General features: G+C 74.1%; 47 protein-coding genes and 1 pseudogene (1 of these 48 cut by a window edge). 34 read left to right on the top strand and 14 right to left on the bottom strand.

Translation table 11 applies throughout. From position 1 onward, the window contains the following. The 5 genes in view from ACIO5D_RS09995 to ACIO5D_RS09975 are tightly spaced (at most 10 nt apart) and all read right to left on the bottom strand, a layout consistent with a single transcriptional unit that may run on beyond the window. On the bottom strand, positions 1-465 hold the beginning of the coding sequence (locus tag ACIO5D_RS09995; protein ID WP_400794649.1) for a lantibiotic dehydratase. 1,845 nt of this gene lie to the left of the window's left edge; 465 of the gene's 2,310 nt are visible here — the first part of the coding sequence; its start codon is at positions 463-465; its stop codon lies beyond the left edge, outside the window. A gap of 10 nt (positions 466-475) precedes the next feature. Then, the gene (locus tag ACIO5D_RS09990; RefSeq protein WP_400794647.1) at positions 476-739 is read right to left on the bottom strand and encodes an acyl carrier protein; all 264 of its coding nucleotides are present in this window, start codon (positions 737-739) and stop codon (positions 476-478) included. Next, on the bottom strand, positions 736-1,752 hold the full coding sequence (locus ACIO5D_RS09985; RefSeq protein ID WP_400760064.1) for a threonine/serine dehydratase: 1,017 nt from the start codon (positions 1,750-1,752) through the stop codon (positions 736-738). The genes ACIO5D_RS09990 and ACIO5D_RS09985 overlap by 4 nt, the downstream gene beginning before the upstream one ends. After that, entirely contained in the window at positions 1,749-3,260 is a 1,512-nt protein-coding gene (locus ACIO5D_RS09980; RefSeq protein ID WP_363604268.1) for an amino acid adenylation domain-containing protein, read from the bottom strand. The genes ACIO5D_RS09985 and ACIO5D_RS09980 overlap by 4 nt, the downstream gene beginning before the upstream one ends. Continuing rightward, on the bottom strand, positions 3,260-5,635 hold the full coding sequence (locus ACIO5D_RS09975) for a lantibiotic dehydratase (RefSeq protein ID WP_400794645.1): 2,376 nt from the start codon (positions 5,633-5,635) through the stop codon (positions 3,260-3,262). Before ACIO5D_RS09975 ends, ACIO5D_RS09980 begins: the two co-directional genes overlap by 1 nt. 239 nt (positions 5,636-5,874) lie before the next feature. Here ACIO5D_RS09975 and ACIO5D_RS09970 point away from each other — a divergent pair, with 239 nt between their 5' ends. The 12 genes from ACIO5D_RS09970 (at position 5,875) to ACIO5D_RS09915 (ending at position 16,431) form a co-directional block, all read left to right on the top strand. After that, positions 5,875-6,090 carry an MbtH family NRPS accessory protein gene (locus ACIO5D_RS09970; RefSeq protein ID WP_363604271.1) on the top strand — a complete coding sequence of 72 codons (216 nt, stop codon included), beginning with the start codon at positions 5,875-5,877 and terminating at the stop codon, positions 6,088-6,090. A 164-nt stretch (positions 6,091-6,254) separates the two neighbouring features. Beyond that, positions 6,255-6,689, top strand: coding sequence for a PPOX class F420-dependent oxidoreductase (locus tag ACIO5D_RS09965; protein ID WP_363604272.1), 435 nt, complete (start codon positions 6,255-6,257; stop codon positions 6,687-6,689). A 156-nt stretch (positions 6,690-6,845) separates the two neighbouring features. Continuing rightward, a complete protein-coding gene (locus ACIO5D_RS09960; protein ID WP_400794642.1) occupies positions 6,846-7,574 on the top strand; it encodes a DUF5995 family protein in 729 nt (242 codons plus the stop codon). A gap of 331 nt (positions 7,575-7,905) precedes the next feature. Further along, entirely contained in the window at positions 7,906-8,493 is a 588-nt protein-coding gene (locus ACIO5D_RS09955) for a lytic polysaccharide monooxygenase (protein ID WP_400794640.1), read from the top strand. 131 nt (positions 8,494-8,624) lie between these two features. Beyond that, a complete protein-coding gene (locus tag ACIO5D_RS09950) occupies positions 8,625-9,308 on the top strand; it encodes a hypothetical protein (protein WP_400794638.1) in 684 nt (227 codons plus the stop codon). A gap of 121 nt (positions 9,309-9,429) precedes the next feature. Beyond that, positions 9,430-10,275, top strand: coding sequence for a hypothetical protein (locus ACIO5D_RS09945; RefSeq protein ID WP_400794636.1), 846 nt, complete (start codon positions 9,430-9,432; stop codon positions 10,273-10,275). 240 nt (positions 10,276-10,515) lie between these two features. Beyond that, entirely contained in the window at positions 10,516-11,937 is a 1,422-nt protein-coding gene (locus tag ACIO5D_RS09940; RefSeq protein ID WP_400794634.1) for an MFS transporter, read from the top strand. A 147-nt stretch (positions 11,938-12,084) separates the two neighbouring features. After that, entirely contained in the window at positions 12,085-12,384 is a 300-nt protein-coding gene (locus ACIO5D_RS09935; protein ID WP_400794632.1) for a hypothetical protein, read from the top strand. Further along, complete coding sequence (locus tag ACIO5D_RS09930) at positions 12,381-13,328, top strand: acyl-ACP desaturase (protein WP_400650187.1); 948 nt, start codon at positions 12,381-12,383, stop codon at positions 13,326-13,328. The genes ACIO5D_RS09935 and ACIO5D_RS09930 overlap by 4 nt, the downstream gene beginning before the upstream one ends. A 140-nt stretch (positions 13,329-13,468) precedes the next feature. Continuing rightward, positions 13,469-13,873 carry an acyl-CoA thioesterase gene (locus ACIO5D_RS09925; protein WP_400794630.1) on the top strand — a complete coding sequence of 135 codons (405 nt, stop codon included), beginning with the start codon at positions 13,469-13,471 and terminating at the stop codon, positions 13,871-13,873. Between the two features lie 66 nt (positions 13,874-13,939). Then, on the top strand, positions 13,940-15,544 hold the full coding sequence (locus ACIO5D_RS09920) for an AMP-binding protein (protein WP_400794628.1): 1,605 nt from the start codon (positions 13,940-13,942) through the stop codon (positions 15,542-15,544). A 218-nt stretch (positions 15,545-15,762) separates the two neighbouring features. Next, positions 15,763-16,431, top strand: a complete 669-nt coding sequence (locus ACIO5D_RS09915; RefSeq protein ID WP_363604287.1) for an enoyl-CoA hydratase-related protein — start codon at positions 15,763-15,765, stop codon at positions 16,429-16,431. A 246-nt stretch (positions 16,432-16,677) separates the two neighbouring features. Here ACIO5D_RS09915 and ACIO5D_RS09910 read toward each other — a convergent pair whose 3' ends face one another. Continuing rightward, positions 16,678-17,007, bottom strand: coding sequence for a hypothetical protein (locus tag ACIO5D_RS09910; protein ID WP_400794625.1), 330 nt, complete (start codon positions 17,005-17,007; stop codon positions 16,678-16,680). A 406-nt stretch (positions 17,008-17,413) separates the two neighbouring features. On the opposite strand from ACIO5D_RS09910, the gene ACIO5D_RS09905 reads away from it, so the two are divergent. The 3 genes from ACIO5D_RS09905 to ACIO5D_RS09895 all read left to right on the top strand — a co-directional run bounded on the left by ACIO5D_RS09905 (position 17,414) and on the right by ACIO5D_RS09895 (position 23,350). Then, positions 17,414-18,448: a hypothetical protein gene (locus ACIO5D_RS09905; protein WP_363604291.1), complete on the top strand. Its 1,035-nt coding sequence runs from the start codon at positions 17,414-17,416 to the stop codon at positions 18,446-18,448. Positions 18,449-18,566: 118 nt separating this feature from the next. Beyond that, complete coding sequence (locus ACIO5D_RS09900; RefSeq protein WP_400794623.1) at positions 18,567-20,426, top strand: HSP90 family protein; 1,860 nt, start codon at positions 18,567-18,569, stop codon at positions 20,424-20,426. Further along, positions 20,426-23,350: a hypothetical protein gene (locus ACIO5D_RS09895; protein ID WP_400794621.1), complete on the top strand. Its 2,925-nt coding sequence runs from the start codon at positions 20,426-20,428 to the stop codon at positions 23,348-23,350. Before ACIO5D_RS09900 ends, ACIO5D_RS09895 begins: the two co-directional genes overlap by 1 nt. 192 nt (positions 23,351-23,542) lie before the next feature. Here ACIO5D_RS09895 and ACIO5D_RS09890 read toward each other — a convergent pair whose 3' ends face one another. Beyond that, positions 23,543-24,859, bottom strand: a complete 1,317-nt coding sequence (locus ACIO5D_RS09890; RefSeq protein WP_400650167.1) for a carbohydrate-binding protein — start codon at positions 24,857-24,859, stop codon at positions 23,543-23,545. A gap of 281 nt (positions 24,860-25,140) precedes the next feature. On the opposite strand from ACIO5D_RS09890, the gene ACIO5D_RS09885 reads away from it, so the two are divergent. Beyond that, positions 25,141-27,231: an NB-ARC domain-containing protein gene (locus tag ACIO5D_RS09885; protein ID WP_400794619.1), complete on the top strand. Its 2,091-nt coding sequence runs from the start codon at positions 25,141-25,143 to the stop codon at positions 27,229-27,231. Between the two features lie 20 nt (positions 27,232-27,251). On the opposite strand, the gene ACIO5D_RS09880 is transcribed toward ACIO5D_RS09885, so the two are convergent. Both ACIO5D_RS09880 and ACIO5D_RS09875 read right to left on the bottom strand, forming a co-directional pair. Then, positions 27,252-28,901 carry a translation initiation factor 2 gene (locus ACIO5D_RS09880; protein ID WP_400794617.1) on the bottom strand — a complete coding sequence of 550 codons (1,650 nt, stop codon included), beginning with the start codon at positions 28,899-28,901 and terminating at the stop codon, positions 27,252-27,254. Between the two features lie 386 nt (positions 28,902-29,287). After that, positions 29,288-30,190 (bottom strand): LysR substrate-binding domain-containing protein, encoded by a 903-nt coding sequence (locus tag ACIO5D_RS09875; protein ID WP_363604299.1) that lies wholly within the window; start codon positions 30,188-30,190, stop codon positions 29,288-29,290. Positions 30,191-30,390: 200 nt separating this feature from the next. On the opposite strand from ACIO5D_RS09875, the gene ACIO5D_RS09870 reads away from it, so the two are divergent. From ACIO5D_RS09870 to ACIO5D_RS09860, 3 genes are read left to right on the top strand one after another with little or no spacing between them, the layout of a single operon-like run. Further along, entirely contained in the window at positions 30,391-31,278 is an 888-nt protein-coding gene (locus tag ACIO5D_RS09870; protein ID WP_363604301.1) for a DMT family transporter, read from the top strand. A gap of 9 nt (positions 31,279-31,287) precedes the next feature. Then, on the top strand, positions 31,288-32,595 hold the full coding sequence (locus ACIO5D_RS09865; RefSeq protein ID WP_400650154.1) for a sensor histidine kinase: 1,308 nt from the start codon (positions 31,288-31,290) through the stop codon (positions 32,593-32,595). Next, on the top strand, positions 32,583-33,239 hold the full coding sequence (locus tag ACIO5D_RS09860) for a response regulator transcription factor (protein WP_363604304.1): 657 nt from the start codon (positions 32,583-32,585) through the stop codon (positions 33,237-33,239). The genes ACIO5D_RS09865 and ACIO5D_RS09860 overlap by 13 nt, the downstream gene beginning before the upstream one ends. Here ACIO5D_RS09860 and ACIO5D_RS09855 read toward each other — a convergent pair. Both ACIO5D_RS09855 and ACIO5D_RS09850 read right to left on the bottom strand, forming a co-directional pair. Continuing rightward, positions 33,221-34,390: a glycosyltransferase family 4 protein gene (locus tag ACIO5D_RS09855; protein ID WP_400794696.1), complete on the bottom strand. Its 1,170-nt coding sequence runs from the start codon at positions 34,388-34,390 to the stop codon at positions 33,221-33,223. The genes ACIO5D_RS09860 and ACIO5D_RS09855 overlap by 19 nt on opposite strands. Further along, a complete protein-coding gene (locus ACIO5D_RS09850; protein ID WP_363604305.1) occupies positions 34,297-35,802 on the bottom strand; it encodes a hypothetical protein in 1,506 nt (501 codons plus the stop codon). The genes ACIO5D_RS09855 and ACIO5D_RS09850 overlap by 94 nt, the downstream gene beginning before the upstream one ends. A gap of 144 nt (positions 35,803-35,946) precedes the next feature. Between ACIO5D_RS09850 and ACIO5D_RS09845 the strand changes: the two genes are divergently transcribed. The 9 genes from ACIO5D_RS09845 (at position 35,947) to ACIO5D_RS09805 (ending at position 47,656) form a co-directional block, all read left to right on the top strand. Further along, positions 35,947-36,576 (top strand): TetR family transcriptional regulator, encoded by a 630-nt coding sequence (locus ACIO5D_RS09845; protein WP_363604307.1) that lies wholly within the window; start codon positions 35,947-35,949, stop codon positions 36,574-36,576. 84 nt (positions 36,577-36,660) lie between these two features. Beyond that, positions 36,661-38,244 carry an FAD-dependent monooxygenase gene (locus tag ACIO5D_RS09840; RefSeq protein WP_400794615.1) on the top strand — a complete coding sequence of 528 codons (1,584 nt, stop codon included), beginning with the start codon at positions 36,661-36,663 and terminating at the stop codon, positions 38,242-38,244. A gap of 189 nt (positions 38,245-38,433) precedes the next feature. Further along, positions 38,434-39,459: a GNAT family N-acetyltransferase gene (locus tag ACIO5D_RS09835; RefSeq protein ID WP_400794613.1), complete on the top strand. Its 1,026-nt coding sequence runs from the start codon at positions 38,434-38,436 to the stop codon at positions 39,457-39,459. After that, on the top strand, positions 39,452-40,240 hold the full coding sequence (locus ACIO5D_RS09830) for an aminotransferase class IV (protein WP_400760111.1): 789 nt from the start codon (positions 39,452-39,454) through the stop codon (positions 40,238-40,240). The genes ACIO5D_RS09835 and ACIO5D_RS09830 overlap by 8 nt, the downstream gene beginning before the upstream one ends. Positions 40,241-40,447: 207 nt before the next feature. Further along, positions 40,448-41,242, top strand: coding sequence for an ABC transporter ATP-binding protein (locus tag ACIO5D_RS09825; protein ID WP_363604314.1), 795 nt, complete (start codon positions 40,448-40,450; stop codon positions 41,240-41,242). Further along, positions 41,239-43,788: an FtsX-like permease family protein gene (locus tag ACIO5D_RS09820; RefSeq protein ID WP_400650139.1), complete on the top strand. Its 2,550-nt coding sequence runs from the start codon at positions 41,239-41,241 to the stop codon at positions 43,786-43,788. The genes ACIO5D_RS09825 and ACIO5D_RS09820 overlap by 4 nt, the downstream gene beginning before the upstream one ends. Positions 43,789-44,052: 264 nt before the next feature. Next, positions 44,053-44,532, top strand: a complete 480-nt coding sequence (locus tag ACIO5D_RS09815) for a hypothetical protein (protein ID WP_400794611.1) — start codon at positions 44,053-44,055, stop codon at positions 44,530-44,532. After that, a complete protein-coding gene (locus ACIO5D_RS09810; RefSeq protein ID WP_363604318.1) occupies positions 44,529-46,133 on the top strand; it encodes a multicopper oxidase domain-containing protein in 1,605 nt (534 codons plus the stop codon). The genes ACIO5D_RS09815 and ACIO5D_RS09810 overlap by 4 nt, the downstream gene beginning before the upstream one ends. Before the next feature lie 164 nt (positions 46,134-46,297). Then, a complete protein-coding gene (locus tag ACIO5D_RS09805) occupies positions 46,298-47,656 on the top strand; it encodes a DUF2252 domain-containing protein (RefSeq protein WP_363604320.1) in 1,359 nt (452 codons plus the stop codon). A gap of 5 nt (positions 47,657-47,661) precedes the next feature. On the opposite strand, the gene ACIO5D_RS09800 is transcribed toward ACIO5D_RS09805, so the two are convergent. Then, positions 47,662-49,254, bottom strand: coding sequence for an MFS transporter (locus ACIO5D_RS09800; RefSeq protein WP_400794609.1), 1,593 nt, complete (start codon positions 49,252-49,254; stop codon positions 47,662-47,664). An 85-nt stretch (positions 49,255-49,339) separates the two neighbouring features. Between ACIO5D_RS09800 and ACIO5D_RS09795 the strand changes: the two genes are divergently transcribed. From ACIO5D_RS09795 to ACIO5D_RS09785, 3 genes are all read left to right on the top strand, one after another. Next, on the top strand, positions 49,340-49,999 hold the full coding sequence (locus tag ACIO5D_RS09795) for a TetR/AcrR family transcriptional regulator (protein ID WP_363604323.1): 660 nt from the start codon (positions 49,340-49,342) through the stop codon (positions 49,997-49,999). Between the two features lie 357 nt (positions 50,000-50,356). Continuing rightward, complete coding sequence (locus ACIO5D_RS09790; protein ID WP_400650130.1) at positions 50,357-54,286, top strand: hypothetical protein; 3,930 nt, start codon at positions 50,357-50,359, stop codon at positions 54,284-54,286. A 182-nt stretch (positions 54,287-54,468) separates the two neighbouring features. After that, a complete protein-coding gene (locus ACIO5D_RS09785; RefSeq protein ID WP_400650127.1) occupies positions 54,469-54,606 on the top strand; it encodes a hypothetical protein in 138 nt (45 codons plus the stop codon). On the opposite strand, the gene ACIO5D_RS09780 is transcribed toward ACIO5D_RS09785, so the two are convergent. Next, positions 54,603-55,139 carry a GNAT family N-acetyltransferase gene (locus ACIO5D_RS09780; protein ID WP_400794606.1) on the bottom strand — a complete coding sequence of 179 codons (537 nt, stop codon included), beginning with the start codon at positions 55,137-55,139 and terminating at the stop codon, positions 54,603-54,605. The genes ACIO5D_RS09785 and ACIO5D_RS09780 overlap by 4 nt on opposite strands. Before the next feature lie 272 nt (positions 55,140-55,411). Beyond that, positions 55,412-55,736 (bottom strand): annotated as a pseudogene (tnpA, locus tag ACIO5D_RS09775) (IS200/IS605 family transposase). Positions 55,737-55,813: 77 nt separating this feature from the next. Here tnpA and ACIO5D_RS09770 point away from each other — a divergent pair. From ACIO5D_RS09770 to ACIO5D_RS09760, 3 genes are read left to right on the top strand one after another with little or no spacing between them, the layout of a single operon-like run. Next, on the top strand, positions 55,814-57,040 hold the full coding sequence (locus tag ACIO5D_RS09770; RefSeq protein WP_400794694.1) for an RNA-guided endonuclease InsQ/TnpB family protein: 1,227 nt from the start codon (positions 55,814-55,816) through the stop codon (positions 57,038-57,040). 38 nt (positions 57,041-57,078) lie between these two features. Beyond that, entirely contained in the window at positions 57,079-57,396 is a 318-nt protein-coding gene (locus ACIO5D_RS09765; protein WP_400794604.1) for a hypothetical protein, read from the top strand. After that, positions 57,303-57,635 carry a hypothetical protein gene (locus ACIO5D_RS09760; protein WP_400794602.1) on the top strand — a complete coding sequence of 111 codons (333 nt, stop codon included), beginning with the start codon at positions 57,303-57,305 and terminating at the stop codon, positions 57,633-57,635. The genes ACIO5D_RS09765 and ACIO5D_RS09760 overlap by 94 nt, the downstream gene beginning before the upstream one ends. Positions 57,636-57,671 lie beyond the last annotated feature (36 nt).

Genomic DNA, 57,671 nt, shown 5'->3' with positions numbered 1-57,671 from the left:
CGCGACCCCGGCCGTGCCGGCGTCCCAGCGGCCCCAGCCGACCGGGCCGAAGAAGCCGATGGTGTCGTTCTTGACGCAGAACCGCTGCCAGTAGTGGGCGACGAGCTCCTCGCGCTGGCGGGGCATGCTGGTGCGGCCCGCGGCGGTGGGCGTCCAGTTCAGGAACGGCGCGATGCCCGAGTCGAGCACCGGCCGGTTCTGCCAGGCCACGGCCTCCCGGAAGGCGGGGGTCCGGGCGATCTCCTGGAGGGTGTGCGCCGTCTCCACGGCGGCCTCGGCGAACAGGGCGGCGAACGCGTCCCAGTCGCCGCCGGAAAGCCCGTCCCGCGGGCCGAACTTGTCGGCGGCCTCGGCGACGCCGGGCGGGGCCAGCCGCAGCACCCCGTCGGCCGGGAACCCCGGCCCGCGCAGCGCGAACTGCTCCCAGAGCCGCCAGCGGCCGCCCGGCAGAAAGGTGTCGGTCACGGCGGGCTCCTCAGGACTGGGCGAAGTCGGCGTCGACGACGGCGGCGAGGTCGGCGGGCGAGGGGTAGGCGAAGACCAGGGCGACCGGGACCTCCACGCCCAGCGCCTCGCGCAGCCGGCCGGTGATCTGGAAGGCGCTCAGCGAGTCGCCGCCGGCCTCGTAGAAGTCGCTGTCCCGGTCGAGGCGGGCCGCGTCCAGGGTCTCCCGGTAGACGGTGACCAGCAGGTCCTCGGTGCTGACGGCGGTGCCGGCCGGGGTGGTGGCGGTGCTCATGAGATCTCCTTCAGGCGGGAATCGAGGGGGGTGACGTGGTGGGAATCCGGGTGGGAACCGGTAGGCGGATCGCGGTGCGCGCCGGGGTGGGAGCGGGCCGCCGCGGCGCTCAGGGCCGCGGTGGTGTTGCCGCCGGAGACGATGGCGACGGCGCGGCCCCGGTGGCCCGCGACCAGCACCCCGGCCAGCGCGACGGCGCCGCTGGGCTCGGCCTCGATCCCGTACCGGCCCAGCAGGGCGGCCGCGGCGAGGATGTCGGTGTCGTCCACCGCGACCAGGTCGTCGACCCGGTCCCGGATGATCGGGTAGGTCACCGCGCCGGGCTGCTGCCCGCGCAGCCCGTCGGCGACGGTGCTGCTCGGCGGCAGCCGCACCGGGCGGCCCGCGGCCAGCGAACGGGCGTAGCGCGCGGCGGCGGCGGGCTCGACGCCCACCACCCGCACCGGGTGGCCCTGGGCGGCCAGGCAGACGCCGGCCAGCAGCCCGCCGCCGCCGGTGGGGACGTAGACGGTGTCCAGGTCGGGCGCCTGCGTCAGGATCTCGCCGCCCACCGTGCCCTGGCCGGCCACCACCAGCGCGTCGTCGGAGGAGGGCACGAACACCGCGCCGGTCTCCCGGGCCAGCGACCGGGCCCGCTCCTCCCGCTCGGCCACACCGCCGGCCACCGCGAGGGTGTGTGCGCCGAGGGCCTGGATCAGGGCCGCCTTGGCCGGGTTGGCACCGGCCGCCATGACGACGGTCAGCCGGATTCCGAGCCCGGCGGCGAGCCCGGCCAGCGCGATGCCGTGGTTGCCGGAGGAGCCGGTGACGATGCGCCGGGCCCCCAGCGCGAGGACGGCGTTGGCCGCGCCGCGCAGCTTGAACGAGCCGCCGTACTGCAGGTGTTCGGCCTTGAGTAGCAGCCCGGGCAGCACCGGCGGCGCCGGCAGCAGCGGGGTGCGCAGGACGTGCCCGGCGATCCGTTCGGCGGCGGCCCCGACGTCGGCCGGGCCGAGACCGGTGGCGGTGGTCATGCGGTGCCTCCCACGGGGGTGAGGGCGCGGCGGTCGGCCTTGCCGCCGCGGGTGGTGGGCAGTTCGGCCAGCCGGACGAAGCGGCGCGGCATCAGATGCGGCGGCAGGGTGCGGCCCAGGTGGGCGCGGAGCGCGGCGTCGGTGGTCTCCGCCAGTTCGCCGGTGACATGGGCGACCAGGTACACCCGGCCCTGCTCGTCGCTGGGCGCGGTGACCACCGCCCCCGCCACCCCGGGGTGGGTCAGCAGCGCGCCCTCGACCTCGGCCGGGTCCACCCGGTAGCCGCGGATCTTCACCTGGCGGTCGCCGCGGCCCAGGTAGCGCAGGCCGTCCGGCCCCGCCGTGGCGAGGTCCCCGGTGCGGTACAGCCGGCTGCCGGGCGGGCCCAGCGGGTCCGGGACGAAGCGCTCGGCCGTCCTGGCGGGCTGCCCCCGGTAGCCGCGCGCCACCCCCGTCCCGCCGATGCACACCTCGCCGACGGCCCCCTCGGGCACCGGCGCCAGGGCGTCGTCGAGCAGCCGTACCACCACCCCGTCGATGGGCGTGCCCACCAGGTCGGCGGTGGTGTCCGGCTCCGGCGGCACGGCGTAGCGGGTGGACGTCATGGTGCACTCGGTCGGGCCGTACTGGTTGACCAGGGCGCCGTCGACCAGCGACCGGCCGCCGGCGGTCAGGAAGGGCCGCAGCGACTCGCCGCTGGAGACCACCAGGCGGACCCCGGCGAGCAGCCGCCGCGGCTCCGGCTGCCCGGCCAGGAAGGCGAGGAAGGAGGGCGTGACGCTCAGCAGCGTGTTCACGCCGTGGGCGCGGACGGCCTCGCCGAACGGCTCGGGCCGCAGCAGCCGCGCCCTGGGGACGATCACCAGCCGGCCGCCGGCCAGCAGCGGGGCGAAGGTGTCCCGGACGGACGCGTCGTAGCCGAGCGGCGCGACCTGGAGGGCGGTGGTGTCCGGGCCGAGGCCGTAGTCGCGGGCGACGAAGCGCAGATAGGAGTCCAGGCCGCGGTGCTCGATCAGGACGGCACTGGGCTCGCCGGTGCTCCCGGAGGTGTGGCTGACGTAGGCCAGGGTGTCGGGCCCGGGCGCGGGGAACCCGCCGGGGGCGGCTGCCCCGGGGGAGAGCCGGTCCAGCCGGTCCAGCAGCAACGGCCGCCCGGGGACGGGCAGTTCGAGGCGTTCGGCCAGGCCGGAGGTGGTCAGCAGCAGATCGGCCTGCCCGCTGCGGACCAGCGCGGCCAGCCGGGCCGGCGGCTGCTCGACGTCCAGGGCGAGGAACGCCGCCCCCGCCCGCACCACGGCGGCGACGGCCGCCACGGCGTCGGCGCCGCGCTCGACCGCGACCGCGCAGACCACCTCGGGGCCGGCCCCGCGGGCGCGCAGGGCGGCTGCCAGGGTGTCGATCCGGGAGACGAGTCCGGCGTAGCTGAGGTCGCCCTCGGGGGTGCTGAGCGCCACCCGCCCCGGGTGCCGGGCGGCGTGCGCGGCGAGGTCGTCGACGAAGGTGCGCATCACGCCCCCTCGGGGGTGGCGGCGTCGGTGCCGGTGCCGGTGCCGGTGGCCTCGGTGACGCTCCGGTCCACGGCGACGAACCGCAGCTCGGAGGTGTAGCCGTCGCCCTCGTCGTCGGTCAGCCAGGCCTGCTCCGGCGTCGGCAGCATCTCGCTGATCTTCAGCCGGGCCGACGGGTCCTTGCGGGCCAGCCGGCGGGCGGCCTTGGCGAGGATGGTCAGATAGACCGGGCTGTCGAAGTCGACGTAGAACGGCCGGGGTTCGGCCGGCGAGACGACGAACACGAACCGGGGCAGGTCGTGCTCCCGCTGCCAGTGCCGGGCCCGGACGAAGCGCCCGGCCTCGGTCTTCTCCTCGGCGAAGGCGAGGCCGGCCACCGGGAACGTCCAGGTCTCCCGTGCCACGACCATCTTGTCGATGGTGATCCGGGGCGCGTGGTCGCCCTCGGGCCGCAGGGTGAAGCGGTCCATCACCCGCTGGGTGAGCGTGTTGGCGTAGGCGTCCAGCAGCGGGAACTCCGCGCCGTCCGGCAGCACCGCGACCAGCCGCCCGTCCCGCTCCTCGACCAGGACGTCGCCGCTCAGCACGGTACGCGGCCGGTGCGGGTTGCCGGTCTGGTCGACCAGTGCGACGTAGTAGTCCTGCGGCCGGTCCAGCGAGGGCCGGCTGCGCGCCGACCACTTCAGCGGCAGCTCCTTGGCCAGCATCGGCAGCAGCCGCGGCCCGGGGAAGTCCCGGGTGGTCTCGGCGACCAGCTCGGCCCGGTCGGGGTGCTGGTGGACGAAGAGCGAGGCGCCCATGGTGTTCAGCGCGCAGTGCATCTCGCCCAGCACCAGCTCGAACTCGCCGCGCGCCACCGCCTCCTGGTCCTCGGCCAGCACCAGCACGTCCGGGCTGAAGTAGCGGGCCAGCGACCAGCCGGCGCCGGGCTCGCCGAACTCCGCCGCCACCCGGTCGGCGAGGTCCGCCGCGGCGAACCGGACCGTGCGCGCGCCCTCGGGCACCGCCAGGATCCGGGCCCACTTGGCGCGCAGCTCGGCCTGGACGGCGGCGATGTCCGCCGCCGCCTCCGGGTGCGGGGAGGGCAGGCACTCCAGCCACATCGAGCCGAGGTCCACCGGCCCGCCGGCCGCGCGCAGCCGCTCGTACACCGCGCGGATCCGGGCGCCGACGGCCTCGGCGAACCGGTTGGTCATCCAGCGCGCCGCGGTCAGGCAGAGCTCCAGCGGCGCCAGTTCCCCGAGGACGGCGGTGCCGACGGTGGCCGTCGCCGCGCGTCGGGCGTCGGAGTAGACCAGCCCGCGGCACGGCGCCGTCCGCTCGCCCTTGGCCCGCTGGGCGTCGGTCGCGGTCAGCGCGGCGAAGTCCGCCTCCAGTGCGGCGATCGCCCCGGTGAGGGCGTCCGCGTCCGTCCCGGCGGTCTGCACCGCGTCGCGCCCGCGCTCCAGCACGGCCAGCTTCGCCAGCGCGCGCTCGCGCGGCTCCCGGTCGCCGACGCGCTCCAGGACGGCCCGCAGCGCGCGCTCCGGGAAGGTGTCGGCCGGTACGTCGAGGCGCCAGTGCACCCACCGCTTCCCGGCCAGCCACCGGACGGTCTCGGTGGCCTCCGCCACCCCGGTCCCGACCGCCCCGGCGATCGCGGCCACCGTCCGGGTGCCGTCGCACAGTTCCAGCACGGCCCGGGCCGCCTCGGTGATCTCCTGCGGCGGCCGGCCCGGCAGCCGGACGGCGCCGTCCACCACCCGGACGAACGACACCCGGTAGGGCGGGATCCAGGTCAGCAGCGCCTCGTCCTCGGCGAGCGCCTTGGCCAGCGCGTCGATCGCCCAACTCGCGAAGTACACCCGGGAGTCGGCGAGGAAGCCGGTGCCGGGATCGACGGTGACGCCGCGGCTCGCGAGGTCCCAGCGGCCCCAGCCGACCGGGCCGAAGAAGCCGATGGTGTCGTTCTTGACGCAGAACCGCTGCCAGTAGTGGGCGACGAGTTCCTCGCGCTGGCGGGGCATGCTGGTGCGGCCCGCGGCGGTGGGCGTCCAGTTCAGGAACGGCGCGATGCCGGTACGGAGCACGGCCGGGTTCTGCCAGGCCACCGCCGCCCGGAAGCGCGGCAGGGCGGCGATCTCCTGGAGCAGCTCGGCGGTGTGCACGGCGGCGGTGTCGAAGGCCGCGCCGAAGGCCTGCCACTCCGGGCCCGCCAGGGCGTCCTGCGGGCCGAACTTGTCGGCGGCCAGGCCGAGTCCGGCCGGCGCCAGGCGCAGCACCCCCTCGGCGGGGAAGCCGGGGCCGCGCAGCGCGAAGTGCTCCCACAGCCGCCACCCCCCGGCGGGCAACTGCACGTTCACCGGGACGTGCTCCTTCTCCGGGACGTCCGACATGGCGGAACTCCTTCCAGGGGGTTCGGCGGGTTTGGGCGCCTGCTACGGATCGGCCCGGGCCCGTCCGATCCGTGGGACGCGCCCTCTGGCAGCACACTGCCGGGCCGGGCACCGCACCCACCAGAGAAGAACCGGCAGCGACGCGCGCCGCTCCCGCCGCGTGTTTGCCCCTGGGCCCGCCCGGCCGGCCCAGGGCACGCTGGGCTCGCAGACGAGCGAGTACAGGAGGACACACAACGATGAGCGACACCGACACCGACGGGACCGGCTACCTGGTCGTGCGCAACGACGAGGACCAGTTCTCCATCTGGAAGACGGACCGCGAACTGCCCAGCGGCTGGCACCCGGAGGGCACCACCGGCACCCGGGAGGAGTGCCTCGACCACATCGGCCGGATCTGGACGGACATGCGTCCGCTCAGCCTGCGCCGGCGGATGGCGGAGGCCGGCGCCTGAGCGGAGGCCACGTCCGGGCGGAGGCGGTCTCGCGGGGCCGGGTCCTTCGGGGCCCGGCCCCGCGCCGTCGTGCGGCCGTCGCGGTGGCTTTCCACGGCGTGCCCCGGCTCCGACGCGGGCCCCGGCTCCGCATGGTGTGGGCCGGCGTCGGGCAGGCTGGGCGCATGGTCGAAATCTCGAAGGACGTGCGCGCACGGCTCGAAGCGGGCCACATCTGGTACGTCGCCACGGTCAACGCCGACGGCTCACCGCACGTGAGCCCGATGTGGGTGGGGACCGAAGGGGACCTGGTGCTGTTCAACACCTCGGTGGGCCGTGTCAAGGAGCGCAACCTGCGCCGCGATCCGCGGGTCTGTCTCTCCCACGCGGACGCGGCCGACCCCTACGACCGGGTGCAGATCCGGGGCCGGGTGGTCCGCTTCGTCGAAGGGCCGGAGGCGGACCGGAACATGGACCACCTCGCCGGGGTCTACCTCGGGGCCGACCACTACGAGTGGATCGTGCCCGGCGAGCGGCGGGTCGTCGTCCTGGTCGAGCCGTCGCGGATCCGCCGGGTGGTGGGCGTCGAGCCGTTCCCGCCGGGCGCCGTGCCGTCCTGAGCCGGGCGGCGGGGCGGTCCCGGGCGCGGCGTGGTGGGGCGGTTCGGGTGATGCCGGGCGGTGTCCGCGCAGCGCGGCCTTTCGTGGTGGCGGGCGGTGTGTATACGTGGCAGGCGAGCCGAACGCCGCTCGCCCGTCACCACGGAAGGAACAGGTATGACCCACTCGCAGATCCGGGCCGCGCGGAGCGTCGAGGAGGTCATCGAGCGGATGCGGGCGATCGAGGCCCGGCTGGACCCGCGGGACGGCGTGGCCTGCTTCAACCGTATGTACCTGCGGGTGACCGAACTCGTCGGCCGGAACCTGCGGGCGGGCACCTTCCAGGACCGGACGTTCGTCGAGCGCCTGGACGTGATCTTCGCCAACCTCTACTTCGGCACCGTGGACGCCGCCGAGGCCGGCCGGCAGCCGAACGAGGCCTGGCAGCCGCTGTACGACGCCCGCGCCGACCGGACCGTCTGGCCGATCCAGTTCGCCTTCGCCGGGATGAACGCCCACATCAGCCACGACCTCCCGCTGGCGCTCGTCACCACCTGCATCGAATGCCGCACCACGCCCGAGACCCCGCCCGTCCACGCCGACTATCTGACGGTCAACGACCTGCTCGCCCAGGTCGAGGCCGAGGTCCGGTCCTCCTTCGAGGCCGAGATCGGGAAGGTCGCCACCCGGGCCGCCGAACCGCTGAAGCACATCGTCGGCAGCTTCGGCATCGTCCGGGCCAATGACGCCGCCTGGGCCACCGCACAGGCCCTGTGGCACGAGCGCAACCTGCGCCCGTTCTACGACGCCACCCTGACGGCCGGCACCGCCGGCGCGGCCCTGGCCGGGCGGATGCTCGTCACCCCTGTCGTGGCGCCGGTCGGGCAGTCCGGCGGGAGCGACTGACCGAGCCCGAGCCCGAGCCGGAGTTCGAGTCCGAGCCCGAGTCCGAGTCCACGACCGATGGCCCCGGCCCCGTGCAGCGGGCGCTGTCGGTGAATACGGAGTCCTGATCACGTCGCCCCGCCGGGCAGCTGTTCGGCGGGGCGACGTCGTGCGAAGCGGGCCGGGAGCAGAGCCGGAAATGGTTCAGACCATTGACGGCCCGGGTGGCGGATTCTACGGTGTGGGCACCGACCTGGCGCAGGCATGCCAACGATCTCCGGAGGCCGCCGCACCCCCACGCGCGCGCGTCTGTGTCCGGCGCACTCTCCATCCACCCCCACGGAGGAGCATCATGCGCAAACGTCATCTCGCCGGCGCGGCCGTCGCCGCGATCGCGATACCGCTCACGCTGGCCCTGCCGGCGCAGTCGCACGGCTTCATCAACCTGCCGCCCAGCCGGTCCGCGCTCTGGGGCGCGGGCGTCGTCACCAACTGCGGCGACATCCAGTGGGAGCCGCAGAGCGTCGAGGGGCCGAAGGGCTTCCCCGGCCGGGGCCCGGCCGACGGCACCATCTGCGCCGGCGGAGACGCGCGATGGGCCCCGCTGGACGCCCCGCGCAACGGCAACTGGCCGACCACCCAGGTGACGGCGGGTCAGCAGCTCACCTTCACCTGGAACATCGAGGCCAGGCACGCCACCACCACGTTCAAGTACTACCTCACCAAGCCCGGCTACGACGCCACCCAGAAGATCACGCGGGCCGGTCTGGACCTGACCCCGTTCCTGACCGTCGCCTACAACGGCCGACAGCCCGCCGCCACGACCACCCACACCGCGACCGTTCCCAGCGGCCGCACCGGACACCAGGTGGTGGTGGCGGTCTGGGAGATAGCCGACACGGACAACTCCTTCTACTCCTGCACCGACGTCCGGTTCTGACCGGAGCGCGGGGCTGACGTCGTCGTCGGCCCCGTCGTCCCGCCGCCCTGTCGCCCCCTGCTGGCCGGGGGCGGCAGGGGGCGCGGGCGGTGGGGTGACACGCCCCGGCCCGGTGCGGAAGGATTCGTCGGGTGAGTACCCCGTTCATGGAGCACGGCCAGCACCCCGCCACCTGGGTGGGCGCGGCGATTCCGAGACCGCTGATGGTCGCGCTGGAGAAGCGCGGCGGTATCCCGCACACCGTGCGAGGGGAGATCGGCCGTCAGATCGAGGGCGGTGTCGCGCCGCAGCGGCTGCGTGACCGTGTCGAGCGGCGCTGGTTCCTGCGCTACTCGCACCTGACCGGCGAGGCCCTGCTGTCGCGGGCCGACGACATCGCCCTGGAGCTGGTTCTGCCGCCGCAGTGCCCGCGCGGGGCGTGCGAGGACGGCTGGCTGCTCGACGACTCGGGGAGCTGCCCGGAGTGCCTGCCCAGCGCGACGGTGGTCGACGTGGCGGACAACCTCTCCCACGGCCGGCAGGCGGGACCGGAGACGTACCGGCGTGCCGCCGCGTCCGTGCGGGCGCAGCTGCGCAGCGGGCACCGGTCGCTGCACGCGGCGGAGGAGCGGGCCCGGGCGGAGCGGGACGAGCACGGGCGCCGTGTCCCGGTGACGATGCGGTGCGCCGGCTGCCAGGAGACCGTCGTGCCGGCGCTGCGCTGGCAGGGGCGACCGTACTGCCGTCCGTGCCTGGGTTCGTGCCGGGGCTGCTCGGCGATCCAGCCGGTGGTGATGCTGAGCGAGGAGCACCTCTGCGCCGACTGCGGCGCCTGAACCCGACCGGCCCGGATCGGGGCTGAGCTCCGGGGGTGTTCTCGCCGGGGAGGGGTTCCCGTCCGCCGGCCGGGGTGGGCTGGCTATCTTGATGGTCCACTGACACGAGAGGGAGCGGGCGATGGGGACGATCAGTCGGAGGGTGGCCGCGGTGGCGGCGGCGGGGGTTCTGCTGGGTGTCCTGACCGCCTGCGGGTCCGGAGGGTCCGGTTCGTCCCAGGACACGGCGAAGGCGGCGGCGGGCGGTGCGTCCGCCACGAGCGCGTCCGCCGGTACGAACGGCGGGGCCGGGGCGGCGGCTTCGCCCTCGGCCGCTGCGGGCGGGACCACCGCCGGAGCGGCCGACGGCGGGACGCCCGCGCCCGGGGCGAGCGCGCCGGCCGCCGGAACGGGTGGCGCCGGAACGGGTGGCGCCGGTAAGGGCGGTGGTGCCCAGCCGGCCGCCGGGGCCGACCTGGACACGCCGCTGCTCGACGACAAGCTCGTCCTGCAACTGCTGCCCGATCAGAAGGCGATGACCGGCTGGGAGGAGGAGAAGCGCCGGGTGGACACCGCGGACCACACCCTGACCTGCACCGGCGCCGAACCGTGCGGCGGCAAGCCGCTCAGCGGGACGGCCCGGTTCTCCTCCGGCGACGTGACGGTGCGCTTCGCCGTCGACACCCTGCCGAGCAAGGCCGCCGCCAAGGACAAGCTCAAGGAGGCGTACGCGGGCTTCGGCGGCGAGCAGTACAAGCCGATCGACCTGGCCGCCCTCGGCAGCGAAAGCCGTTCGTTCCGGGGTCAGTTGGCCGGTCGCGAGGGCGTCGGCATCGTGCTGCGGGCCGGTACGGTGGTCGCCACCGTGACGACCGAGGGCGAGCCCGTCGATCCCCAGGTGACGCAGCGCCTCGCCGTGCTGTTCGTCCAGCGCATCGAGCAGGCCCAGGCGGGCCGGACCCCGGACGCCGCCCTCGGCGCGGCCTGAGCCGGCCTTCCCCGGCGTGTGCCGGACGCCGAACGCCCCTGCCGACGGCCTCGCCGTCCCTCGCGCCTGAACCGGTGCGAGCAGTGGTGCGGCAGCCGTATCGGCATGAGGCCGACGGTCCATCAGGCATGGGCATTGGACGGGCCGGTGGGGATTGACACTGGCGGGTAACAAAGCGCATGGTGATCGGGCCCACCGGTGTGCGCCCGTCCGCCCGTCCGCCGAGGGAAGGACGCATGCATGGCCGACCTGCCCGTCGGCTCCGACAAGAGCCTTGACATCGTGGCGAGTTCACCCGGAAGGCCGCCCGTCGGACTGGTGCTGCTCTGCTGCCTGGGGGCGTTCGTGGCCTTTCTGGACAGCACCATCGTGAACGTGGCGTTCCCGAACATCGCCAAGACCTTCTCCGGCTCCGACCTGCCCACCCTCTCCTGGGTGCTCAACGGCTACAACGTGGTGATCGCGGCCTTCCTGATGCCCGCCGGCCGGGCGGCCGACCGGCTGGGCTGCCGGCGGGCCTTCGCCGTCGGCCTGACCGCCTTCACCCTCGCCTCGGTGGTCTGCGGGGCCGCGGGCTCGGCGGCGGTGCTGATCGCGGCCCGGCTGGTGCAGGCGGTGGGTGCCGCGATCCTGGTGCCGACCTCACTCGCCCTGCTGATGCCGATGTTCCCGATGGCGCGGCGGCTGATCGCGATCACCATCTGGGGCGCGGCGGCGGCGCTGGCCGCCGGGATCGGCCCCGGCCTCGGCGGACTGCTCGCCGAACACTGGTCCTGGCAGGCGGTCTTCCTGGTGAACCTCCCGATCGGGACCGTCGCCGTGTGGGCCTCCCGGCGCCTCACCGAGCAGCGTGAACCCCGTGGCCCGACCCCGGACGTGCTGGGCGCGGCCCTGCTCGGCGCCGCGCTCGGCCTGCTCGCCCTGGGGCTGGTCAAGGGCCCGGACTGGGGGTGGAGGAGTGCGGGCACCCTCGGCTCGCTGGCCGTGGGCGCGCTGTTGGCGGTCGCGGCGGTGGCCCGCAGCGCCCGCCACCCGGCGCCGGTGATCTCGCTCGACCTGCTCCGCTCGCGCAGCGCCGTCGGCGGCAACATCGGCTCGATGCTCTTCTCGGTCACCTTCTACGCCGTCATCCTGAACAACATCCTCTTCCTGACCGGGCATTGGCACTGGTCGCTGATCGCGGCGGGCCTGGCCACCACGCCGCCGCCGATCGCCACGGCGCTGATCGCCCGGCCGGCGACCCGGTTCGCGGACCGGTTCGGGGACCGCCCGGTGGTCGTCGCCGGCTGCCTGATCTACATCGCCGGCACCCTGCTGCTGCTCTGGGGCGGCGGACGGAGCCCCGACTTCCTCACCCACTGGCTGCCCGGGGCGGCGGTGATGGGCCTCGGGGCCGGCCTGGTCTGGCCGGTGCTCGGCGCGGTGGCCCTGGCCGGGGTCGAGCCCGCCCGGCTGGCCACCGCGAGCGCGGCCAACGCGGCCTTCCGGCAGCTCGGCGCGGTGCTCGGGACGGCCCTCGCGGTGTCCATCGTGACCTCCTCCGCGGCCGACGTGCTGGGCGGGGCCCGCACCACCTGGTATCTGGCGATCGGCTTCGCGCTCGCCGTCGCGGTGCTCACCGCCCTGACCGTCCGCCGCGGTGCCCGGCCGGCACCCGCCTAGCGGCCGGGAGGAGGGCAGTCACCAACCCCGGTGCAGGAGAAAGGGGTTGATCCGGCATGCCTGGATATTTTGACTGATGAACCGTCAGTTATTATGTAACTTGGATCACTTGGCTGTTGCGGTTACCAGCCAGTATGGTTCTGAGCCATGGTGACGCCCGAAGTTGAGTCCTACATCCGGCAGAAATTCGGCGAGCACGCCGGCCTCGCGGACGACGAGGTTTTCGCCGACGACGTGACGCTGGCCGCGGTGATCGGCCGCAGCCCGAAGATGACCAACAGCATCGACCTCATGGAGGCGTTCGCCCGGACGGCCAACGGCCTCCGCAAGGACTACGGCGTGCGGGTGCGGCTGCCTTCCCTGCCCCTCGACACCCCGACCACCACGGTGCTGCAGGTCTTCCTGGCGGAGTTCGAGAAGCAGAAGGCCGAGGAGGAGGCCGCGTGAGCATCAGCGAGGCGGACACCGCCGTTCCGGTCATCCGAAAGCCGATCGTCTCCAGCGCGCCGCCGGCCATCATCACCGACCTCTGGGACGCGCTGACCGTCCGCAGGATGTCCCTGGTCGACGTGGTCTGGGAGCAGCAGCGGCTGCACGAGTCCCGCCGGTGGAGCGTCGTCGAGCTGCTGTCCGCCGTCGACCTGGACAGCCTCACCCCGCTCGACCGCAACCTGGTCTGGAACGCCGGCCGGGCCGAACTCACCACCAAGCCCGGCGCGGACCGGCTGGAGCGCCAGGCCGAGGCCGAGGTGCGCCGCTGGGAGAGGACCAACCCGGCGCTCGCGGCGGTCATGGAGGCCTGCGGCACCTGGAGCCGGTACTGGAACGAGGAGGAGGCCCACCACGAGACGGTCTTCAACCGGCTGGCCGACGTCAGCGGGATGGAACCGATCGACGACGAGACCTTCCTGGCGTTCCGCAAGGTGTTCCCGGACGACGACATGCTGCGCACCCTGGTGCTGCTCGCGATCTCCGAGATCACCGCCGCGGTCAACTACGGCCAGTGCCAGCACGTGATCCAGGACGAGGGCCTGCGCCGCATCTTCAAGCAGGTCGCCGCCGACGAGATCCAGCACCGCAACTACTTCGTGTCGTTCGCGAAGGCGTTGGTGGACAGCGGCGAGTACCCCGCCAAGGACGCCTTCGCGGTGGCCCACCTCTTCCTCCGCGAGGACGGCGAACTCCAGGGCAGCGCCCGGGACCAGAAGGAGGACCGGGGCACCCACGTCAACTGGTGGGACCACCTCGACACGGCCGACACCGGCTACCGGCCCGAGGCGCTGGAGAAGAAGGAGCAGCTGGTCTGCGGCGCCCTGAAGAAGATCACCGGAATCGAGGTCCACTCCCGCGAGGAGGTCGAGGACACCTGGATGGACCTCCTCGACAACTGACGCGGCCGCGGCCTCGGTTGTCGCGGCCTCGGTTGTCGCGGCCCCGCCCGCGGGGCGCCGGCGGGGTATCCGGCCGGCCAGGATTCTTTCGGCACGAGCAAAACGGACGGTCCGACGTGTTCTTCGGCGAAACACGCCTCATGCTCCCGGTGCGCCCCAACGACCTCGACGCGCTGGGGCACGTCAACAACGCGGTCGCCCTCGAGTACCTGGAGGCCGGGCGGTGGGACTGGCTCGGCGGACAGGGTCTCGTCCACGGCGACCGAGTGATCGCGGTGGTCGCCCGTACCGAGATCGACTACCGGGCGGAGATCCCGCGCGGCCGGGTCGAGGTCCGGACCGCCCTGAAGTCGCCCTCGGCGGAGGAATGGGACGAGGACGGCCTCACCTTCCGCGCCCGGTTCCGCCAGCGGATCCACCTGCCCGAGGCCGGCGGCTCCGGCGACCCGGCGGTGGACGCGCTGGTGACGGTGGCCTTCCTGGACGCCGGGAAGCGGTGCCTGGTGTCCCTGCAGGACTTCATCGCCGCTTCCGCCAAATCCTGATTGATCATCAACAGCTGTGCGGTGCAGGCGCGATGTGCGCACTGACGGAGGAGTGGGAGGGGTCAGGTGCTCGAGTACATCCAGCGCAACCAGGAGTGCCCGCCCGAGCGGGGGCTCTATCTGTACGACAAGTTCGACGACCCGCCGGAGTTCACGGCCTACCGGGACTTCCCCGAACAGGTCGCCGCCTACGCGGACTTCTTCCGTGAGCAGGGGATCAAGCCCGGCACCCGGGTGGTCTTCCCGTACGAGACCTCCCTACCGGTGATCCTCGCGTTCCTGGGGCTGATGGAGCTCGGTGCCGTCCCGCTCTCGGTCAAGCCGTTCGTGCTGAACACGCCCAGGGACGGCTACCAGGAGTTCCTGGCCCGGATCGCGGCGGACTTCGGCGCGGCCCGGATCCTGGCCGTGCCGACCCTGGCCGCCGTCGACCCGCCGGCGGACGTGCTGCCGCTGCCGCTGCCACCGGCCGGGATCCGCAAGGCCGGTGCCCGACTGCGGACGCCGGGGGCGGACGAGCCGGCGTTCGTGCAGTTCTCCTCCGGGTCGACGTCCTTCCCCAAGGGCGTCCCGGTCACCCAGGGGCGGCTGCGCGCCAACCTCGCCATGATCACCCGTACCGACGGGCGCCGGCCCGAGGAGCGGGTCAGCAGCTGGTTGCCGCTCTACCACGACATGGGTCTGGTCGGCGGCATGCTGTCCTGCTTCGCGGCCGGCTGCGACCTGCTGCTCGCCGAGCCGGTGACCTTCCTGTTCGACGCCCGCGGCTGGTGGGAGCACCTGGGGCGGGAGCGGGCCATCGGCACGGTGATCCCGAACTTCGCCGTGGACTACTCGCTGAAGCTGATGGAGGGCCTGGACGAGGAGGAGATCGCCGCGATCGACGTCTCCGGGATCCGGTCGGTCTACCTGGGCAGCGAGCCCATCAACCTGCCGAACCTGGAGGCCTTCCTGGACCTGATGGCACCGGCGGGCCTGCGGCGGGACGTCTTCATGCCCTGCTACGGCATGGCCGAGGCGGTGCTGCTGGTGGCGAGCAGGCCGGTGGGCGGCGAGATCCGGGTGGTGGACTCGCCGTCCGGTGTGCCGGCGATCTCGGTGGGCCCGCCGATGGCGGAGTTCGCCGTCCGGCTGCGGGGCGAGGACGGGCGGCTCTGCGGGGAGCGCGAGCTCGGCGAGATCGAACTGGCCGGTGGCAGCCTGGCCGAGGCCTACTTCGACCGGTCGCACCCGATCCGGGGCGCGGACGGCTACTACGCCACCGGTGACATCGGCTTCCTCGACGGCGGGGAGCTGTTCATCACCGGCCGGATCAGCGACCGGATCAAAGTCGGCGGCCGCAGCCTGTTCGCCGCCGACTTCGAACAGGCCCTGGAGCGGCTGCCGTTCGTCCGCGAGGGCCGGACGGCCGTCGCCCAGATCGGCACCGGCATCGTCGTCCTGGCCGAGGTGGACCGCGAGGCCCGCGAGGACATACCGGGCAGCCGGGCGCGGATCGTCGAGTATCTGGCGGGCGCGATCGGCGTCACCGTGCGGGCCGAGGACGTGCACTACCTCAAGCCCGGACAGCTGCCGCGCACCAGCAGCGGCAAGCTCCAGCGGCGCGCCATCGTGGCCGCGTACGAGCAGGGGCGGCTGGAGGGGCTGACCCTGACCGGGTCGGCGGGCTGACACCGGGGTTCGGGGCTGCGGGGTGCTGGGCGGGCAATGGCCGACGGATGGCAAGTGACAGGTTTCAGATAACAGATTTCGAAATCTGTTATCTGTTATCTGTTATCTGAAACCTGTCATCTGTTGCCGCCGCCCGTCGTCCACCCCCCGCCGTCCCCGGCGCTTCACCGTCCGTGCCGTGGGGCGCGGACGCCACCATCACGCGACAGGAGTGACGCATGCCGAAGCTGGAGCGGGACGGCGAGGTCTTCGTCCTGCATCTCGACGCCGACGACGAGAACCGGTTCCACCCCGACCGGCTCACGGTGCTGGAGGCCGCGTTCGACGAGGTGGAGGCCGCGTCGGGCCCGAGGGCGCTGGTCACGGCGGGCAGCGGCAAGTTCTGGTCGAACGGACTGGACCTCGACTGGCTGCTGAACAACGGCGACCGGTTCGCCGCCTACCTCGACCGGGTGCACGCGCTGCTCGCCCGCACGCTGGCCTCGCCGGTCGTCACCGTCGCCGCTCTGAACGGGCACACCTTCGCCGCCGGGGCGATGTGGGCGCTGGCCCACGACAGCCGGGTGATGCGGGTGGACCGCGGCTACTTCTGTCTGCCCGAGGTGGATCTCGACCTGTCCTTCCAGCGGGGCATGTCGGACCTGATCCGGGCGCGGCTCGCTCCGCAGGTCGCGCACGAGGCGATGACCACCGGCCGCCGCTACGGCGGCGCCGAGGCGCTCGCGGCCGGGATCGTCGAGGAGGTCGCCGACGAGGCCGGGCTGCTGGCCGCCGCCGTCGAGCGGGCCCGGGCGCTGGCCGGCAAGACCCGTCCGGCGCGCGGCCAGATCAAGGAGATGCTGTACTCCGAGACCCTCGCGTCGCTGCGCACCCCGACCGTGGTGTGACGACGCTTCGGGCAGAGCGCGTCGAGCCCCGGGCCACCGTACGAGCGCCAGTGGTCCGGGGCTTCGGCTCGCTCGGCTCGCCGTCGGCGGGTGTCCGTGTCGGCATCCGGAGCCGGCGCCGGAGTACCGTGACGCCCTGAGGCCAGCCCGGCCGCACCCCGGCCGCGCCCGGTACGCCCGTCGGTCGGAGCCCTCGCCGCGCCCGCCGCAACTGCGTTCACCTGCTGGGAGGTTGGGGTTTCGGCCTCAGCGGCAGGTGGGCAACTCGGGCAGGCCCAGCGCCAACCAGGAGTCGGCCTCGCAGTGTCGAAGCCGCCATCCCTCCAACGTCCCACCCACCTCGGCCAGTTCGAGGCAGGAGGCGCGCAGTGCGGCCTCGGCCTCCAGCAGGCAGCCGGCCGTCACGAACACCACCGCGTCCACCGCGTCCGCCGTCACCCGGATCCGGGCGTGGTCGAGTCGGGCCGGCCCCCGGAGCCCGCGCTCCAGCCCGTCCCGCACGGCCGGCGCCGCCACCGGACCGCCGGGCCGCGGCCGCCCATCCGGAGTGTCCAGATGGATGCGAATCGCGTACATGCTCCACAGAGTGACGGATCGCCGGCCCGGCCGGTCGCGCCCGCCGCCGTCACAAATCTGCCTGGCAGCAACATGTCACCGTAACGCGTGGGCGGGTGGCCTTCACTACCGTGGTCACGCGGCCGACCGGCTTGCCTCCCCGCACGGTTCGCGCACCGGGCCACCTGCGTCCCCCCGGGCCACCCGCTTTCCCCCGTCACGCCCCGGCCTCCTCCCCGCCACACCCCAGCCCCTTCCGCGATACCACCCGGCGGTATGCCCATCGGCGGTGACCTGGGCCGGAGCACCGGTCGGGAGGGCCGGGGCTGCCGGGCGGCGGGTCGGCGGCGCGTGATATGTACTGCGTCTGGGGTGGCCGGCGTGCGGCCATGCGAAAGATGCCAATGATGTTCGAGGGGGCCACACCATGCCGCTTTTCCGACGCCGCTCCGACGAGGACGCTCCGGAGGGTCGGTCCGGCCGGTGGGGGCTCGGATTCGGCAGACGGACCGCCTCCGGTACCACCGCCCGCGGCACCGTCGAGCCGGTGCTGGACCAGGCCCTCGGTGACGAGGAGCTGCGGCTGATGCTGGCCCAGGCAGCCGCGGGGGACTGGGTCGCGCTGGGCCCGGCGCTGGCCGCCGTCGAGGACGCCACCGAGCTGACCCGGATCCTGATCGCGCTGTCCGAGGTCGGCGGCGTCGAGGCGTGGACGGACAGGGCCGTCGCCGCCGAGCCCGGCGACGCGCTGCCGCTGCTGCTCTCCGGAGCCCGGCACGTCTCCTGGGCGTGGGAGGCCCGCACCCGGGCCCGGGCCGCCCATGTGACGGAGGAGCAGTGGAAGCTGTTCCACCAGCGGCTGGAGACCGCCGAGGAGCAGCTGTTCGAGGTGGCCGAGCGCGAGCCGAGCTGGCTCGCCCCCTGGTACTTCCTGCAGATCAGCGCCCGCGGCGCCTCGCTCGGCCGGGACGTCGCCCGGTACCGGTTCGAGGCCGCGCTGCGCCGCCACCCCGAGCACCTGGCCTCGCACAAGCAGCGGCTCCAGCAGCTGTGCGCCAAGTGGGGCGGCTCGCACGACCAGATGCACGAGTTCGCCCGCGCCTCGATGCTCGCCGCACCCGAGGGCAGCCCGCTCGGCGAGCTGGTCGCCCTCGCGCACCTGGAGCGCTGGCTGGACCTCGCGGACGGCGAGGACCACGCCTACCTCACCAGCCCGGCCGTCCGGGCCGAACTGCACGAGGCGGCCCGGCGGTCCGTCCTGCACCCGGCGTACCCGCGTCCGCGCGGCTGGCAGAGCGCCTACAACACCTTCGCGATGGCCTTCTCGCTCGCCGACGAGCGGGAGACGGCGCACACCCTGTTCGAAGCGCTCGACGGGGCCGTCACCGACTCGCCCTGGGACTACCTGGCCGGCGACCCCGTGGCCAACTTCCGCGCCCACCGCGACCGGTGCGCCCGCTAGGACCGCCACCCGAGCTGCCCGACCTGGTACCGCCCGCCCGAGGCCGCACCCCGGCCCCGTCCCGAACGCCTGCACACCCCCGAACACCTCCACACCCACGCGAGCGAAAGAGCCTCCGGTGTCCCCATCCGAGAACCCGACGAGTGCGCACACCTTCCAGGTGGACCTGCGCGGCCTGGTGGACCTGCTCTCCCACCACCTCTACTCCAGCCCCCGGGTCTACCTGCGTGAACTCCTGCAGAACGCGGTGGACGCGATCTCCGCCCGGCAGGCGCTCGACCCGGCCGCGCCCGCCCGGATCACCGTCGTGGCCGGCGACGACCTGACCGTCACCGACACCGGCATCGGCCTCACCGAGGCCGACGTCCACACCTTCCTCGCCACCATCGGCCGCAGCTCCAAGCGCGACGCCGAGGGCCGCCTCGACGGCGCGGGGCTGGCCCGGGCCCGGGGCGACTTCATCGGCCAGTTCGGTATCGGCCTGCTGGCCTGCTTCGTGGTGGCCGACGAGATCACCGTCGTCACCCGCTCCGCCGCCACCCCGGACGCCCCCGTCATCGAGTGGCGCGGCGGCTCCGACGGCCGCTACACCATCCGCACCCTGCCGCCGGAGGCCAAGCCCGAGCCCGGCACCACCGTCCGGCTGGCGCCGCGCGCCGACGCCGCCGAGTGGACCCGCTCCGACCGGGTCCTCGCGCTCGCCCGGGACTTCGGCAGCCTGCTGCGCCACGAGGTGACCGTGGTGGACGCCCGCGGCACCGCCACGCCCGTCAACCGGACGCCGCCGTGGGCCGACCGACACGGCTCCCCGCTGGCCCGCCGCGACGCGCTGGCCGAGTACTGCCGTGCCACCTTCGACTTCACCCCGCTGGACACCATCGAGCTGGACCTCCCGCTGGTCGGCCTGCGCGGCGTCGCCTACGTCCTGCCGGACGCCGCCCCGCCGTCCCGCCGCTCCGGCCACCGGGTCCACCTCAAGGGCATGCTGCTCTCCGACCAGGCCGACGAACTCCTGCCCGAGTGGGCGTTCTTCGTCCGCTGCGTGGTCGACACCGACAGCCTGCGCCCCACCGCCTCCCGCGAGGGCCTCTACGCCGACGAGACGCTCGCCGCCGTCCGGGACGCGCTCGGCGTGCGTATCCGCGACTGGCTCACCGGCCTGTCCGCCAGCGACCCGGCGCTGCTGCACCGCTTCATCGGCGTGCACCACCTCGCCGTCAAGGAACTGGCCCGCTACGACGACGAACTGCTGCGGATGCTGCTGCCGTGGCTGCCGTTCGAGACCACCGACGGCAACGTCACGCTCGACGAGTTCGCCCGCGCCCACCCGGTCGTCCTGGTCACCCGCACCGTCGAGGAGTTCCGCCAGGTCGCCCCGATCGCCGGCGCGGCCGGCCTCGGCGTCGTCAACGGCGGCTACACCTACGACCGCGACCTCGTCCACCGGCTGCCCGAGATCCGGCCCGGCACCTCGGTGGCCGACCTCGACCCGGGGACGGTCACCGCGCACCTGGACACCGTCGACCCGGCCGCCGAACTCGCCGCCTCGGCCTTCCTCACCATCGCCCGCGAGGTGGTCGGCCGCTTCGACTGCGACGTCGCCCTGCGCAGCTTCCACCCCACCAGCGCCCCGGCGCTGCTGCTGGACAACCGCGAGGCCCGGCACGAGCGCACCCGCGCCCAGCTCGCCGAGGAGGCGGACGGGCTCTGGGCCGACATCCTGGGTTCGCTGCGCGCCGAGGTGCCCCGCGCCCAGCTGGTGCTCAACCACCTCAACCCGCTGGTGCGCCGGGCCGCGTCCATCACCAGCCGCGAACTCGCCGTCACCGCCGTCGAGGCCCTGTACGGCCAGGCGGTGCTGCTCACCCGCCGCCCGCTGCGGTCGAGCGAGAGCGCCCTGCTCAACCGGTCGTTCATCAGCCTGCTCGACCACGCCATGCTCGGCCACGAGTCGGCCGGCCCGCAGAAGGAGTCGTAATGCTGGACACCACCGACGCGGTGATGGCCGCCCTGCGGGAGAACGACGCCCGCCCGTACGGCCGCGTGCGGACCGTCACCGCCGAGGAGATCGTCGACGCCGCCGAGCAGTTCGACGACACCGGGGTGCGCTCGATGGCGCTGCTGGAGCTGATGGAGGCGTACGAGTACGACGGCGAGCGCAGCAAGGCCCCGGTGGTCTTCGCCCGGGTGCTGAAGCTCTGGGACACCGATCCGGACGGCTTCGGCGACTGGGCCCGCCACCAGGTGTTCTGGCGCTTCAAGTGGGTGGCCACCGCGCTGATCGGCACGCCCGACGTCCCGCTGGCGGCCGTCCGCCGCTGGCACACCGAGATGCGCGAGCGCTACCGCGCCGCCGGGTACGGCCTCCAGCCTTACTACGCCCAGCGCTTCCACCTCGCCGCGCACACCGGCGTGGACGCCGAGGACGCCTTCGAGCTGTGGGCCGCCCGCCCGCGTACCGAGCTGAGCGACTGCCACGCCTGCGAGATCCGCTCCCAGGCCGCCCACCACCTGCGCGCCGGGGACGACCGGCGGGCGCTGGAGGCCTGGCGGCCGGTCTTCGCCGGCGAGAGCACCTGCGCCGAGGAGCCGTACCTCAGCCACGCCTACGCGCTGCTGCCGCTGCTGCGTCAGGGCCGGCTGGACGAGGCGCGCTCCAGCCACCTGGTCGGCTACCGCTTCGCCCGGGGCAAGTCCGGCATGGCGCGGGCGGTCGGCCTGCACGTGGAGTTCTGCGCGCTGTCCGGCAACGAGCCGCGCGGGCTGGAGATCCTCTCCGAGAACCGCGACCTGTTCGACGTGACCGGCGACCCGATCGGCCGGCTCGACTTCCTCACCGGCGTCGAGGTGTTGATCGCCGGTCTGGCCCGGCGCGGCCACGGCGAGCTCACCGTCAGCGGCCCGCCCGGGGTCTCCTGGACGGTCGACTCGCTGCTGGCCCACCTGCGCACCGAGGCGGACGCGCTGGCGGCCCGCTTCGACGCCCGCAACGGCACCGACGCGGTGGGCGCGCGCCGCCGGGCCCGGCTGGAGCGGGAGCCGCTGCTCGCCGAGCCGCTCGCCCTCGGGGTGCGGGCCGCCGCCTCGCCCGAGCTGGCGGGGGCCCCGGCCGTCACGTCCGCGCCCGCACCGCGCCGCGAGACCGAGCCGGAGCCCGAGGACTTCGCCGCCCTGGTGGTAAGGGCCCGTGAGCTGGACGCCCTCGGCCACCCGGACGCGGACCGGCTCTGGCGGAGCGTCACCGCGCGCTTCACCGCCGAGGACTACGTCCACACGGACGGCACCGAGGCCGGCCCGGCCGGGCTGCTGCGCGCGGAGATCGCCGAGCAGCGGGCCCACACCGCGCTGGACCGGGACGACTTCGCCGCCGGCAAGGCCGGACTGCTGGAGGCCGCCGAGCTGTTCGAGCAGGAGGGGCTGCTCGGCCAGGCCCTGGTGGTGCGCACCCGCACCCTGGTGGTCGAGCTCGGCGACGTCGAGGGCGTGACGGTGGACTGGCCCGCCCTGGACGCGGCCCTGCACCGCGCCGAGGAGCTGCTGGCCGACGAGAACGGTCTGGCCGCGGACGACTATCTGATCGTCCTCCAGTGCCGGGCCTTCGCCGCCCACCACGACCTGGTGCGGTCGCTGCCGGAGCCACCGGCCGAGGCCGTCGAGCGCTTCGAGACGGCCGTCGCCGCGTACCGGCGGGAGAGCACCGAGCGCGGCTCGGCCCGGCGCGCCGCCACCGCCCACCAGTACAGCGCGGACGCGGCGGCCCGGCAGGGCCGGCTGGCCGAGGCCGCGGCCGAGCTGCGGCGGACCCTGGAGCAGCTGGACGCCGCCGAACTGCCCTGGCAGACACCGCGGGTGCTCGGTCTGCTGGGCCAGGTGCTGCTCCAGAGCGGCGAGTCCGCCGAGGCCGTGACGGTTCTCCACCGGGCCCTGGCCGAGGCCACCCGGTGGGCGGACGACTCCTACCCGTTCGCGCCGACGTACATGATGCTCGGCCACGCGAGCGCGCACCTCGGGGACACGGGCGCGGCCGTCCGGGCGCTGTCCGAGGCCGCCGCGCGGTACGACCGCAAGGGTGCGGCGGGCGCCGAGGAGGCGGCCCAGGTCCGGCTGCAACTCGCCGACCAGCTGCGGGAGAGCGGCCGGGCGGCCGACGCGGTCGCCGTCCTGGAGTCGGTGCTGCACGACGCCGGCGCGGCGGAGCTGGACGAGCGGATGCTGGCGCAGGTCCGGCTGGACCTCGCCCGGGGGCTGTTCGCGCTGGAGGAGTTCCGGGACTCGGCGGAGGAGTACCTGCGGCTCGCCGACCTCGTCGCGGGCTGGGAGGACCAGCAGACCCACACCGTGGTCGCCTGCGAGGCGACCGTCGCGCTGGCCGAGGCGGGCCGCTGGGAGGCCGCGCACGCCGCCCGCGAGCGCGCCCTCGCCGCCCACGCCAAGGCGCCGCGCGCCGACCAGATGGCCGCCACGCTCCGGGAGTTCGCCCGGCTCACCATGCACGCGGAGGGCCCCGACGGGCTGGACTCGGCGCTGGAGCGCCTCGTCGAGGCCGACGCCGTGCGGGCGCGGGCCGAGGAGGAGGGCCAGCCGTTCACCGCCTGGCACCAGAGCGGCGCCGCCCACTTCGAACGGGCCCGGGTCTACGCCGTCGCCGGCCGTCACGAGGAGGCGCTGGCCTCGGCTGACCTCGCGATCACCGCCTACGAGGCGGGCGGCGCCGAGGCGGAACTGCCGCGGGCCGAGGCGGTCCGGGTCGCCGCGCTGATCGAGGGCACCGACCTCGGCCGCGTCGACGCCGCCCGGGCCAGGCTCGGCACCGCCATCGAGCGCTGCCGCCGGGCCGACCTCGGGGAGGCGGCCGGCATCCTGGCCAACCTGCGCGACCGGCTCGCCGATTCGCCGTCCTGAGCCGGTTTCCCGTGGCCGTCCCTGCGACCGTTTCCGAGCCCGTGCCGCGTTTTCGCCACCCGGGAATGCGGCACGGCCGCGCGGGGGGTTCGCCCGGTCATGAGAATCGGAGAGATCGATGTGCTGCCCGTCCACGACGCCGTCGGGGCGGAGGCGGCCCGGGAGATCCCCCTCGCACGCGGTTCCGGCCACTCAGCAGGGGCCGTCGTCGGACCAGACGCCCCACTGGCCACTGGCGGACGGGTTCTCGTTCAGCGTCCACCACTTGGCGTGGTACTCGTGGCTGTTGTAGGAGACCTTGCTGCCGGTGGTGTAGGTGGTGGCGGCGCTCCACGCCGGGTCGGCGCAGGTGCCCGGGCTGGTCGGCGGCGGGCTGGTGGGCGGGGTGCTCGGGCTGGTGGGCGGGGTCGCGCCAGCGAACTTCACGGTGTACTTGGTGAAGTCCCAGTCGTTCTGCGCCACGCTGGAGCAGGAACCGGAAAGCCCGGGGTCGACCGGGCCGGGGCACTGGCGGTCGCGGTTGACGGACCAGTAGGTGTACCGGGCCAGCTTGTGCGCGGTGGCGAAGTCGAGCACGGTCTGGAAGTCCGCCTGCCGGAAGTACTCGGCGGCGTCGGTGCGGCCGTTCATCAGTGAAACGCCCTCGTGCGCGTAGGCGTTGGACTCCGTCCAGCCGAAGGTGGTCTGGAGGATCTGGTTGAACTTGACCAGCGCGTCGGTCTGCGCGGACGCGCCGTTGAAGCCGCCGTCGAACGGCATGATCGAGTAGTTGTCGGGCGTGAAGCCCTGCGACTTGGCCTCGTTGAGCATCTGCTGGCCGAACCAGCCGGTGCCCGCGCTGGTGCCGGCGGTGGTGATCGAGATGTACAGGCCCGGGTTGTTCTGCTGGAGGATCCGGGCGGCGCCGATCTCGTTGTGGATGGCGGCGGAGTTCTCGTACTCCGGCTCCTCCAGGTCGATGTCGATCGCCTTGAGCTGGTACTTGGTGATCACCTTCTGGTACCCGGCGGCGGTCGCCTCGGGCGTGCCGCAGCCCTGGCCGAGCTTGTTGCCGCCGTAGCCGCCGACCGACACCGAGACGTCGCCGCCCTTGGCGCGGATGGTCTGGATCACGGCGGGCATGGTGGTGTCGGTGTCGATCGAGGAGGTGCCGCCCCAGGCCGGGCTACAGCCGCCCTTGTCCAGGATGAAGGCCAGCTGGAAGGCCTTCTGCCCGGTGGCGTCCATCACCGCCGCAGCGTCCGGCGGGCTGTTGTCCTCGGGCATGAGGTACGGCGCGGACGCGTACCAGTTGCTGCCCAGCCCGGTACCCGCGTCGGCGGGCCCGGCCGCGGCCAGCGCCGCCCCGGTCCCGGCGAGCGCGGCGAGCCCGCCGGCCACCAGCCCGAGCACCCCGGCGACGGCCACGGCGGTCCGCCGCCCGCTCCGGCGCCGTCCGGGCCCGGTCCGCTCGGGGGTCTGCTGTCCGAACAGCTGGGGATTCCGCTGTGGGGGAAGAGCGCGTTCCATCGGAAACCTCTCCAGGAAACGGCAGGGGAAGGCCCACCCGCGCCAACTGTGGAGGCGGCGCGCCGGGCTCAACAACCCACCGGCGGGCCGTACTTGCCGTGGGTCCTCACTGGTATAGACCTGTCCGGAAACCGCCGTCAACCCCGTCTTGGTCAAGACCCGCCGTCCCCCCCGGCCGCCGGGGCCCCGGCGTGCGGCCTGCGGTGCCTGACGGTCGGACTGCGTGCGCCGAACCGTGTCGACCGGCACCGTGCCGGACGGTTCGGCCCTAGAGTTGGCGGGTGGCCAAGGAGACGTGGAACAGGGTGGACGGGCAGGTGCGGGCCGGGTCCATCGTGCAGGCGCAGAGCATTGGGCAGCTGCATGTGTACGGGCCGGAGGGGGCGGTGTCGGCCCCGTGCCAGCTGCCGCCGGAGCTGGCGCACTTCGAGGACCGGGCGGACGAGCAGGCTCGGGTGCTGGAGGCGGTGGCGGAGGGGTCGGGGTCCGGGGGCGGGCCGCTGGTGGTGGCGCTGAGCGGGATGGGCGGGGTCGGGAAGACGGCGCTCGGGTTCCGGCTGGCCCGTGAACTGCGGCAGCGGGGAAGCTGCCCGGACGGTGTGCTCCACGTCGATCTGGACGACCTGCGGCGGGACGGCGCGGTCGAGGTCGCCGACGCGCTCGGCGGCCTCATCGGCTCGCTGGACCCGGAGACCGCGGTGGCGCGGAGCTTCGCCGACCGGGCCCGCCAGTACTGGGATCTCACCCAGGACAAGCGCCTGGTGGTCGTGGTGGACAACGCCCAGAGCGGGGCCGAGGTGCAGCCGCTGCTGCCGTCCTCGTCCGCCGGTGTGGTCATCGTGACCAGCCACGGTCCGCTCTACGACCTGGACGGGGCACGGTCGGTGGAGCTGCCGATCGGGCCGCTGTCCGGCGAGGACGCGGTGAGCCTGCTGCGCGCGACCGTCGCCGACCCCCGGCTGGCCGCGGACCCGGAGGCCGCCGCCGAACTGGCCCGCCGCTGCGAGGGCCTGCCGGCCGCGCTGCAGGTGGCCGGCCGCTGGGTGCGCAAGCACCGTCACCGGGAACTCCGCCGCCTGGTGGAGGAGTTGACCGCCGAGCTGCACCGGAACGGATTGCCCGTGGTGGAGGCCGTCTGGGACGCCGCGTACGCCGGCCTGGACCCCGACGCGGCGCGGCTGTACCGGCTGCTGCCCCACCACCCGGGGCCGGTGGTCACCGGGCACGTCGCGGCCGCGCTGCTCGGCGTCGGGCTGGAACGGGCCGAGGACGCGCTGGCGGAGCTGGAGACCGCCGGACTGCTGCAACGGCGGCCGGACGGACTGGGCATGCACGCCCTGTTGCGCGGTCACGCCCTGCGCCGGGCCGGGCGGCGGTCCGAGGACGGTGAGGCGGCGGCCGGGCGGCACCGGCTGGTGCGCTGGTACCGGCGGCAGGCGGGCCGGGCCGACCTGCTGGCCGCCGGGCCGAGGCTGACGGTCTCCGGCCCGGTGCCGGACGGGCCCGCCCAGGGCGAGGCGCCGGACGTGGAGTTCACCGACAAGTACCGGGCGATGCACTGGCTGGAGTCCGAGCGGCTGGCGCTCTACGGCTGCGTGCGGATCGCGTACGAGGACGGGCTGGACGCCGACGCGGTGGCGCTCTGCGAGGCGCTCTGGACGCACTTCCTGGACCACCAGCACTACGCGGACGTGACCGACGCCTTCGGCCACGGTGTCGCGGCCGCCGTGCGCGCCGGGGACATCGCCGCGACCGTCCGGATGCGCTGCCAACTCGCCCGCCCGCTCTGGGAAAAGCACCGCTACCAGGAGGCGGCGGAGGAGCTGCGCCTGGCGGTGAACGGCTCCGGGCTGCTCGGCGACGAGCCGCCGGCGCGCAAGCTGCGGGCCTCGGCGATCGAGTTCCGGGGCAAGCTGGCCTCTGTGCAGGGCGACTGGGCCGCCGCCGCACCGGACTTCGAGGCGGCGCGACAGGAGCACCTGGCGATCGGCAACGACTACGGCGTGATGCTGCAGACCTACCTGCTGGGCCGGGCGGCCGTGGGCATGGGTGAACCGGGGCGTGGCGTCGAGCTGTTGACGCAGGCGCACGCCATGGCGACGGCCCTCGGCCGCGAGCGGATGACCTCGCGGACCGGCTTCGAACTGGGCGGGGCACTGCGCCTGGCGGGCCGCCGGGAGGAGGCCGCCCGGCTGTACGAGGCGGCGCTGGCCGGGGCCCGGGCGCGCGACTCCGTCCAGGACGAACTGCGGGTCCTGGAAACGCTGGTGGAGTTCTGCGAGGAGTCGGGGGACGAGGGCGGCGCCGACGGGTACCGGGCCGCCGTGCGGGAGCTGCGCGAACGGACGGGCGATGCGCGGCCGGCCGAGTAGGGCGTTCGCTTGACGCTTCGTCAGATCGGCTGCTGCAGATCGGAGTCGGCGGCGGGCTCCAGCCGGGCGCGGTAGGGTGTGCCGCCGATGCGGCAGATCAGCTCGGTCGGCGGCCGGTGCTCCGGGCTGCCCCCGGTTTCGCTTCCGGCCCAGGCGTGGACGGCGGAGAGCACGGCGGCCGGGTCGGTGAGCCGCACCCGGCCGCCGTCCCGGTGCGGTTCGATCCGGACGGTGAACGGCTCGCCGCCGCGGCGTCGGAGCAGACAGACGGTGGGGGAGAGGACGATCCCCGCGGTCCGGCAGCCGGGGTACTCGGCGAGCATCACGGCGGTCCAGTCCGCGGCCGTCCGGTACTCCTGGTGCCAGGCCGGGGAGGGCGCGCCGACGCGGCGGTAGAGCAGGGCGGCGCTCTCCAGCTGGCGGGTCCCGGCACGCCCGTACTCGGCGGCCCGGTGGTGGAACGGCAGGTCCGTCCAGGTCGGCAGCCGGTCGATGCCGACCTCCCGCCCGTCCACCCGGGCCCGGACCGCGAAGGCCGACGGGGCGGGCGGGGCGGCCGGTGGGACGGGCAGCGGCCGGGGCTGGACCGGGTACGGGGGCGGGACCAGTCCGAGCAGCTTGTAGAGCTCGGGGCGGAGGGTGTCCAGGGACTCCCCGGGGAGGGCGAAGGCGGCCTCGGCGAAGCGGCGGGTGCCGACGGGGGCGTCCGTGGGCGGGTCGAGCAGGGCCGGAGCCGTCTCCGGGTCGGCGAGGTCCAGCCGGGGCACCGCCGCCAGCAGCCGTGCCATCGGGCTGTCCGGCACCAGCTCGCCCCGGCCGTCACAGGCGGCGACCAGGTGCCGGTCCAGCGCCGCCGCGTAGAGCGCCACCGAACCGTGGTCGGTCACCACGGTGTCGGCGGCGACCAGCAGCGCCGCCCACTGCTCGTACGGCCCGGCCAGCACCATGCCCGCGTCCAGTGCGGGCCGCAGCCGGCGGGCGAGGTCCATCCGGCCGGTCCTGCTGTACTCGTTGGGGTGCACGATCAGCGCCAGCTGGAAGGCGTCGTGCGGCAGGCAGGAGGCCAGCAGCGCGGGCAGTTCGGGGCGGCGGGCCAGCAGTGACTCCGGGCCCCAGGTGGAGGAGAGCACCACCAGCCGGCGCCCGCCCGTCCCGAGCGCGGCCCGGAAGGTGTCGCGGCGGTCGCGGGAGACCAGGACGCGGTCGAGGGTCGGGTCGCCGGCCACCATCGCGCGGTCGGTGGCCGCCGGGCACTGGTCGGCCAGCCGTTCGATCTGGGCAGGGTGGGCGAGGGCGTGCAGGGCGGCGGTCGGGCGGCCGTCGGTGAGCAGGAAGGCGGGGTCCAGACCGGACGGGAGGGCGGCCGAACCCTCGTCGGGGAGCGCCTTGTTGAAGCCCGCGCCGTGCGGCAGCAGCACCTGGTGGCCGCGCAGGGATCCCAGGTCGCCCTTGGGGCTGGCGGTCAGGATCAGATCATGCCGGGACGCCAGCGCCCGGTGCCAGGGCAGGCAGCGGGCGCCGGAGGACTCGACGGCCGCCAGCGCGTCGGTGTCGAACTCCGAGCCGGGGACGAGGGTGAAGCGGCAGCGGACGCGCTCGTCGCCCTCGAAGACCGGGAGGAGGTCCAGCAGCCGGTGCAGCGCGGCCGCCGACCGGACCGCGAACAGCACGTCGGCCACCGCCGACCGGCCCGCGCGTCCATCCGTCCGCTGGCTGGCTGGCTGGCTGGCTGGCTGGCTGGCTGGCTGGCTGGCTGGCTGGCTGGCTGGCTGGCTGGCTGGCTGGCCAGGCTGTGGTATACCACAACTCAGCACCCCCTGTCGAGGGTGCCCGGGCAGCCGCTCGGGGTCCCCGGCGAGGTGGTACGGCGCTGGCATAGGGGCGATGGTAACCGGCCGGGCGGCGCGACGGGCGGGATCACCCGGACCGGAGCCCGGCGCTGCCGGCTCTCCATCTGTCCCCCTCGATCGGACGCCTCGTCAGTACTCGCCGAAATCTATCGCGGCAGGTCAGCGCCCCGGTCGGGCGGGGCAGCGGTCGGCCCCCGGCCGGGCGGTCAGCCCCGCGCCGCAGGCACCCCCGCCGCCGCCCCGCGGTCACGGGCGGTGGCCAGCAGGCCGGCGACGGCCGGGGACCACGGACGGCTGCCCGGGCCGGTGAGGGCGAGGGTGCGGTGGACGGCGGGGCGGAGGGGGACGAGCACGCAGTCCGGCGGCAGCATGGTGAGGGCGAGGGCGGGCATCACCGAGACGCCCACGCCCGCGTGCACCATGCCGATCAGCGTGTTGAGGTCGCGGATCCGGTGCCGGGGCGCGAACCGGGCGCCGGCCCGCCGGTACGCCTCGCGGATACGGGCCTCGCAGCCGCCCTCGGAGAGCAGGAAGTCGTCGTCCTCCAGGTCGGCCACGTCGACGGCGGGCTGCCCGGCCAGCGGATGGTCGCGGCGGAGGAGCGCGTGCATCGAGTCCGCGCCGAGCGGGATCGCCCCGGGCGGTGCCGGGTCTGCGTCGACCAGCACGGCGGCGTCGACGGTGCCGGCCTCCAGCCAGACGGCCAGTTCGTCGTCCTCGCCCTCGAAGACCCGGACGGTGACCCGGGGGTGTGCCGCCCGCCAGTCCCGCAGCAGTCCGGGCAGCAGCCCCTGGCAGACGGTGGCCGGCGCGGCCAGCCGTACCGTCCCGGTGAGGCCGCCCGAGTGCAGGGTGGCGATGGACCGGACGGCGGCGGCGGAGGCGACCGCCGTCCGGGCGTGCGGAAGGATCCGCTCGCCCAGCGCCGTCGGGCGGGCCGGGGTGCCACGGTGCAGGACGGGCGCGCCGAGGGTGCGCTCCAGCGCGGCCACCGCGTGCGAGACGGCGGACTGGCTGATCCCCAGCTCGCCCGCCGCCGCGCCGAACCCGCCCGCGTCCGCGACCGCGATCAGCGCTCTGAGCTGGGCCAGATTGACCTCCGAGGTCATGAGACTTCCTCATCTCTCCCGCACTGGAACTTGTTGGACTCATGATCCGCCCGCGCGCCACGCTCTGTCCACGCGGCCACGGCGACAAGGACAGCAGCCGCGGTGACCAGGACCACAGCCACGGCGGCGGAGACAGCAGCCGGGGCGACCGGACGGAAGAGGGTGGGTGAGGTGCGGTGCGGCGCTGGTGGCCGGGCTTTGTGGCACTGTCGGCGATCTGGGGCGCGAGCTTCGCGCTGATCAAGGTGGCCGTCGACGCGGGGGTGCCACCGCTCTGGGTGGCGTGCTGGCGGTGCGTCCTCGGGGCGGCGGCGCTCTGGGCGATCCTGGCGCTGCGCCGCGAGGCCGTCCCGCGCACTGCCGCCACCTGGGGTCATTCGGCGGTGGTCGCGGTGCTGCTCAACGCCGCGCCGTTCGTCCTCTTCTCCTACGGCGAGACCAGGGTCAGCTCCGTCCTCGCGGGCGTGATGAACGCGACCACCCCGCTGTTCACCCTGCTCTTCGCGGTCGTCACGGTGGCGGAGGAACGCCACCCGGGGCCGCGCCGACTGGCCGGCCTCGGGCTCGGCTTCGCCGGGGTGCTGACCGTCCTCGGGGTGTGGCGCGGACTCGGCGCGGGGGAGGCCGCCGGCGGTCTGCTCTGCCTGGCCGCCGCCTGCTGCTACGGCGCCGGCTTCGCCTACCTGCGCCGCCATCTCGCCGCCCGCCCCTACTCGGCGACCGCCCTCTCCGCCGTCCAGATCACCTGTGGCGGCGCCGAACTGGCCGTCGTCGCCCCCTTCGCGGCCGGCGCCCCGCACTGGCCCGGTCCCGGCCCGGCGGCCGCCCTGCTGGTGCTGGGTGTGCTCGGCACCGGCGTCGCCTACATCCTCAACCTGGGCCTGGTCCGCACCGCGGGCACCGCCGTCGCCGCCGCCGTCACCTATGTGACGCCGCTCTGGTCGACCGCCCTCGGCGCCCTCCTGCTCGCCGAACCGGTCGGCTGGAACGCCCTGGTCGGCGGCCTCGCCGTGATCGCCGCCGTCGCCCTGACCAGGCAGCCGACGGTGCCCGCCGCCCGCCGGAAGGCCCGTCAGCCGGTTGGCTAGAGTGACCGGATGAGCGAGGAGCAGCAGCCGGTGGCCGTCTGGGCGGCGCTGCGCGCGCACCCCGGGCGCTTCCCGTTCACCGTCCGCGCGCTGCGCTGCTGGGCCTATCTGCTCAGCGGCGCGCTGCTCGGGCCAGTGGTGCTGGTGGTGCTGGCCGGGCTGCTGCTGGTGGGCCTCCCGCTGTCCGTCGTCGGCATCGGCCTGCCGGTCCTGGCCGCCCTCGTCCTGTCCGGCCTCCCGGCCGCGGCCCTGGAACGGCGCCGGCTGCGCCTGGTCGAGCCGGTGGTGGTGCCCGACCCGCACCGCCCGCTGCCCGGGGCCGGCCGCCCGGCCTGGCTGCGCACCCGGCTGCGGGAGCGCGCGACCTGGCGCGAACTCGCCCACACCGCGCTCCTCGGCACGGTGCTGAGCGCCGTCTGCCTCGGCTTCACCGCCCTGCTGCTGTTCTCCGCGGCGCTGGTCACCACCCCGGTGGTGGTGTGGGCGCTCGCCCCGGAGACCGTGATGGTCATCCCCGGCCGGGCGATCCCCGGCCCGGTCGAGGCCCTGCCCGCGACGGCCGCCGGGCTGGCCGGCCTGCTGTTCTGCGCCTACACGGGTGCGCTGCTGACGACCGCCCACGTCCTGCTCGCCCGGCTCCTGCTCGGGCCCCGGGACGAGGACCTCGGCCGCCGGGTGCTGGAACTCACCCGCTCCCGGGCCCGGCTGGTCGACGCCTTCGAGGCCGAGCGCCGCCGGATCGAACGCGATCTGCACGACGGCGCCCAGCAGCAGCTCGTCGCGCTCAGCATGACGCTGGGCCTGGCCGCCTACGAGCTGGGCGAACGGGGCGGGCGGGGCGGCGACGACCCGGCCGCCACGCTGGTCGCCCGGGCCCGCGACGAGGCCCGGCGGGCTCTGGAGCAGCTGCGCGGCCTGGTCCGCGGCATCCACCCGCAGGTGCTCACCGACCACGGACTGGCCGCCGCCGTCGCCGAGGTCGCGCTGCGCCACCCGATCCCCGTCGAGGTCGACATCGACCTCCCGGAGCGGCTGCCCGGCCCGGTCGAGACGACGGCCTACTTCACCGTCACCGAGGCGCTCACCAACGCGGCCAAGCACAGCGGCGCCACCACGATCACCGTGCACGGCCGGGTCGAGGCCGCCCGGCTGGTCCTCCAGGTGACGGACGACGGCCGGGGCGGGGCCGACCCGGCCACCGGGGCCGGACTGCAGGGGCTGGCCGACCGGGTGGCGATCCTGAGAGGAAGACTGATGGTGACGAGTCCGATCGGCGGGCCGACCAGGCTCCGGGTGGAGGTGCCGTGCTCCGGCTAGTCATCGCCGAGGACGCGGTGCTGCTCCGCGCCGGGCTGGTCGAACTGCTCACCCGGGGCGGCCACCAGGTCGTCGCGGCCGTCGGCGACGCGGACGCGCTGGCCGCCGCCGTGGACGCGGACCGCCCGGACATCGTCATCACCGACGTCCGGATGCCCCCGGGCTTCCACGACGAGGGCCTGCGCGCCGCCCTCGACCTGCGGGAGCGGCACCCTGGCCTGCCGGTGCTGGTGCTCTCCCAGTACGTGGCCACCCCGTACGCCACCCGGCTGCTGGGGGCGGCCGGTGCGCAGCCGGCCGGGCTCGGTTACCTGCTCAAGGACCGGGTGGGCGAGGTGGCCGACTTCCTGGACGCGCTGCGCCGGGTGGCCGCCGGGCAGACCGTGATCGACCCGGAGGTGGTCCGGGTGCTGCTCCGCCAGCAGTCGGGGGAGCGGCCGCTGGCCCGGCTGACCCCGCGGGAGCGGGAGGTGCTGACGCTGCTGGCGGAGGGGCTGAACAACCAGGCCATCGGCGGGCGGTTGAGCATCACCGAGGCCTCGGTGGTGAAGCACTGCGGCAACATCTTCATGAAGCTGGACCTCGATCCGGCCGAGGGCAACCGGCGGGTCCTCGCGGTCCTGGCTCATCTGCGCGGGGAGTGAGTGGGCGAGGCCGCCCCGCCGGTGTCCTGGGCACCCACGAAGCCCACGGAGCCTGCGGGGCCCACGGCGTCCTCGGCCTGCTCGGTCTCCTCGGGGTCGAGCAGCCGGGCCAGACGGTGTGCGGACGCCTCCCACGACCACTCCTCCTCGACCCATCGCCGCCCGGCCGCCCCCGTCCGGGCGCGCTCGGCCGCCGGTGAGCGCAGTATCCGGCCGACCGCCGCCGCGACGCCCGCAGGGCTCCGCCCGTCGACGACCGTTCCGCTCACCCCGTCGAGCACAGCGTCGGGCGCGCCGCCGGAGTCGCCCGCGACCACCGGCAGCCCGGCGGCCGCGGCCTCCAGGAAGACGATGCCCAGGCCCTCCGCCTCCAGCCCGGCCCGGCGGGTGCGGCAGGGCATCGCGAACACGTCCGCCGCCGCGTAGTACGCGGGTGTCGCCGCGTGTTCCAGGCCGCCCGCGAACACCACGGAGCCCGGCTCGGTGTGACGGCGGGCCAGCGAGCGCAGCCGCCGCTCGTCCGGGCCCCGGCCGACCAGGACCAGGACGGCACCCGGGACGGTCCGCCGGATCAGCGGCAGCGCGCGGATCAGGGTGTCCTGGCCCTTGCGGGGGACGAGCCTGGCGACGCAGAGGATCACCGGCGCGGCCGGCCGTGCGCGGGCGAGGGCGGTGTCCTCGGCGGTGCCCCCGGCCGGGCGGAACCGGGCGGCGTCCACGCCGGGGACCAGCCGTTCCAGCCGGGCCTGCGGACCGAGCGCGGGGGCGATCCGCTCGCGGGTGTACGCCCCGAGGTAGGTGACCACGTCCACGCTCCCGCCGATCCGCCGCAGCAGTCGGCGGGCCCCGGGGGTGCGCGCCCACCAGATCTCGTGGCCGTGCGTGGTGGCGACCGTCCGGCGGATCCCACCGGCCTGGCGGCGCAGTGCGGGCGTCATCGCGGCGAGCGGGGCGGCGGCGCCGAACCAGACCCGGTCGCAGTCGTGGGCGCGGGCGATCTCGGCGGCCCGCCGGGTGACCCGGCCGGTGGGCAGCAGGGTCCGGGACGGGTCGCGGATCACCGGGAAGGGGAGAGCGGCGTCGTAGCGGTCCGCGCCGGGTTCGTCCGAGGTGTAGACGACGACCTCGCCGGCGGGCAGGCGGGTGGCCAGGGCGTGGACGAAGGTCTCGATGCCGCCCTGGCGGGGCGGGAAGTCGTTGGTGACGACGAGAGTGGTGCCCATGGGATCGGTACAACCTCGGTTCGCGGGTCGACGGGGGAGTTCGGTCCGAAGGAGTTCGGCTCGAAGGGATGCGGGGCGAAGGAGTTCGGCTCGAAGGAGCGGGGAGCGGGCCGGCCGGCGGACCGGGACCGGGCCCAGACGGCGAGGGCGAGCGGCAGCGCGAGGTACCCGAACCGCCCGGCGGGGGCCAGCAGGAAGGCCAGGCAGAGCCCGAGGGCCAGCCGGTCGGCGGCGCCGACGACGTCCCGGGGCGGGCGCAGCACCAGGGACACGGCGACGGCGAGCCCGGCGAGCAGCAGCAGTGCGACGGCGGCGGACCAGCCGACGGGGCCCAGGTCCGCGAGCAGCCGCCCGGGCAGCGGGCTGCCGGCCGGGGTCGGCAGATCGCCGCGCCCGGTCGGAAAGGCGAACACCTGCCGGAGCATCGGACCGGGCGAGCGCAGCGCGCCCGGCAGGACGAGGACGGCCGTGCCGGCCACCGCGACCGCGGTTCCGCGCAGGGCCGCCCGCCGTCCCGTGGTCGCGGCCAGCAGCCCGGCGACGACCGGGAGCGCCGGCCAGGCCGTCCACTTGAGCGAACAGGCGGCGGCGAGCGCCAGGCCGGCGCCGACCGGGCGGCCCCGGGCGGCGCCGGCCAGCGCCAGGCAGCAGAGGCCGGTCATCGGCAGGTCCACCCCGCTGACGCAGAGCGGCAGCGCGACCACCGGGGAGGCGGTCAGCAGCGCGACCCCGGCCCGCCGGGGGCCCGAGGCACGCAGCAGACAGCCGAGGAACACGGCCGCGCACCAGAGGCGGGCGTCGCCCAGCAGCCGCGCCGGCCACCCCTCCACCCAGGGCAGCGCCTGCGCCCAGGGCAGGGCCTCGGACAGCGCCCGGGGCAGCCCGAAGGCGGCCATGCCCGGCAGGTACGGCGTGTACTCGGCGAGGGTGCGCGGCTCGGCCGCGTACGGGGTGCCGTCGTCGAGCAGCCGTGCCGCCGAGCGCTCGATCACGCCGACCTCGCTCTGCCCCTGCCCGGTCAGCACCAGGAGCAGCAGCGGGACGAGGACGGCCCCGCAGAGCGCGACCGCCACCGACGCCGCCCGGGCCCGCCGACGGGGCAGCACGACCACGGCGACCGCCGCGGCCAGGTAGCCGATGGCGGCGCAGACGCCCCAACTCCGGTGCGGTCCCAGCCCGGAGACGAGCGGGAGGGCCCCGGCCCAGCCGGCCGCGACCAGCCAGCCACCGCACCACAGCGCCCTGCGGCCCGAGCCGCCCCGCGCCCATGGATCCCACCGGTCCCGCTGCGCCCACCGGTCCCACCGCGCCCACCGACCCTGCCGGGCTTGCTGATTCATCACCCCTTCATTGCATCGGCCCAGGTCAGCGCGGTCATGACGGTCAGGTCGAGACTTGTGGTCGGGTTTCCCCTACCACCACCCCGAAAATCTTGCCGCATCGGCAACTTTTCCATTCCGGCAAGATGGTCTACGGTGGCTGGCATGACGCAGGGGGAAGACGCCCGGATCGGGCTGCGTGAGCGCAAGAAGCGGGAGACGCGCGTCTCGCTGAGCCAGGCCACGATTCGGCTGTGCGTCGAACGCGGCTGGGACGACGTGACGGTGGAGGACATCGCCGACGCGGCCAACGTGTCCGTGCGCACGTTCCGCAACTACTTCTCCGGCAAGGCCGAGGCGATCGCGGCCGGCCACCTGGAGCGCATGCTGCGGATCGCGGACACGCTGCGCGCGCGTCCGGCCGCCGAGCCGCTGTGGGACTCGGTCCTCCACGCCGTGCTGGCCCAGTTCGCGCAGGGGGACGAAGCGGGCGCGAGGTCCGCCCAGGACCAGCGCTGGCGGGACGGACTCCGGCTGATGCTGGCCGAACCGGCACTGCAGGGCGAGGTCGTCAAGGCGAACGCGGCCGCGCAGGAGGTGCTGGCCGAGGCGGTCGCCGAGCGCACCGGCACCGACGCGGCCCGCGAGGTGTACCCGAAGCTGGTCGCCGCGGTGATCGGGGCGGGCAGTGCCGTGGCCGTGGAGCACTGCCTGCGTGCCGATCCGCCCACCCCGCTCGTCCCCGTGCTGCGCGACGTGTTCGACCGGCTCGCCGCCGGTCTTCCCACCCCGTAGGAACCCGTGCGAACCGATCAGGCCCGGCCGTCGCCGGGCCGATCCGTCCTGCCCTTTTCCGGGCCCAACAGAGAGGACGCGCCAATGACCGCCGATGTGGTCATCGTCGGAGGAGGCCCGAACGGGCTGATGCTGGCCTGTGAGCTGAGCCTGGCCGGTGTCCGGCCCGTCGTACTGGAAAGCCTGTCCGAACCCGGCGAGGAACCGAAGGCCAACGGGCTGCTCGGCCAGGTCGTTCCCATGGTCGACCGGCGGGGCCTGTACCAGCGCCTCGGCGGCGACCCGGGGCCGCCGCGGCCGAACTCCGCCTACTTCATGTTCGCCTCGCTGCCCCTGAACCTGGGCATGCTGAAGGACAGTCCGCTCCACGGCCTGCCGGTGCCGCAACGCCGCATCGTGCAGGTCCTGGAGGAACGCGCCACCGAACTCGACGTGGACATCCGACGGGGGCACCGGGTCGTCGCCATCGCGCAGGACGACGAGGGCGTCACCGTCGACGTCGACGGCCCCGACGGCGCCTACCGGCTGCGGACCCGCTACCTGGCCGGCGCGGACGGCGCGCACAGCATCACGCGCAAGCAGGCCGCCATTGGCTTCCCCGGCGTCAGCTACGACCGGACGACCAGCCGGGCGGCCCATGCCACCGTCCCGGCGGAGTGGGTGGATCCCGCGACCGGGGCGCTGAACGTACCCGGTTACGGTGCCGTCCTGCCGTTCCTGCCGCACCGCACCGAGCAGGGAGGGTTCTCGTACGCGCCGTTCCCCGGCCACCCGCCGCTGGTCAGCACCATGGAGTGGGACCAGCCCGAGCCGGACGGGCCGATGAGCCTCGACGAACTGCGGGCGAGCGTCCGCCGGGTGCTCGGCGCCGACGTGCCGCTCGACCCGCCCGCCGGTGCGGGGCCGCATGTGCTGCGCCGGTTGTCCGGCGGCAACACACGCGTCGCCGAACGGTTCCGGGACCGCCGGATCGTTCTGGTCGGCGACGCCGCCCACGTGTACGCCGCGGGAGGCGGGCCAGGGCTCAACCTCGGCCTGCAGGACGCCGTCAACCTCGGCTGGAAGCTCGCCGCCGAGATCCGGGGCAGCGCCCCGCCCGGACTCCTGGACAGCTACGAGCCCGAGCGCCGGGAAGCCGCCCGCCGCATGGTCATGAACGCCCAGGCGCAGTCCGCGCTGATCGCACCCGGCAGCGACGTCACCGTGCTGCGGGAGCTGCTCGCCGAACTGCTCGGACACCGGGACACGGTGCAGCACCTCGCCGACCTCGTCGCCGGTACCGACGTCCGGTACGACATGGGCGGGAACGACGGGCACCCGCTGGTCGGCCGGTTCGCGCCGGACCTGGACCTGCGCACCCCGGCCGGGACGGTCCGGCTGGCGGAACTCGCCAGATCCGCACGGCCCCTGCTGCTCGACCTCACCGAAGACTCCTCGGCGGCCCGGGCGATGGCGCCGTGGCGCGACCGCGTGGACATCGTCACCGCGCAACCCCAGGCCCCCGCGCCCGTGGCCACCGCCCTGCTGCTCCGCCCCGACTGCTACGTGGCGTGGGCATCCGGCTCACCCCGCCCGGACCAGGCGGGCCTGGAGGCGCTCCGGGCCGCCGCGCGGCGCTGGTTCGGCATCGCGGACGCCGAGCACGACTCCCGCCCGATGGAACGCTGACTCGCCAACTGACGTGCATGCAGTGCTTCCTTCCTCTCGCGAACCGCATCCGTGAACCGCGCCCGTGAACCGCATCCGCAAACCGCATCGGACCGGGGCATTCGGCCCGTTGGCATTCGTATCCGACCCTGACGTTCGGTGTCCAGTGAATTACGTTCGGCGACCGGAGCTCGCTATCGTGGGCGTGTGGTGAGGTCCTGGGATGCGGCGGTGGAGCGGGCGCAGGAGCGGCTGGGGGCGGTGGCCCGGCTGCGACCGGTGGCGTCCGGCGATGACGGGCGGCGGTTCGCCCGGTGGGACTTGGCGTCCCTGGCCGAGGGGGAGTCGGGCGAGCCGGTGGACCCGGACGCGCTGACCCCGCCGGCCGAGCGGCGGCTGCGCGAACGGCTGGGCGAGAGCGGCCGGGAGTGGCCGTGCGGCGAGCTGTACCGCCGCCGCTACTGGGTGCTGGGCCGGGACGGCGAGCCCGTCGGCACGGTGGCGGTGGACAACTGGACCAGGGGGCCGGGCCAGTTGGCCGTCTCCTCGCTCTACCTCCGCCCGGGGGCGCGCGGCCTGGGCCTCGCCGGGGAGGCCCTCGCCGAGGTGTACCGGGCGGCGACCGCCGAAGGCCTGCCCGGCTACCGCCTGGAGGCGCACTGGACCTGGCAGCACGCCGTCCGCTACTACCTCCGGCGCGGCCTCTGGGTGGTCTCCTGGAAGCACGCGATCGGCTTCGCCCGGATGCCCCAACTCCCGCCCTACCGGGTACGGGAGGAGGGCGGGCGGCTGCTGTTCCTGGTCGCCGACCGCCCGCATGACCCGCCCGACCCGCCCGACCCGCAGGACCCGGACGACCCACCCGGCCCGGACGTCCGGAGCGAAGCCCCGCACGGCACCCTCCACTCCTGGACCCCACTGCTCGCCGCCGGCCGGGAGGGCCGCTGGCTGCGGCTCGACGAGACGGCCGCCTACCGCCAGGCGGACGGCTGGGTGCGCGGCTACGCCCGCACCACGCTCGCCCTCCATCTCGCCCTCGCCGGCCACCCGCTGGTGCGCGGACCGCAGTGGTGGGCGGAGGCGTGGCGCTGGTCCGATACCGGCGAACCGGAGGGCCTCGCGTACAAGATCGAGCACTTCGAGCAGCTCGCCCGGGACGGCGGCCGACGGGTCGTCACCCCCTACCGCCCGGTGGTCACCGCGTCCCGGCGGCTGGGAGACTCGGGGGATGGCTGAGATCGAGATCGACGGGGAGCCGGCCGACGCCGGGCAGGTCGCCGCGCTGGGGCTGCTGAACTACGGGCACTTCACCACGGTGCGCGCCGAGGCCGGCCGGGTCCGCGGCCTGGGCCTGCACCTTGACCGGCTGGTCCGGGACGCCCGGGTGTTGTTCGCCGCCGACCTGGACCGCTGCCTGCTCCGCGACCGGATCCGCCGGGTGCTCCCGGCGGACGGCGCCCCGGCGATCGTCCGGGTCACCGTCTTCGACCCGGCCCTGGGTCTGGAGCGTCCGGGCGCGCCCGCCGCGCCCCGCCTGCTGGTCACCACCCGCCCGGCCCCGACGGCGGCGCCCGGCCCGCTGCGCGTCCGCACGACGGCGTACACCCGCGAACTGCCGGAGGTGAAGCACGTCGGCCTGTTCGGCCTGATCCGCCACCGCCGGCTGGCCCAACTCGATGGCTACGACGACGCGTTGCTGGTCGACGCCGACGGCCGGGTGACCGAGGGGGCCACCTGGAACATCGGCTTCCACGACGGCCGGCGACTGGTCTGGCCGGACGGTCCGAGCCTGCCCGGCGTCACCGCCGCCCTGCTGGCCCGCGCCCACCGCGGCCCACAGCTGCACGAGCGGGTCGAGGCGGCCGGGCTGGACCGCTTCGAGGCGGCCTTCGCCGTCAACGCGGGCGTCGGCGTCCGCCCGATCGCCGCGATCGACGGTACGCGCTTCGATCCCGCCCACCCCGCCCTCGCCGAGCTGCGCGCCGGGTACGAGCGGATCGACGGCGAGGAGGTCTGAGCCCGGGACCACGTCCGGCCCCGGAGCCGGCCCCGGAGCCGGTCCGGTGCCGGCTCCCGCGCCGGTCCCGGCGTCAGGTCCGGTCGCAGGGTGGGTGGGGATAACCCCACCCTTCTCTCGCCAGCGGCCTGCATGGTGTGGACCATGCGCCATTCCTAGGGTGGAACACGTCGACGACCTGCGACGATCACCGAAGGAAGGCCCACCATGGCACCCCGCCACGACCGTTCACAGACCGATCAGTACGGGCGTCCCGCCCAGGCCGCGATCGAACTCCGGACGGTGCGGCGCAGCTACGGCCGCGGCAACGAGACCGTGCACGCCCTGCGCGGCATCGACCTCGCGCTCGGCCACGGCACCTTCACGGCGGTCATGGGCCCCTCGGGCTCCGGCAAGAGCACCTTCCTGCAGTGCGCGGCCGGCCTGGACCGTCCCACCTCCGGTGATGTGTACCTCGGCGGCGAGGAGATCTCCCGGCTGAGCGAGAACCGGCTCACCAAGCTGCGCCGCAGCCGGATCGGCTTCGTCTTCCAGTCCTTCAACCTGCTGCCCTCGCTGACCGTGCTGCAGAACGTGCTGCTCCCGCAGCGCCTGGCCGGTGAGCGCCAGGACCGCCGCCGCGCCCAGGAGCTGCTGGCCCAGGTCGGTCTCGGCGAGCACGCCGGCCGCCGCCCCGGCCAGCTCTCCGGTGGACAGCAGCAGCGCGTCGCGATCGCCCGCGCGCTGATCACCCGCCCGGACGTGGTCTTCGCCGACGAGCCGACCGGCGCGCTGGACACCCGCACCGCCCACGAGGTGCTCGGCCTGCTCCGTCACGCCGTGGACACCATGGGCGCGACCGTGGTCATGGTGACCCACGACCCGGTGGCCGCCTCGGTCGCCGACCGGGTCGTCTTCCTGGCCGACGGCGCCCTGGTGGACGAGCTGTACCGCCCCGACCCGAAGACGGTCGCGGACCGGATGGTCACCCTGACCGCCCGCCCGGTGGGAATCGCGGCATGAGCAACGGACTCGCGCGCGCCTCGGTGCGCTTCAGGCCCGCCTCCTTCGTGGGCACCTTCCTCGCCCTGCTGCTCGGCGCGGCCGTCATCATGGCCTGCGGCACCCTGCTGCAGACCGGCATCACCGCGAGCGTCCCGCCGGTGCGGTACGCGGGCACGCCGGTGGTCGTCGCCGCCGAGTCGACCGTCTCCTTCACCCACAAGGTGGGCGAGGACACCGAGACCGAGGAGCAGGCCGTCCCCGAGCGGGCCCGGGTGGACGCCGCGCTCGCCGGGCGGATCGCCGCCCAGCCCGGTGTCGCGGCCGCCCGCCCCGACACCGCCTTCCCGATCACGGCCGGTCAGGGCGGGGCCGACAGCGCCGCCGCGGCCAACCCCGCCCTGACCGGCCGCGCCTTCGCGGCGCTGGGTATCGCCGGCAACGGCGACAAGCTGGTCGAGGGCCGCGCGCCCGGCGCGGGCGAGGTCGTCCTGGACGCCGACACCGCGCACGCCGCCCACCTCGCGCCCGGTGCCACCCTCACGCTCACCGCGCCCGGCGGCGCCGGCGGCTACCGGATCTCCGGCCTCGCCGCCCCGCAGAGCGCCGGCCCCACCGCCTGGTTCGCCGACGCCGCCGCCGGGCAGCTCTCCGGCCACCCCGGCCGGGTGGACGCGATCGCCGTCCAGCCGCGCGAGGGCGTGGACGCCAAGACCCTCGCCGCCCAGGTCCGCCAGGCCGTCGGCGGTGATGCCAAGGTGCTGACCGGCGACGACCGCGGCACCGTCGAGCAGCCCGAGCTCACCGAGAGCCGCACCATGCTGACCGCCCTCGGCGGCTCCTTCGGCGGCACCGCCACCATGACCGCGGTCTTCGTGGTGATGAGCACCGTCGCCCTGGCCACCGGCCAGCGCGCCCGTGAGTTCGCGCTGCTGCGCGCCATCGGCGCCACCCCGCGCCAGATCCGCCGCACCATCGCCACCGAGGCGATGCTGGTGGCGCCCGTCGCCGGCGCCCTCGGCATCCTCCCCGGACTGGCCCTGGCCCACTGGTGGTTCGGCGAGATGGTGACGCGCGGCGCCGTTCCCGAGGACGTCTCGCTGAGCGTGGGCCCGATCCCGATGCTCGCCGCCGTGGGCACCTGCAGCCTGGCCGCCCTGCTCGCCGGCTTCCTGGCCTCCCGCCGCCCGTCCCGGATGCGGCCCAGCCAGGCCCTCGGCGAGGCCGCGATCGAGCCCGGCGGCCTGGGCAGGGTGCGGACCGTCATCGGGCTGGTCTTCACGGCCGGCGCCGTGGTGCTCTCCGTCGTCGCCTCGACCCTGGACGGCAGCGACGCCGCCAATACCGCGCTCGGCGTCGTGATGTGCTTCCTGATGGCCGTCGCCCTGCTCGGCCCCTTGGTGGCCCGGATCGCCGCGGGCGTGCTCGGCGCCCCGCTGCGGGCCGGTGGCGCCCCCGGCTCGCTGGCCGCCGACAACACCCGGGCCAACGCCCGCCGGCTGGCCTCCGCGATCACGCCGATCGTCATGGTCACGGCCTTCTGCGGCACCCTGCTGTTCATCCAGACCACCATCAGCCACGCCACCGGTGAGCAGGTGCGCACCGGCATCACCGCCGACCACGTGGTCGGCCCGACCGGCCCCGGCCTGCCGGCCACCACCGCCGGCCAGGTGGCCGGGGTGCCCGGCGTGGACGCCGCCGTCGGCGTGCTGCACACCGGCGCCGTCTACCGCGCCGGCCAGGTCCTGGCCACCGCCACCGCGCTGGGCGTCAACGGCGACCCGGCGAAGCTGCCCCGGGTGCTGGACCTCGGGGTGAAGAGCGGTTCGCTGGCCGACCTCGGCCGCTCCGCGGACACGGTCGCCCTGGACGCGGGCCTCGCCGACACGCTCGGCGTCAAGGTCGGCGGGCGCGCTCCGCTCTGGCTCGGGGACGGCACCAAGGTCCAGCCGACGGTGGTCGCCACCTACGAGCGCGGCCTCGCCTTCGGCCAGGTACTGCTGCCCCGCGCGGCCGTCGCCGAACACGTCACCGCCGGGTACGACAGCCAGGTGCTGGTCGCCGACGCCCCCGGCGCGGACCGGGCCGCGGTCGCGGCGAAGCTGGCGGGCCTCGCCGGCACCACCGTCACCGACCGGGCCGGCTACGCCGCGCAGGCCGACCGCGCGCAGGAGCTCAGTGCCTGGGCCAACACCGTGATGGCGGGCGTGCTGGGCGGCTTCGCGGCCGTCACCGCCGCCAACACCCTGGTGATGACGGTGCTGGACCGGCGCCGCGAGGTGGCGCTGCTGCGCCTGGCCGGCACCACCCGGCGGCAGGTGCGCGGCATGATGCGCTGGGAGGCGCTGCTGGTCGCCGCGACGGGCCTGGTGCTCGGCGGCGCGATCGCCTGGATCACGCTGCTGCCGATCGCCCGCGGTATCGCCGGCGTCGCCCCGCACATCCCGGCCGGCATCGCCCTGCCCCTGGCCGTCGGGGCCGTGCTGCTCTGCCTCGGTTCGACCGGCCTGCCGGTCCGGGCCCTGCTGCGGACCCGACCGGTGGAGGCCGGCGGCGGTCGCCAGTAGCGGAGGGCGGGAGTGCGACGACCGGCCCTAGGCCGAACGGGCGGTGCGCGGCGGCGCACCGCCCGTCCGGGTGACAAACCTGCCGCAACCAGGCGCAATGGGGTGTCCGAAGACGTCACAATCGTTGATTGACAACGGCCGTGACGTGATGTCAGTTACGCCCTCCGTCGCGCCGTCCGGCGGTTTCCGGCCCGGCCCGCTCCTCGGGCCGCCGGCCGCCCCGACCGGCGCGTTCCCGCCCCGCCGAGCAGAGAGAAGCCCGACATGAGCAGTCCTCCCGCGGCCCCCGCGCCCCGCTGGCCGCTGATCCTGCTGCGCACCACCGCGACCTCGCTGGCGGCCCTCGGCCTCCTGCAGACCATGCTGGCCGGCAGCTTCCTCAACGGCACGTACGAGTCGCTCAAGGACCACGAGGTCGCCGCGATGACCCTCGCCACCGTGGTGATCGGCCAGTTCGCCGTCGCGGCGCTGGTCCGCTGGGTCGGCCGCGGGCCGCTCTGGCCACTGTGGACGACGGCGCTCCTGGCGGTGGCGGTCACCGGCCAGACCTTCGCCGGGTACGAGCGCGAGGTGGGTGTCCATGTGACGCTCGGCGTGCTGCTGGTCAGCGCTCTCTTCTTCGGCGCGGTCGGCGCCTGGCGGGCGCCGCTGCCGGCCCGCGCGGACGTGGCGGCCGAGCCGGACGGCGGGGACGGCACCGGGCGGCTGCCCCGGCCCGGCGGACCGGTCGAGGTGGCCAAGTGAATCGCCGCCGGTTCCTGGGCCTCGGCTCGGCGGCGGTCGGCGCGGGCGCGCTGACGGCCGTCGCCGTCCCCGCGGCGGCCCGGATGTTCCGCAAGGGCAGCCCCGGCCGGCTGCTGAGCAGTGAGGTGGACCTGCCGGAGCCGTTCCGGCTGCCGCTGCCGGTGCCGCCGGTGCTGGCACCGGTCCGCACGGAGGGCACCACCGACTTCTACGAGATCACCCAGCAGGTCGCCAAGCTGGAGATCCTGCCCGGTCTGCGGACGGACGTCTGGACGTACGGCGGTATCTTTCCCGGGCCGACCCTGTCGGTCCGGGCCGGCCGGCGGACGGCGGTGCTCCACCGCAACCAACTGCCGGTGCCGACCACGGTCCACCTGCACGGCGGCCACACCCCGGCGGACAGCGACGGCTACGCGATCGACCTGACCCTGCCGGCCGGGGCCACCGGCTCCCGTGGCGCGGGCGGTATGGCGGGTATGGCGGGGATGCCGGGCATGGAGCGGTACGCCGACGACCCCGCCGACACCCCGCTCGGCAACACCTCGAACGGCGAGCGGACCTACACCTATCCCGGCAAGCAGCGGGCGGCCACGCTCTGGTACCACGACCACCGGATGGGCTTCACCGGCCTCGCCATCTGGAGCGGCCTGATCGGATTCCACCTGATCCACGACGAGGAGGAGGACGCGCTGCCACTGCCGCGCGGTGAACGCGACCTCCCGCTGATGCTCGTCGACCGCTCGTTCGGGGAGGACGGCGCCTTCCGCTACCCGACCGTCGACGCCGAGCGCCTTGTCCCCGGCGTCAGAGCCGGTTACATGAACGGGGTGCTCGGCGACGTCATCCTGGTCAACGGCGCGCCCTGGCCACGGCACCCGGTGGACCGGGCGCGCTACCGGCTGCGCCTGCTGAATGCCTCCAACGCCCGCGTGTACCGCCTCGAACTGGACCCGCAGCCGCCCGGCGGCGACGCGCTGGTGCAGATCGGCGGCGACGGCGGTCTGCTGGAGGCCCCACGGGCGCACGATGTCGTGGACATCGCTCCGGCCGAGCGCTTCGACCTCGTCGTCGACTTCTCGCGCTTCGAGCCGGGGACGTCGGTGCGCCTGATGAACCGTTTCGGCACCGGCTCGGCGAGGGAGGTGATGCGGTTCGACGTGTCCTCCCGTACCGTCTCGGACGACTCGAGGGTGCCCGAGCGGCTCTCCACCATCGAGTGGCTCGACCCCGCGGACGCCGTCATTACCCGGAACTTCCGCTTCCGCCTCAGCAAGGGCGACGGCTGGACCATCAACAAACGGCTCTACCTGCCCGGCCGGGCGCTGGCCCGGCCGACCCTCGGCGCCGTGGAGCGCTGGCGGTTCTTCAGCGACCTGCACCACCCCGTCCACGTGCACCTGAACCAGTTCCAGGTGCTCTCGCGCAACGGCTCCGACCCGGGCCCGTACGACGCCGGGTGGAAGGACACGGTGGACCTGCGGTCGGCCGAGGCGGTGGAGGTACTGGTGCGCTTCACCGACTACCCGGGGACGTACATGATGCACTGCCACAACCTGGAGCACGAGGACATGGCGATGATGGCGGACTTCGTCGTGGAGTAGGGACCACGGTCCCACCCCCGTCGATCCCTCTTCTGAATTCACCCGTTCGGCTGAGCGCGGGTGGGCGTGTCACACGCCCGCCCGCGCTTCGACATGCCGGGCCTGTGCCGTTGTTCTAGCGTCGCGAGGAGGTAAAACCCCTTCCACCGGCCGAGGAGCAGCGCATGACCAGTCCCGCCGAACGCCGCCGGCGCGGCCGCGCGGCCCGCGAACGGGTGTCGCGCTCCTCCCACGGCCGCTGGATCCCGGCCGCCGACCGCCCCGACCCCGTCGGGGTGCTGGAACGCCAGGGCGCCGACCGGGTCGCCGAACTGCTGCCGATCCGCTACGGCCGGATGGCCGACTCCTCCTTCGCCTTCCTCCGGGGCTCCGCCGCCGTGATGGCCGCCGACCTCGCGGCCGGCCCGGACACCGGGCTGATCGTCCAACTCTGCGGTGACGCACACCTGCTGAACTTCGGCGTGTACGCCTCGCCGGAACGCGCGCTGCTCTTCGACGTCAACGACTTCGACGAGACCTACCCCGGCCCGTTCGAATGGGACGTCAAGCGGCTGGCGGCGAGTGTCGCGGTCGCGGCCCGTGACAACGGCAACGACGAGGACAGCGCCCGCCGCGCCGCCCTCGCCGCGGCCCACGGCTACGCCACCGCGATGCGGCGGCTCGCCGGGCACGGCGAACTCGACGTCTGGTACGCCCGCATCGACACCGGCGACCTGCTGCCGCTGCTCCGGAAGCCCAGGCAGCGCAAGCGGGCCGAGGCGAGCCTCGCCCGCGCCCGGCGGCGCACCAGCCTCCAGGCCTTCGGCAAGCTCACCGAGACGAAGGACGGCCGGCGCCGCATCATCAGCGACCCGCCGCTCATCCAGTCGCTCCCGAGGACCGAATTCCGCGCTGTCGGCCAGGTCTTCAGCGACTACCGCGCCACCCTCGCCGACGACCGCCGCGTCCTGCTCGACCGGTACCGGTTCGTCGACGCCGCCCGGAAGGTCGTCGGCGTCGGCAGCGTCGGCACCCGCTGTTACATCCTCCTGCTGGAGGGGCGCGACGAGCGCGATCCGCTCTTCCTCCAGATCAAGGAGGCCGGCCGTTCCGTCCTGGAGGACCACCTCCCCGCCGTCCGCCCCGACGCCGAAGTGCCCGTCGCCCACGGCGGACACCGGGTCGTCACCGGCCAGCACCTGATGCAGGCCGCCAGCGACATCTTCCTCGGCTGGACGGCAGGCCCGGCCGGCCGCCACTTCTACGGCCGCCAGCTCCGCGACATGAAGGGCTCCGTCGAGGTCGCCGACCTGACGCCGGGCGGCTTCCGTGCCTACGCCGACCTCTGCGGCCGCACCCTGGCCCGCGCCCACGCCCGCTCCGGCGACCGCCTCTCCATCGCCGGCTACCTGGGCGGCGCCGACACCTTCGCCGAGGCCGTCGCCGACTTCGCCGTCCGCTACGCGGACCAGACCGTTCTCGACCACGCGGCCCTGCTGGCGGCGATCGAGAACGGTTCGGTCAAGGCGCGGCGCGGCATCTGACGCCGCTACCGGGCGGCCGCCCTTTCGGCCGCGTTCTCGGTCGGGGTCGGGGTCGGGGTCGGGGTCGGAGCGGCGCCGGTGCTGGGCGCGGTGGCGGCGGGCCGGCCCAGCCAGGCGAGCGCCGCCACGGCGCCGGCCAGGGCGAGCAGGGCGCAGCTCAGGGTGGCGACGGTCATGGCGGTGGTGAAGGCCTCGTCGGCGGCGGCGACCAGCCGGCCGGCCTGGGCGGGCGGCAGCCCGGTGGCGAGCAGGTGGGCGGCGGTCAGGTCGTGGCCGGCGGCCTCGGGCGCCCCCGGCAGTGCGGTCGTCAGGTGGGCCCGGTAGGAGGCGGAGACGATGGTGCCGACGACCGCGATGCCCAGGACGCCGCCGAGTTCGCGGACCACGCTGTTGACCGAGGCGGCCATCGGGGCCTTCTCGCGGGGCAGCGCGGCCACGATGGACGCGCTGGCCGGTGCCGTGATCAGGCCCATCCCGGCGCCGACGACCCCCATCGTGAGGGAGAGCAGGGCGAACGGCGTGCCGGTGGTGACGAGTGACAGCCCGGCGAGGCCGAGGGCCATGGTGGCCAGCCCGGCGGCGATGGTGTGCCGGTGGCCGAAACGGGCGGCGCTGCGGTCGCTGGTGCCGGCGGCGACGGCCATCGACAGGGCGAACGGCAGGGCGCCGAGACCGGCCTCCAACGGGCTGTAGCCGTGCACCAGTTGCAGGTACTGGGTGTAGACGAACAGCACGCCGAACAGGGCGAAGAAGGTGATGGCGAGAACGGCGCAGGCGGTGCTGAAGGTGCGGTTGGCGAACATCCGCATGTCCACCATGGGGTGGGGGGCCCGCAGTTCCCAGAGGGTGAACGCGGTCAGCAGGGCGACGGCGGCGCCGGTCTCGACCAGGGAGGTCGCGGACAGCCGGCCGCGTTCGGGGCCCCGGACGATGACGTCGACGAGCGCGACCAGACCGCCGGCCGAGAGCAGCAGCCCGAGGCCGTCGAGGCGGCCGGCCCGGCGGCCCGGGAGTGCTGGGATGAGGGCCAGGGCGGCCACGAGCGCGGCGGCGACCAGGGGCACGTTGATCCAGAAGACGCTGCCCCAGGCGAAGTGGTCGAGCAGGAGGCCGCCGGTGACCGGGCCGAGCACGATGCCCAGACCGGCGGTCGCGGCCCAGATGGCGATGGCCTTGCCGCGCTGCCGGGCGCCGAAGAGCATCACGATGATCGACAGGGTGGCCGGCATGACGAACGCCGCGCCCAGGCCCATGAGTGCGCGGTACCCGATGAGCGGTCCGACGGTGGTCGTCGTCGCGGCGGCGATCGAGCCCGCGGCGAAGACCCCCAGACCGCCGACCAGGGCGCGGCGGTGGCCGATCCGTGCGCCGAGACCGCCGGCGGCGATCAGCATCGAGGCGAACACCAGGGTGTAGGCGTTGTTGATCCACTGGAGATCGGCGGTGGAGGCCCGGAGCGCCTCGGCGAGCGTGGGGAGGGCGGTGTTGAGCACCGTGTTGTCGATGGTGGTGACCACCAGGGCGGCGCAGAGCGCCGCCAGTGCCGACCAGCGGCGCGGGTGGCCGTCGTCGGGATCGGGGTTCTCCTGGAGGCTCATGGTTTCCTCATCTGCGTAACCTTACGTATGTAAGTTTTCGGAGGGAAAGCTAGTCCACTCGGCTAACGCATGTAAAGTCAGGCTCATGAAGAAGGTCTCCGCAGTCGCCGAACCCGCTCCCGGCCAGGAGGAGGAGCCGCCGGCCCGGCCCCGGAACCGGCGTGGCGAAGGGGTGCGGCTGCGCGAGGAGATCGTGCGGGCGGCGACCGCGCTGATCGTGCGCACCGGGTCCGATCAGGCGGTCACCCTGCGCTCCGTGGCACGTGAGGTCGGCATCGCCGCCCCCTCGATCTACGCCCACTTCGCCGATCGGGACGCCATCGTCGAGGCCGTGGTGGCGGAGGCGATCGCGCAGCTGCACGAGATGGTGACCACCGCCGTCGCCGCGCACGACGACCCGGTCGAGGCGCTGCTCGCAGGCTGTGGCGCGTACGTCGAGTTCGGCGTCCGGGAACCGGCGCGCTATCGCGTCCTGTTCGGGTGGGCCCGGCCCAAGCCGAAGTCGCCCGACGGTGAGGACGCGGGAGACCGAGGGCTCGACGCGTTCCAGACGCTGGTCGACAACCTCGAAGCCTGTGCCCGCGCCGGACGGTCGGCCAGTACCGACCCCTTCGGCGACGCCGTGACCCTGTGGACGGCGTTGCACGGCCAGGTCATGCTCCGCGCCGACCTGCCGGACTTCCCCTGGCCCCCCACCGACACGGTGGAGCCGATGGTGCGGCGCCTCGGCCGCATCGCGCCCTGACGGCTCGAAGAACAAGCACCGCACCGGGCCGAACGGCACGACGCCGGAAAGACGGTCAAACGCGCCGGGTCGGTCAAGGAGCACCAAGCCCACCGGCGTTGAGCGCCAAGCCCGAGGCCCCTGATGGCCCGAAATATTCGCATCGCGCACGAGGGTTTCTCATGACACTCTCATCTTCGCCGGAGTCCGTGATCAAGGTGTGAGTGCGGCTCGCTAGACTCCGGCTGCCCTGAGCTCCCGTGATGGTCATGGGAGTCGGGCATTTCCTGAGATGGGGGAAGCATGAGAATTCTGCCGTCAGGCAGAAGCATGCGACACAGGAGGAGACGGGCGGGCATAGCCGCTCCGGGGGTCCTGTTGTTCGCAGTTCTGGCCACATTGGGAGGCCAGATCAACCCGGCCGCCGCAGCGGTGAACCCGCCCGCGGCCACCTCGTCCGCGAGCGCACCGGCGGGATCGCCGACGAGCGCGCCCGCCGAGCAGAGCCCGGGCGCCAACCCGGGCGCCAACCCGAGCGCGGCGCCCACCGCCGGTCCGACGGCCACGCCCAAGGCGGATCCGAAAGCCGAGCACGAGGCCGCCGTCCAGCAGCTCAAGGAGGCCGACCCGACCGGCCCCTGCCCGGCGTCCCTGACCCCGGGCACGGTCTCCAGCTGCGCGATCGACCCGAACGGGACGGTCTCCGTCGCGTTCACGGTGACGCAGCCCAAGGACCTGGTCTACATCCAGGCCGTCGCGGTCTACTGGACGGTCTACCCGCAGGTGACCGCGCCGGACGGCACCGCGGTCAGCTGTGACAGCCTCTCCAGCGTGCTGCGCTGCGCCACCAGCCAAGCGGGCACCTACACGCTGCAGCTCCGCAACGGCGACTTCCGGTCGAACGGCGTCTCGGTGTCGTATCTCCCGCTGCTCTCCGGTCCCAGCTGCACGACGGTGGCCGCCGCCGACCGCAACCTCGGCGCGCGGAAGAACTTCCACAACACACTGGCGCAGGGCTCCGCGGGTGACTGCTACACGCTGGACCTCGCTGCCGACGACACGCTGCGGACCTATGTCTCCGGCCTGCCCAACGAGCAGATCTTCGACGCCACCGGCACCGAGCTGTGCAAGGACCACCGTTTCGGCGACCAGATCGTCTGCAAGCTCACGGGGACGGCACCGTTCCGGGTCCTGGTGCAGCGCACGGGGGGTGACTCCGTGGCCTACGACCTGGCCATGGAGCGGCTCTCCCCGGCCGAGGGCTGTCTGACGGTCGAGCCCCAGCCGTTCGGGTCCGCCCCGGACCTGACGTCGACGGTGCGCTGCCGCCTCCTCCACGTCACCGCGGCCGGCAAGTACTCCTTCGCCCAGGTCACGGCCGACGGCTCCACCCTCGCCGGCGAGCTGTACACGGCCGACGGCACCCGGTTGTACGGCGACTGCTACAAGGCCGTCGGCTGCGAGCTGACGCCCGGCAACTACACCTGGGCGCTCGAGGCCCGTAACTTCGACACCCCCGCGTTCGGCATGGTCTTCCGCTCGGACAGCGAGACCCGGGGCTGCACCGCCACCAAGGACGACGGCCTGGTCTCCGGCCCGGCCGCCGGCACCTTCGGCGCGCGCGGTCAGGCGGACTGCCTGACCCTGCCGACGGCCACCGGGAACGGCGTCTACCTGCTCAACCGGCCGCCCACGGACGGCGAGAGCGCCACCGCCGCCGTCTTCGACGCGGCCGGTGCCAGGCAGTGCGACAACGGCGGCTACCCGTCGCAGGTCTGCAAGCTGACCGGTACCGCGCCGTTCCGCTTGGTGCTGACCGGCACCCCGGGCAAGGCCTACCAGCTGGTGGTCCACCGGACCGGCAACACGGCGGGCTGCCAGGCCTGGCCGCAGAGCCCCTTCGACGGCAGCTGGGGCGCGGAGTTCACGGTCACCGCGGCCGTGAAGCAGGCCTGCCTGGGCCTGCCGGCCAACCAGCACTCCACCATGGAGCAGTTCGACTACACCAACACCCAGAACAGGGTCAACGCCTCGTTGCAGGTCGTGGACCCGCAGGGCACTGTGGTCTGCTCCACCAGCACCAGCTCGGCCTTCAGCTGCGTTTTCAACGCCGGTGTGGCGTACACGGCGCTGCTGGTCAACAACGCCTGGGGCGACAGCTACAAGGTGGTGCGGCGCGACATCTCGCCCACCGCGAACTGCCTCACCCCGAGGTCGACCGCCGTCGGCGGGCAGTCCCTCCCGATGGACCTCTCCTCGGCGCTGGACGCCCGGTGCGTCCGGGTCACCGCCGCCGCCTCGGACAAGATGTGGCTGGTGGCGCGTCCCACGGGCGGCGCGGTCGAGTCGCAGGTCATCGACGCCAACGGCAAGTACGTCTGCACCCAGTGGGCCGGCGGCGTGAGCCCCTGCCTGCTCACCGGCTCGACCTCGTACACCATGGTCGTGCTCGCGGCCGGGTACAACGGCACCACCATCCACGCCAACGTGGACACCTGGAAGGTCGGCACGGCGAGCGGCTGGGCGCCGGAGTGCACCGCGCACCAGGCGTCGATCGCCGGGTTCCCGGGGCAGAGCGGGGTGTTCACCGAGTCCTCCTCCGCCTACTGCGCGGTGCTCGACATGAAGCCCTCGCAGGCGTTCAAGGTCTTCGGCATCAGCAGCGCGACCGGTACCGCGCAGCCGTTCATCCGGCTGCTGAGCCCGGTCAAGTGGACCGGCGACGACTACACCTACCAGTGCTCCAACAACTACGGTGAGTTCGGCGCCCGCTGCCAGAGCCTCAGCAGCGCCGACGCCGGTCAGGCCATCCTGATGATCATCCCGTCCGGTGCGGCGACGCCGGTCGAGTACAGCATCCAGGGCTCCTGCGAGTACCCCAACTGCACCGGCCCGGCCGCGCCCCTGACCGTGGCCGGGGCGAGCCCCGCCACCGGCGCCGCCGGGACGCAGGTCCAGGTGGAGATCCGTGGCAGCGGCCTCACCCTGGGCAGCAAGCTGAACCTGTGGCGCGCCGGCGTCTCGACCCAGCCGGCCATGAAGCCGCTTTCGGTCAACGCCGACGGCACCTCGCTGCACGCCCTGGTGGACACCAACGGCCTGGAGCCGGGCAGCTACGACATCCAGGCCGATGGCTACCGGCCGCTCCTCGCCAACGGGTTCACCGTCACGGCGGCCCAGACGCCGACCAAGGGCAAGTTCGTCCCGGTCCCGCCGTCGCGCATCCTGAACACCGTCTCGGGCGTCGGCGCGCCGGCCGGCCGGGTCCGCCAGGGCGGCGTGGTGACGCTGCAGGTGGCGGGCGCCGGCGGGATCCCGGCCAGCGGCGTGACCGCGGTCGTGATGAACGTGACGGCCGTCAACCCGACGCGCAACAGCGCCATCTCGGTGTACCCGAGCGGCCAGGCGGTGCCCGACCTGCCGACCGTCAGCTTCGCGGCCGGGCAGAACGTGCCCAACCTGGTGACCGTGCCGCTGTCCAACGGCAAGGTGGACCTGCGCAACGCCTGGGGCGAGGTCGACCTCGGCGTCGACGTCGCCGGGTACTACACCGACGGCGGCGCCGGCTCCCTGCTGAGCCCGATCAACCCGACGCGCATCCTGAACACCGTCTCGGGCGTCGGCGCGCCCGCCGGCCGGGTCGGCTGGGGCGGCGTGGTGCCGCTGAAGGTGACCGGGGTCGCCGGGGTCCCGGCCAGCGGCGTGACGGCGGTCGTGATGAGCGTGACCGCCGTCAACCCCTCGCGGACCGGCTACGTCACCGTGTACCCGGACGGCCAGGGGGTGCCCGACGCGTCGAACGTCAACTTCACCGCCGGGCAGAACGTCTCCAACCTGGTGACCGTCCCGGTGGGCGCGAACGGGAAGGTGGACCTGTACAACGCCTGGGGCGAGGTCGACCTCGGCGTCGACGTCGTCGGGTACTACTCCGACAAGGGCGCCACCTACTCGTCGTCCAACCTCGTGCGGCTGATGGACACCCGTACCGGTGAGGGCGCCCGCATCGGCACCCTGGGCGGGGCGGGCGACGTGGTCAGCCTGAAGGTGGCCGGGGTCGAGGGCGTGCCCTTGACCGGCGTCACCGAGGTGCTGATGAACGTCACGGTCGTGTGGCCCACCAACACCAGCTTCCTGACGGTCTACCCGCACGGGACGGGCCGTCCGGATGCCTCGAACATCAACTACCGGCCGGGCGACGTCGTTTCCGCGCTGGTGATGGTTCCGGTGGTGGACGGGCGGGTGTCGTTCACCAACCAGTGGGGCAGCACTCATGTGGTCGCCGACCTGATCGGCTACTTCTCGGCCTGAGCCCGCTGAGCCCACCGGGTCTGCTGATCCGGTGGTGGAAGCCTGCCGCGTCGTCCGGATGCCCCGGACGGCGCGGCAGCGCTGTTTTCCGGGGAACTCCCCTTCGGCCGATGTCGAGGGCCCGTCGTGGGATCCGACCACAGCGCGCCGACGGGGCGCGCGGGGTGGAAGGAACGCCCGGGATGAAGTACCTCGCGACGGTCTACGGCAACCAGGTCACGTGGGAGGCTTTCCCCGCCGAGGCGGGCCCGGAGACGATCGCCGAGCAGGAGGCGTTCAACGCCGAGTACCGGGAGAGCGGCGAACTGCTCGGCACCTAAGGGCGACCGCCCCACTCCTCGGCGAGCAGGCCGAGGATCACCTCGTCGGCGAAGGTGCCGTAGACCCAGGCGTTGCGGCGCAGCGTGCCCTCCAGGGTGAAGCCGGCCTTCGTCGCGGCGCTGATCATCGGGGCGTTGTCCGCCAGCGTCTCCAACTGCAGCCGCTGCAGCCCGCGGACGGCGAAGCCGTACTCGCAGAGCGCCCGGACCACGTCGCCGCCGAGCCCGCGCCCACGGAACGACGGGCGCAGCGAAATGCCCAGGTGGGCCGTCCGGTTGTGCGCGTCGATGCCCCAGAGCAGCGCCTCGCCCGCGAGGTCCCCGGTGGCCAGCTCCTGCACGGAGAAGAAGGCGACGTCGTCGGACGGCTCGCTGACGGCGTACGGGGAGTGTTCGGGGAGCGGTGGGATGGGCCGCCAAGGGCGGGAGTCGGCGCGCGAGCGGGTCGCCACGTCGTTGTACAGCTCGGCGTGGAGTACTGCCACGTCGTCCTCGTGTCGGGCCCGCAGCCCGATCTTTTCACTTGTGATCACCCGGTATTGCTATCGGAAGCCACCTGGCCGCACAACCGGTTTTCGGCGCTCGTCCCCGCCCCGGCGCCGGAAGCCGGCGTGGGTGGTCGGTCGGGGCGCCGCGTGGCGGTCGGCCATTCGCGTGATCGCTCGGCCGTTCGCGTGACTGGCCGCCGGGGCCGGTGTGCGCCGCCATCACCGGCCCCGGCGGCGGTGGTTCGGGGTTGGGGTGGAGGCCGTCCTTGGACCGGAGGTGCGAGGCGCCGGAGGGCTCTGCGCCTCCGTGGTGACGGTCAGGCGGGGCACTGCTGGTTCTCGATGTACTGCTTGACGAGGGTCAGGGGTGCCCCGCCGCACGATCCGTCCGGCTTGGAGAGCTGGACTTCGGGCGGGTGGTGCACGAGCAGGTGTACGTGGTCCTGCTCTGCGTTGAACTGCTTCAGCTCGGCCCCGAAGCCGGTGCGGACCTCCCGCGTGATCTCTTCGGTGCGGGTCGGCATGGCGTCGGTGAACGCCTTCCGCCTGTACTCAGTGACAAAAAACCAAGTGAACGTGCAGGTTGCAGACAACATGGCGACCGGTTCTGACATCGGGATCAGGGTTCCAGCGTGGTGACACAGACCAGCGCTAGGCTCTCGGTTGTGAGTCAGGACACACCGGTCAAGCGGCGGTTCGGGCATCGTGCCCGGCTTGCGCTGTCGCCTGCCGGGGTGCTGAAGGCCGACGATCAGGCGCACGCGGCCCGCACCATGTGGAACCTGCTGCACGCCTGGTGGCGGATGATGCCGGGGGAGATGCGGACTCTCGCGAACGCGGACGCCGCGATCCGCCAGGCCCGTGAGGACATCGGCTTCCTGGCTGTCCTGCCCGCGCAGGCCGCGCAAGCGGTACTCAGGACGTACTTCCAGGCGTGGAAGAACTGCTGGGACGGCCGCGCCGACGCCCCGAACTTCAAGGGCCGGCTCCGTACGGTGATGTCCGTGGACATCCCGCAGGGCCGGGACCTGAACATCACCCGCGTGCACCGACGCTGGGGCATGGTCAACATCCCCAAGGTGGGCCGGGTCCGCTTCCGGTGGACCAAGGACCTGCCCGTGGGCAAGCACGCAGGCGTGAACAACCGGATCACCGGGGCCCGGCTGATCAAGGACATCCTTGGCTGGCACATCGCCTTCCGCGTCCACACCCTCCAGAGCAGGTCCGAGCCCCACCAGGGACCGGACATCGGCATCGACATGGGCATCACCGTGCCCATAACCCTCTCGAACGGCGAAACGTACAAGCACCGCGAATGGCTGACCGGTAAGGAGAAGGCCAGGCTCCTGCATCTGGAACAGCGCGCCGCGCGGCGCAAACGCCACCGCAAGCCCGGCGAGCGCACCAGCCGTCGACTGCACCGCACCTACGACCAGATCGCAGGACTCCGCGCGAAAGCCAAGCGCCGGACCCTGGACTGGCAGCACCAGACGACCACCGCCATCGCCCGCACATACGGCACCGTCGTAGTCGAAGCACTCACCATCACGAACATGATCAAGTCCGCCAAGGGAACCACCACGGAACCGGGGAAGAACGTCGCCCAAAAGTCCGGGCTGAACCGATCCATCAACGGGCAGGCATGGGGCCGCACAGTGACCATGCTGACGTACAAGACCGCCCAGCTCGGCGGCACCCTGCACAAGGTCCCCGCCCCCGGCACCTCCCAACGCTGCTCCGCGTGCGGCTTCACCACGCCCGGCAGCCGGGAGTCCCAGGCCGTGTTCGCGTGCAAGAGAGACGACTGCGGCTGGTCGGGCAACGCCGATCACAACGCGGCCCGGAACGTCCTGCACCTGTATCGGATGGGCCTCGTGCTCATCCCGGCTGCCGGAAGGGCAGTCGTCAGGCGCGCGAAGCGCGTCAAGCCCGCTATCGCAAGGTAAGCAGGAATCTCCCGGCTCCAGCCGGGAGAGCACTTCAAATGACCAAGGTCAAGTACCAGATGAAGCCCCCGAGCCAGACCCAGCACATCGGCTCCCCGGACACCACCTTCGCCGGGTCGCGCAACGGCTTCTCGCCGCTGGTGCTCTGGGACCACCTGGCCCGCCACTCGTACAAGGACCAGGTCAAGCGGATCAAGGAGGCCCAGGAGCTCACGGACTACCTGGAGCAGCAGCTCAGGACGCTGGAGAAGGAGGGGGCCTGGTGCTGTGGACCGCGCGCACCAAGGGCACCCTCGCCGTCCGCTTCCGCCGGCCCAGCGACGAGACGGTGGCCAAGTGGTCGCTCTCCACGCTGACCGTGAAGTACCCGGACCAGAAGAGCGGCGGCCAGATCGACCGCCCCTACGCACACGCCTTCGCGCTGCCGGGCGCCAGCAAGAAGCAGATCGACGAGCTCGTGGCGGACCTCCGCAAGGACCCGGTGCTGACCAAGCCGCCGGCGCTGAAGCCCACCACCCCGCGGCCCATCGCCCAACTCGCCGAAGGGGCCGTCCCGATCGGGCTGGTCCACATCACCGGACGCGGCATGCAGTAGCGGTACGGCCCCGAGCCGCGGACCGGCGGCACGGGG

The sequence above is a fragment of the Kitasatospora sp. NPDC087315 genome (assembly GCF_044744345.1).
In the GTDB taxonomy this organism is placed as follows: domain Bacteria; phylum Actinomycetota; class Actinomycetes; order Streptomycetales; family Streptomycetaceae; genus Kitasatospora.
This window is presented reverse-complemented; position numbering and strand designations above follow the sequence as displayed.

Coding starts and splice junctions, on each gene's coding strand:
- ACIO5D_RS09940 (WP_400794634.1), top strand. CDS start 10,516: ATGGCCGACCTGCCCGTCGGCTCCGACAAGAGCCTTGACATCGTGGCG.
- ACIO5D_RS09980 (WP_363604268.1), bottom strand. CDS start 3,260: ATGCGCACCTTCGTCGACGACCTCGCCGCGCACGCCGCCCGGCACCCG.
- ACIO5D_RS09830 (WP_400760111.1), top strand. CDS start 39,452: ATGGCTGAGATCGAGATCGACGGGGAGCCGGCCGACGCCGGGCAGGTC.
- ACIO5D_RS09865 (WP_400650154.1), top strand. CDS start 31,288: ATGAGCGAGGAGCAGCAGCCGGTGGCCGTCTGGGCGGCGCTGCGCGCG.
- ACIO5D_RS09805 (WP_363604320.1), top strand. CDS start 46,298: ATGACCAGTCCCGCCGAACGCCGCCGGCGCGGCCGCGCGGCCCGCGAA.
- ACIO5D_RS09960 (WP_400794642.1), top strand. CDS start 6,846: ATGACCCACTCGCAGATCCGGGCCGCGCGGAGCGTCGAGGAGGTCATC.
- ACIO5D_RS09820 (WP_400650139.1), top strand. CDS start 41,239: ATGAGCAACGGACTCGCGCGCGCCTCGGTGCGCTTCAGGCCCGCCTCC.
- ACIO5D_RS09875 (WP_363604299.1), bottom strand. CDS start 30,190: ATGACCTCGGAGGTCAATCTGGCCCAGCTCAGAGCGCTGATCGCGGTC.
- ACIO5D_RS09915 (WP_363604287.1), top strand. CDS start 15,763: ATGCCGAAGCTGGAGCGGGACGGCGAGGTCTTCGTCCTGCATCTCGAC.
- ACIO5D_RS09975 (WP_400794645.1), bottom strand. CDS start 5,635: ATGTCGGACGTCCCGGAGAAGGAGCACGTCCCGGTGAACGTGCAGTTG.
- ACIO5D_RS09840 (WP_400794615.1), top strand. CDS start 36,661: ATGACCGCCGATGTGGTCATCGTCGGAGGAGGCCCGAACGGGCTGATG.
- ACIO5D_RS09800 (WP_400794609.1), bottom strand. CDS start 49,254: ATGAGCCTCCAGGAGAACCCCGATCCCGACGACGGCCACCCGCGCCGC.
- ACIO5D_RS09935 (WP_400794632.1), top strand. CDS start 12,085: ATGGTGACGCCCGAAGTTGAGTCCTACATCCGGCAGAAATTCGGCGAG.
- ACIO5D_RS09845 (WP_363604307.1), top strand. CDS start 35,947: ATGACGCAGGGGGAAGACGCCCGGATCGGGCTGCGTGAGCGCAAGAAG.
- ACIO5D_RS09970 (WP_363604271.1), top strand. CDS start 5,875: ATGAGCGACACCGACACCGACGGGACCGGCTACCTGGTCGTGCGCAAC.
- ACIO5D_RS09990 (WP_400794647.1), bottom strand. CDS start 739: ATGAGCACCGCCACCACCCCGGCCGGCACCGCCGTCAGCACCGAGGAC.
- ACIO5D_RS09765 (WP_400794604.1), top strand. CDS start 57,079: ATGACCAAGGTCAAGTACCAGATGAAGCCCCCGAGCCAGACCCAGCAC.
- ACIO5D_RS09795 (WP_363604323.1), top strand. CDS start 49,340: ATGAAGAAGGTCTCCGCAGTCGCCGAACCCGCTCCCGGCCAGGAGGAG.
- ACIO5D_RS09910 (WP_400794625.1), bottom strand. CDS start 17,007: ATGTACGCGATTCGCATCCATCTGGACACTCCGGATGGGCGGCCGCGG.
- ACIO5D_RS09815 (WP_400794611.1), top strand. CDS start 44,053: ATGAGCAGTCCTCCCGCGGCCCCCGCGCCCCGCTGGCCGCTGATCCTG.
- ACIO5D_RS09905 (WP_363604291.1), top strand. CDS start 17,414: ATGCCGCTTTTCCGACGCCGCTCCGACGAGGACGCTCCGGAGGGTCGG.
- ACIO5D_RS09965 (WP_363604272.1), top strand. CDS start 6,255: ATGGTCGAAATCTCGAAGGACGTGCGCGCACGGCTCGAAGCGGGCCAC.
- ACIO5D_RS09985 (WP_400760064.1), bottom strand. CDS start 1,752: ATGACCACCGCCACCGGTCTCGGCCCGGCCGACGTCGGGGCCGCCGCC.
- ACIO5D_RS09850 (WP_363604305.1), bottom strand. CDS start 35,802: ATGAATCAGCAAGCCCGGCAGGGTCGGTGGGCGCGGTGGGACCGGTGG.
- ACIO5D_RS09825 (WP_363604314.1), top strand. CDS start 40,448: ATGGCACCCCGCCACGACCGTTCACAGACCGATCAGTACGGGCGTCCC.
- ACIO5D_RS09785 (WP_400650127.1), top strand. CDS start 54,469: ATGAAGTACCTCGCGACGGTCTACGGCAACCAGGTCACGTGGGAGGCT.
- ACIO5D_RS09945 (WP_400794636.1), top strand. CDS start 9,430: ATGGGGACGATCAGTCGGAGGGTGGCCGCGGTGGCGGCGGCGGGGGTT.
- ACIO5D_RS09890 (WP_400650167.1), bottom strand. CDS start 24,859: ATGGAACGCGCTCTTCCCCCACAGCGGAATCCCCAGCTGTTCGGACAG.
- ACIO5D_RS09895 (WP_400794621.1), top strand. CDS start 20,426: ATGCTGGACACCACCGACGCGGTGATGGCCGCCCTGCGGGAGAACGAC.
- ACIO5D_RS09925 (WP_400794630.1), top strand. CDS start 13,469: ATGCTCCCGGTGCGCCCCAACGACCTCGACGCGCTGGGGCACGTCAAC.
- ACIO5D_RS09955 (WP_400794640.1), top strand. CDS start 7,906: ATGCGCAAACGTCATCTCGCCGGCGCGGCCGTCGCCGCGATCGCGATA.